Consider the following 54,316-nt stretch of genomic DNA (forward strand, 5'->3'; position numbering starts at 1 on the left):
GGCGCATCGGGCAGCAACGGCTGCGCCAGCAGCCACAACGGCTCCGGGCACCACTTCTCCACATCGTTCATCGCTGATCAACGATATAGCCTACCTTGCAACACACCCAAACGAGATGCGGTCTAAGTCACGAGACGATCTATCGGTCGGTCTACGTCACGCGCTGGAAGGTGGTGCCTCGTGAGCTGTCCAAGCGGCTGCGGACGAGCCGCCCGATCCGGAAGAACAGGCGGCACACTGTAAAGGGCCAGTGGCGTTCCCAGATCACTGACGCCCGTCCGATCGAGGAACGGCCCCTGGCGGCGGAGGACCGCAGCGAGTTCGGTCACCTGGAGGGCGATCTGGTGATCGGGTCGAACAACAGTCAGGTCGCCACCCTGGTCGACCGGAAGTCGCGGTTCCTCACGGTCGTAAAGCTCGCCAGCCGCCACACCACCGTGGTCGTCCCCGCCCTGGCCGAGGCATACACCCGCATGGATCCCCGACTGCACGGCACGTTGACCTGGGATCGAGGTATGGAATTGGCTTCCCACAAGCGTTTCACCGCCGATTCCGGTGTTGACGTGTTCTTCGCCGCGCCGCGTAGTCCGTGGCAACGCGGCACGAACGAGAACACGAACAAGCTGCTGCGGCAGTATCTGCCCAAGGGGACGAACCTGTCGACGTTCAGCCAGGACGACCTCGACACCATCGCCGCGAAACTCAACAATCGGCCCCGCAAGTGCCTGGGATTTCACACACCGGCCGAGAGTGTTGCCTTGACCGGATGAATCTAAGTAGCGCGGGATCGCAGGCGCGGGCTCGACGCCCCACAGGCGGCGAGCGACACCGGCGACGGTGGTGTCGGCTGCGGCGCGATCATCGGGGTCAGTCATGCACCAATACCTGTACCGAGTCGAAAAGCGTGACGATACCGCCACGGCCCGACCGACGGCGGGGAACCCGAGCCGTCAAGGTGCCCAGACCGGCCTGTGGCTCTTGCCAGGCCATGGCAGAGGACCTCACAGCTGGTGCCGGAGAAGCGGACCGGCGCAGGGGTCACACGTACGGCACTGTCGTCAACACCGAACGCGCCGGCGTCGCGGTGTTGTGCGCTGACGCGACGGCGATGGCCCGCGGGCTCGCCACTCCGCCGGAGGGCATCAAAAACGAGGCGGTTGGCGGGTAACTCCCGCACACTCGCGCACGAGGGCGGCGGTGGGCTGTACTTCACCCGCGACGAGCTGGAACTTCTGCGGCCATCCACGCCGGTGTCACGCGGGGCGTTCCCGCTCTGGACGTCGTTGCCGCCGTTGCCCGGATCACTACGCTGGCCGCGGCACCCCACCAGCTCACGCCTGCGAACAACGGCCACCACACCGACTCGGTGACAGCGAGCAGCACGTTGCCCACCGCGCAGGACAGCAGCACGAGCACCGACAAGCCGAGCACCGCCTGTGCTCCGCCGCTCGTCAGGTCCCGCTCCGTCATGACGGTTCCTCGCATTCCTCCTGGTGTGGGTGTATCGCCCGCCGATCCGCTCGGTTACCGAAGGAGGTGAGGGTGCAACTTCCCCACATCGTGACCATGCTGATCCCCTGGAGGTCGAAGACCAGTACCGCAACCCCGCCCCCGAACTCGGTTGCGGCCCCGGTGCACCCCGCCGCGACGTGTGCGGCTACATGCAGCCGCACACCTCGACCGAGCCCGTGGCGCGGCGGAGTGTTCCGCGTCGACGGCGTGCCGGAGATGTGGTGAGCGGCGTTCGGCCAGACGGTACCCGTACTACGACCCGATCTCGACGCTTGGCGAGGCCGGCCAGAAGTGGTGGGCCGGCCAGACCTGATGGGCCGCGATGGCATGTTTTGCCGGTTCTCCTGTGACAGGCGATCGCGCCAAGGGCGAAGCAGACGCCGGAGATCTCCTTGACGATCACCGGGCGCCGGGTTCGGTGAGTCGAGGCCCGCAGCTGCGCCGTGCGGCCGCGGCACCTGCGCCCGCCGTCTCCAGCCGGTCGTCACACCGCACCGCTGACCCGCCCTGCCTGCGTGAACAGCTCCGTGATGAACGCGGCCCGAAACGTGTGATATTGGGGGTGACCGCGGGTGATGCGAGCGTGCGAACTGGACAAATGGCTGCGGGGAGTGGCGGGAAATTCACTCTTTCAGTACTACGAAGGGCTGGTATCGGCGCCTTGCCGAAGAAACGTTGACAGAGGGTGAAAATGCGGCCGATGGTGCGCGTGGCGCGAATTCTATTCAGTAGTCACGATGGCACATGTGAGGGGGGCACGTCCGATAGGAGTGCAAACATGTTCACAGGATTCACGAGGGCCGTCACGGCGATTGTCGCCGGTAGCATGCTCATGCTGTCGGGGGCGACCATGGCGACCGCGGATGCCGCTTCGCAAGCGCGACATGCCGCAGCGAAAGTGCAGATGAAGCATGATCAGCTGCAGAGGGCCCTCGAGGCTGAGGACTTCCGCACCATCTCTGTTCGCCTCGACCAGTTGCGCCCGATCCTGGACAGCATTGCAGGTCAGAGCGGGTTCGACAGCTCCATGGAAGAACTGCGGGAAGCGAGGCTGGCCTCCGCCGAGCTGGACGCGAAGATCGAGCAGGCGGAGCTGGCGATGCTGTCCAATCCGATCGAGATGATCATGGGCCTGGTGCAGAGCCTGCTGAAAACCCTGCTCGGGCTGGTCACCAGCCTGCTCGGTGGCGGGCTGCCGCTGCCGGTGGGCGTTTCGCGCACCTGAAAGTTATTTGGTCCGGAATCTCTCGTTGTTCCGCATTTCGCGGTACTTTTCACCGGATCGGACTGCCGACAAGAAGGTGTTGGCGCAGGCGGTGAGGCCGGAGTCCGGGTTCTCGCCGTCTGCGCCGACCTTGCTCAAGGTTTCGGCAGCCTGACCAACCTGGGGTCTGCCGGGAATACGAGTTTGTCGACTATTAGTCGGTCCAGTTCGAGCAAGACGCCCTCCTCTACAGCAGCTTGTCCTGCGTGATCGGCAGGTCTCGGACGCGCCGGCCGGTGGCGTGGTAGATCGCGTTGCCGATGGCGGCGGGTACGCCCGTGATCGGCGTCTCGCCGAAGCCACGTGCGCCCAGCGCGGTGCTTCCGGGATCGGGCTCGTCGACGAACAGCGCTTCCAGTGCGGGAGGAGCGTCCGCGCACACCGGCACCAGGTAGGTCGACAGGTTGGGGTTGACCACCCTGCCGCTGTTCCGGTCGTAGACCGTGTGTTCCATCAACGCGTGGCCGATTCCCCAAGTGACGCCACCGATCACCTGCCCGCGCGCGGTGCGGCGGTTCATCACCCTGCCGATGTCGTGGGCTGTGACGACCCGCGTCACGCGGACCGAGCCCAGTCGCGCGTGGACACGGACTTCCGCGAACACCACGCCGTAGGACAGGCCTGGGAGGTTGGGCCCACTGCCGGTCGCCTCAACCGGCTCACCGGCCCTGCTCACCACAGCGCGGTAGCTGTCCCGGCGTTGGTGGTTCCGGGTGTGGATCAGGTGACCGTGCCTGGTTTCGACCTCGTCCGCCGGGACGCCGAACAACGGGGATCGTTCGTCGGTCACAGCGAGCCGCACGACCGCGTCCCGTGCGGCTCTGGCCGCTCGGTCCACCGGGCCGCTGACGCTGGCGATCGTGGCCGAAGCGGCCGACAGACCGGCGACCGGCAGGGCTGTGTCGCCGATGTGCGCCTGGATGACGTCGAGTGGCACGCCCATGGCGTCAGCGACGATCTGGCTGATGATCGTGTACGTGCCGGTGCCGATGTCCTGGGTGGCTGTGCGGAGCACGACTTTGCCGTCGACACCGACCGTGACCGAGGCATTGGACGGCATGGCACCGAAGGTGTGCATCTCGGTGGCCATCCCCCACCCGACGTACTCGTCGCCGTCCTTCGTCGCGCCCGGCTTGCGCTTGCGCTGCGACCAGCCGAACGCCTGGGAGGCCATGTCGTAGCACTTGAGCAGGTGCTTGCTGCCGAACCGCCGGCCGGTCTCCTGGTTGAAGTCGGTGTGGTTGCGCCTGCGCAGTTCCAGCGGATCCATGTCCAGCGCCCAGCTGAGTTCGTCGAGAGCGGTTTCCAGTCCGAAGTGGGCTGTCGTCTCCGGCGAACGCATGTAGCTGGAAGTGGCGACGTCGAGCCGCACGCCCTCCTGCCGGACGTGCACGTTCGGGCAGTCGTAGAGCAAACGTGCCGATTCGCTGGCGTTGAAGATCGCCTCGTCGGTGTTGCTCAGCTGAGCGGTTGTCGTGTCGAGGATGGCGGTCAGCTTCCCCGCGCGGGTGGCACCGAGCCGAATGTGCTGACGGAACTCCGAACGGTGACCTGCCATCGTGTACATCTGGGCGCGACTGAGCACCAGCCGGATCGGGCGGCGCAAGACCCGCGCTGCCGCGGCGTTGATGATGGTGTGTGACCAGAGAGGCCCCTTCGCACCGAAGCCGCCGCCCAGATATGGGGCCACCACCCTGACGTTCTCGACCGGCAGCGCGAAGACGGCGGCGATCGTTCCCTTGGTGAGGTTCACGCCCTGCGCAGTCTCGTGCAGCGTCAACCGGTCGCCGTCCCACTGCGCAGTGGTGGCGTGCGGCTCGATCGGGTTGTGATGCCGGGTGGCGCTCGAACAGCGGGCTTCCACGCGGATCTCAGCCCGCTCCAGCGCGGCTGCCGCGTCACCGCGCTTGATCTCGTTGGGCCGGTTGCGGAACGGTGGTGGCAGGTGCGGTGGTCCAGCCGCGTCGTCGATCACCACTCGCGGCCGCTCCGCGCGGTAGCGGACGGCTACCAGGGCGGCGGCCTCGTGCGCCTGCTCGACCGTGTTCGCGACCACGATCGCCACGGGCTGACCGACGTGGTGAATCGCCGTGTCCTGCAACGGGATGAACCCTTTGAGGTAGGGGAACGGCGGCACGGTCAGCCGCGGCATGTCGCGATGCGTCAGCACCGCGACCACACCCGGATGAGCCAGAGCGGCCGACGTGTCGATGTCCGTCACCTCGCCCTTCGCGACCTCACTCGTGACCAGGAACCCGTGCAGGGCACCGGGAACCGGGTCGTCCGCCGGGTACCGGGCGGCACCGGTCACCTTGACCCTGCCGTCGACCCGCGCGACCGGGCGTCCCACCAGACCCGTCATCGCAGACCTCCCAGATCGAGCAACAGCTCGGCCAGCGCACGCTGCACCAGTTCGACCTTGAACTCGTTGTCCTGCCTAGGCACGGCCTCACGTACGAGCACGCGGCCGGCCTGTTCGACCGTCGCCACCGTCAGGTTCTTCCCCCGCAGTTCCGCTTCGGCCTCGGTGGAACGCCAGGGCTTGGTCGCGATCCCGCCGAACGCCAGCCTGATGTCGCGCACGAAGTGCCCGCGGAGGTCCAGCGCGGCCGCGACCGAGACCACGGCGAACTCGAACGTGGCGCGGTCGCGCAACTTGAGATACCGCGACCTCCTCGCAGTCGGGTGCCGCGGCACCTCGACCGCGGTGATGAGCTCCGCGGGCCGCAGAGATGTTTCGACCTGAGGCGTGTCGCCGGGAAGGCGGTAGAACTCACCGACGGGAATCCGGCGCGCACCACCTGGTCCGAGCACGTGGACCGACGCGTCAAGCGCCGTCAGAGCCACCGCGAGGTCGGACGGGTGGGTGGCGATGCAACTTTCGCTACCGCCCAGCACCGCGTGCCCTCGATTCCACCCCTGCAAGGCGGGGCACCCGCTGCCGGGCACGCGCTTGTTGCACGCCGACCCGGTGTCGCGGAAATACCCGCACCTCGTGCGTTGCAACAGGTTTCCGCCCATCGTGGCCATGTTCCGCACCTGCGGCGACGCGGACGCCAGCAGTGCCTCCGCGAGCACGGGGAAACGAGCGCGGACCGCGTGGTGTTCGGCCACCTGCCTCATCCTGGCCAGCCCGCCGATGCGCAGGCCGCTCGCGGACTCGGTGACGCGAGCCAGGTCGAGCTTGTTGACGTCGATCAACTGCTGGTGGTGCTGCACCCCGTCCTTCATCAGGTTCAGCAGATCGGTGCCACCCGCGATGAACGCCGCTCCAGGTGTCCGGCCCGCCAGACGGACGGCTTCGGCGGAGTCACGTGCCGAGGCGTAGCCGAAGGACCTCATCCGCGCACCTCCCGTGCCGCGTCGGCCACCGCGGCGACGATGTTCTGGTAGCAGGCGCAGCGACAGATGTTGCCGCTCATCCACTGCCGTATCTCTTCCTCCGACCCGGTGTGGCCTTCCCGGATGCACGCGACCGCGGACATGATCTGTCCGGGTGTGCAACCGCCGCACTGGAACGCGTCGCGGCGGATGAACGCCTCTTGCACGGGATGCAGGCGGTCGCCGTCAGCGAGTCCCTCAACAGTCGTGATGGCGCTGCCTTGGCGCATCACCGCCAGCGTCAGGCACGACTTGATGCGCTCGCCGTCGACGAGAACAGTGCACGCGCCACACTCCCCGCGGTCGCAGCCCTTCTTCGTACCGGTCAGCGCGAGACGCTCACGAAGCGCGTCCAGCAGCGTGACCCTCGGCTCGACCGTGACGGCGTGCTTGCGCCCGTTGACCGACAGGGTGATCTCCATGGCCTCCGCCACGCCCCCGGCCGTCGTCGGTGCGGCTGCCGGCACGGATGAGGCCGCGACCGCGGGCGCAAGCACGAGCGTGGCGCCGGCAGCCGCCACAGCCGTGGACTTCAGCACGGTCCGGCGCGTGTGGGTCGTCGCAGGGTGAGGTGACTCGGGCACCGCTCCTCCTCGACTGGATTGATGTAACAGCGGTACAAGAAGTTGGGTAACACCGCTAGCGTAGCCCGCCGATCTAACGTCGACAAGTCCGAGCTGTAACATCACTACATGGCGAGTTCGACTCGAGAGCACATCCTCGAGGTGACGACAGCGCTGCTCAGCGACGTCGGCGCTGCAGCGGTGTCCGTTCGTGACGTGTGCCAGGCCGCAGGCGTCACGGCACCCACGCTGTACCACCACTTCGGAGACAAACAGGGCCTGCTGGAAGCGGTTGCCGCACAAGGCTTCGAGCGCTACCTCGCCACCAAACAGGGCCATGGGCCGTCGGCTGATCCGCTGGCCGACCTGCGAGCGGGCTGGGATCGGCACGTCGAGTTCGGCCTGACGCACCCGGCGTTCTACCAGCTCATGTACGGCCCCACCGGCAGCCGCACACACGCCGCCGAGCAGCAGGGACTGCAGATCCTGCACGCCATGCTGGTTCGCCTCGCGGAACAGGGGCGCCTGTCCATGACACCCGACGAAGCGGTTCCGGTCATTCACGCCGCGTGCGTCGGAACGACGTTGACGATGCTGTCCAACCCCGACAGCCCCTCACACCGAGGACTGTCGGAGCGAGTGCGTGACGCCATCTTCGCCGCGGTCGTCACGCACCAGTACTCCGACGACGATCCGGCCACGACGCTGTCAACGCAGGCAGGCACTTTGCTCGCGACGCTCGCCGGTCAGCACGACCTGGACCTGTCACCGGGCGAGCGGCTTCTCCTCACGGAGTTGCTGACTCGCTGGGTCCGTTGACCCGCACGCGGCAGGTGCCTAGTGGCGGTTGCCGACAGCGTCGAACCAGTTCAGCGTCCTGCGCCAGGCCTCCGTCGCGCCGTGTGGGTTGAACCGCGCTCCGGTGTCGTTGAAGAAAGCGTGATCGGCCTGGGTGAAGGTGAGGAGTTCGTATTTCAGCCTCGCTGCTTCCAGAGCTGCTTTGGCCGCCGGCCGGGTCGCGTTGACCCTGGCGTCGAGTCCGCCGTACACCCCGAGCACCGCGGCGCGGGAGCCTTGGAAGTTCCCGCCTTCCGGGAACGGCCCGTAGTAGGCGGCACCCGCTGCCAGGCGTGGCTCGTCCGAGGTGAGCAGGCGCCACACCATGTTGCCGCCGAAGCAATAGCCGACCGCACACAGTTTCTTGTCGCGCACGCGCCGCTTGAGCTCGGTCAGGGCGGCTTTCATGTCCGCCACGAAACGTTCCGGCGGGATCCGCGACAGCGCGGCCGCCACCTCGGCTTCACCGGGGAACGCCCCGGTGCCGCCCTCCTCGGACAGCAGGTCGAGCGCCAGTGCGGAGTACCCGCTGGCGGCGAATCGCCCGGCGACCGTGCGGATGTGCTCGTTCAGCCCGCGGTTCTCGTGGATGACCAGCACGCCACCACGGGGCTTTTCGGCGGCCGCCCAAGCAGCCATCAGCGGCACGCGGGGTCCCTCGAACGTGATCGGCTGATGAGGGACGGGAGCCCAACTCGTCTCGGACGAGGAACGTTTGCCGCGCTCCGGCTCGGCTGCCGCCGCGGTACCGGAAGCGAACGCGGACAGCAGCCCACTCGCTGCCGCACCGGTCACCCCGAGCAGCCCGAGGCGGCGTACCGCTTCCCTCCGGGTGATGATGCCGTCGACGAGGTCTTCCGCGACCTCTTCTGCGAGATACCGCTGAATCTCCGTCATGGCTACTCCCAACAGACTCTGCGAGAGTGGCACCGGCGTGGGCCGGCAGCCCACGGTGTCCGGACGAGAATAGACCTCACAGACAGGTGCTGGCAGTCCGCAGCGCTGTCTGGACGCCTGTTCAGCGCCAAGTCACCGGCGCGCACAGTCCGCACAGCACGAGAAGACGGGCACCAGCAGCGCCGCGGCCATCCCGCCGCCGCTGAACAGCGGCCACACCAGCGGTTCGGGCGAGCCGTTCGACCCGCCCCCTGCATCTCGTGAAGGCGGTCTCGAGGAACGCCGCCAAGGCATTCACATTGGCTCGCCACTGCTCGAATGCTCCTCCGCGAACCGTTCCCTGCTCGTTTGGCTTCTCCGTCCGCGCATCGGCTCGTGTCACAGCAACGCCCAACTGGACGTCAACACCGGAGGTCGCCGCGCACCGCGAGCCACCCCGGCACAGACCGCGCTGGCATGGCTGTTGACCCGCGGCGACGACATCGCCCCCATCCCCGGAACCCGCCGGGTCGCGCGCGTCGAAGAAAGCACCGCCGCCGACAGCGTTGAACTGAGCGCCGCTCAGCTCGACCGCCTGAACAACCTCACCCCGGCCGCAGGCGAGCCCCACGACGAGGCGAACATGGGCCAGCATCCACCGCTGAAGAACTTCGTCCACTGGTACAGCCGTTACCTGGCGGCCGAGTTCGGCGAGCGCGGGTCGTTTCCGTCTCTCCGGGGAGCTTCGACACCGCGATGGGGAGCCTGGAGGAGAACCACGGCGCCGGCGAGCCGGTGAACGAGTGCTCTGAAGGAGCTCATTGACCAAGACCGCGCAGATCACTCGACGGTGTGCGACCTGATCCCCAACGCGGAGCACTGGCGGGTGTCGGCGTGTGAGGCGCAGGAGCTGCAGCACGCGATCATGGGCTGTCCAGAACTGACGCTGCGGGGTGTTTGTGCTTTCCTTCGAGTGTGCTTGATTCCTCGGCGCTCGAGCAGGTTGTCCAGGCGGCTCGTTCACAGCTCGCGTCCGGTGCCGGACACGATGAGGTGATCGGCCTGCTCAGGCAACGCGGGCTGCGCAAGATCGACTGCATCAGGGTCGTCCAGGCAGCAATCGGTCTTTCGCACGGAGAGGCGAAACGGCTCGTCCACCACAGCCCGGTGTGGGCCGACCGTCGTGAGGCCGACGAAGCGGTTGAGGAGATGTTCTGGCGCGCGCTGTTCATCAGCGCACTGGTCGGGGAGGCAGAGGTCACCGCGCCCGCCGAGGATGTGGCGGAGTGTCATGAGCGTCAGCAGCGGGCCAGAACCCAACTGCACCAGGCGGCCGCCGGCCTGCCCGATGAACTGTTGACCCGCTACCGCGAGTCGATGGCCGAGAACTTGCTCGGCCGGGCGTTCGCGGCGCTGGTGGCGGTGGGGCAACAACACGGTGCGCCCGAGCAGTGCTGGCATGCGCTGGCCGCGGTTGCAGAACCTTGTGCCTCAACGAACTCCTCGGTGAGGATGAACCTGGGGCCGACGCCGGTGACTTTCTGCTGGCGGCCTACGCGGTTCGACAGCTCGCTGGTCCCCCTGGTTAGCTGCGGCCGTCCGACTCGGGTCACGGGAGGACGATCGCGAGGACGTAGCGGGCCGGGTCGTCGCCGCGACAGCGCCACCGTGAGCTGCCCCAGAGGCGGAAGCGCAGGCAGTCCCCGGCCCGGACCTCGTGCACCGCGCCGTCGGCGGTGACCTCCAGTGCGCCGTCCAGGACCCAGACGTGGTGTTCCAGGCCTGGTACGGGTGAGCCGTCGTAGGCGATGTCGGCGCCGGGTCGCAGAGTGACTTCGAGGACCTCGCCGCGCAGTCCGGCCGACGGCGGCGACACGGACCTGCGGGTGATCCCGGCGTCGTCGTCCCGCCACACGGTCTGCCGGTCGGCGCGCACCAAGGGCGACGGTGCCGGTTCCACCTCGGCCAGCAGTCGTGACATCGTCAGCTCGTAGGTCGCGCACAGCTTGCTCAGCAGCGCCGTTGTGGGACTGACCTCCGCGCGTTCCAGCCGCGACAGCGTCGATCGGCTGACTCCCGAGCGTTGGGCGAGGTCTTCCAGCGACCACGCCCGTTCGGTGCGAAGCTCGGCGAGCCGGGCGGCCAAGCGCAGCTCCAGCTGGTCTTCGTGGTCAGCGCCACCTTCTGGGTGTCCCATATCGGGGATACTATCCCGAATATGGGACACCAGGATGCAGCCACGTTGACGATCGAACCCGACGACCTCACCCGCCAGCCGGTTCGGGACCTGATCAGCGAGCACCTCGCCGACATGTACGCGACCTCGCCCGCCGAGAGCGTGCACGCCCTGAGCCACGCGGACCTGCGTGAGCCCGGCGTGTCGTTCTGGACCTCGTGGAGCGAGGGGGTGCTGCTCGGGTGCGCCGCGCTGAAGGAACTCTCCCCGATCGAGGGGGAGATCAAGACGATGCGCACCCGGCCGGAGGCCCGCGGCCGAGGCGTGGCCGCGCACATGCTCGCCTTCCTGATCGAGGAGTCCCGCAGGCGCGGCTATCGCAGGATCAGCCTGGAGACGGGCAGTCAGGACTTCTTCGCGCCGGCCCGACGCCTCTACGCCCGGCACGGATTCGTGTCGTGTCCGCCGTTCGCCGACTACCGTCCGGATCCGACCAGTGTGTTCATGACGCTCCGCCTCACGACTTCCCCTGCAGATCGCTGACGTCCCAGTCGATCGGGCGCGGTGCCGGTGTTGCCACCGGGAATGCGAGCGGCGTGGAAAATGTTGATCGTGGACATGGCAGACGAGACCGTCGAGCTCAGCCCCTCCGACTGGGTGCAGAACCAGACCAAGAAGATCCTGGAAACCGGGACCACCGAAGGCGTCCTCGTCCTCGGGAGGCCGATCGTGCTGCTGACCGTGCGCGGCGCGAAGAGCGGCAAGCTGCGCTACACGCCCGTCATGCGCGTCGAGCACGACGGGCGTTACGCGGTGGTGGCGTCCAAGGGCGGCGCGCCCGAGCACCCCACCTGGTACCACAACATCAAGGCGCATCCGGAGATCGCGTTGCAGGACGGCACGGTCACGAAGAACTACGTCGCCCACGAGGCCGACGGCGCCGAACGGGCCGAGTGGTGGGAGCGGGCTGTCGCGGCCTACCCGGCCTACGCCGAGTACCAGGAGAAGACCGACAGGCAGATCCCGGTCTTCGTCCTCGAACCGAAGTGACGGGCGGGCCGCGGGAGCTCAGCCGATCCTGACCGGCGCCGCCACGCTCGGGGTGCCCGCCTGGTCGAGCGCGAACAGCAGGTAGTTCCCGGGTGGCGCGGTGCCGGCGTCGGACGGGATCGCGGCGCGGTACGAGGTGGCCGACACGGCGGTCGAGGACAGCGGGATCCGGCGCTGGTCGTTGTCCACCGAGTGGGTCGCCGCGCTGATCCGCGTCAGCGCGAACCCCTCGACCGCCCGGTCGGTGCCGATGGTGACCGCGGACCCGTATGCCGCGGTCGGGGGCGCTGAGGTGATGACCGGGCGCGGCTTGCGTGACCCGTCCGGGTTCAGCAGGCAGGGCGGTACGAAGATCTGCCCGTCCGGGTGGTTGGTGGCGCACTTGCCGCACATCCCGCCACCACCGGAGAACACCGTGCCGTCGGGCAGCAGGTTCGCCACGCTGTGGTAGTTCCGCGGGGTGGCCATCGGGGCGAGCTTGGTGAACCGGCCGGTCGCCGGGTTCCAGAGTTCCGGCTCCAGCACGGAGGTCTGGTCGCTGAACGGCACGGGGCGGCCCTGTCCGCCGACCACCACCACCGTGCCGTCCGGCAGTACGACGCTGTTCACGTACGCGCGTGCCTCCGCCATGTCGGCGACCCGGCGCACTGCCGGCGTGCTGCCGTTGATGTCCACTGTGTACGCGGCCTTCGTCGCATCGGCGTTCTCGTACGCGGGCGCCCCGCCGAGGGTGAGGATCTTGCCGACGTCGTACATGACCGCGTTGCCGTTCATCGCGTCCCCGCCCCTGGTGCCCGCGGCGGTGACCTTTCCCCGGCCTGCGGTGTCGATCCAGTGCATCTTCGCGCTCGGCCCCGCGTGGAACACCCGGCCGCCGCTCGCGGCGAAGAGCCACGCGTGGTTGTCCGCGCGGAAGGCACCCGCCGGGTCGGCCGTCAGGAACGGCTCCGGCCGCACGTCCGGCAACGACCGCCAGCGGTTGTCCTTCGGTGAGAACACCTCGCCGGCCTTGCCACCGCGTCCCCCCGACCACGAACCGCCGACGGTGAAGGCCTCGCCCGTCGACAACGTCGTCTGGCCCTGATAGCCGCGACTGATGTTCATGTCCGGCGCACTGGTCCACGCGTCCGTGCGCGGGTCGTAGACGCTCACCTTCTTCGCGTTGCTGCCGCCGGTGACGAGGATGCGGCCGTCGGCGAGCATCGACGTGCCGGGGCAGAACATGTCGTGGCCGGTGTTCGCGACCCGGCGGCCGCTGACCTGCCCGGTGGTGAGGTCCATGATCGCGGTCTGCGTGTAACCGTTGGCGCCGCCGAAGTTGTCGGCCGCATAGGCTGACCACGTGAGCAGCTTGTTGTTGGGCAGCACCGCCGAAGCGGCCGGCACGATGGGGAATCCCAGGGTCGGTCCCCACGTGCCCACGGCACTCGGATCACCCTGTGCCGGTGGCCGCGGTCCTGGATCACCCAGCAGGTCGATCTCCGCGGCACTCGCCCAGGCGCCGCGCTCCCCCGCCTCCGACAACGCGGTGAGCCGCACGTAGCGTGCCGTGCTCACGGCGAAACCGATCGTCTTGACCGCGGCGTCGTCGGCCAGTGTGCCGGTCACGACGGGCTCGCCCCAGGTGGCGCCGTCCGCGCTCAGGTGGATCTGGTAGCGGCCGATCCTGCCGTTCGCCCGGCCGGTTCGCGGTGTGTAGACGAGCCCGGACACGCGCTGGGTGGTCCGCAGGTCGACCGTCAGCCAGTGCGGGAACGGCGTGGCCGTCCGCCACCGGCTGTGCCAGATCGTCGCCGGGTCACCGTCCAGCACGTTCGCGGCCGGGTCACCGGCGGTCTCCTCGCTGCTGGCCGTCGCGACCCATCCGGTCCTCGGCAGCTTCTCCGCGGCCGGGATCATGGCCGCGGCAGCGATCTTCACGTGCTGATGGTGGTCGTGCGCTCCGGTTTCGCCTTGCTGCGCAACATGGACGTACGACAGGACCGCGGCCGCGATCAACGCGAGGTGGATCGGTCTCGCCACTGTTCTTCGCTTCATTCCTTGATCAGCAGAGCAGGTGCTGCAACAGTTTCGAGCGAATTGAGATGGAGGTGCCGATCGCTGTCGAGCGCCGCGTCCACAATGGACCTGAACCCGTTCGGTCCTGCCGTGGGCACCGTCGGCGCGTTGCCGCGGCCGTTGCACGGCGGCCCCCACAGGCCGAGTTTCTCCCGCGCCGCCGCCGTTTCGGCCTCGGCGAGCGGGCCGGCCGCGCCCTGAGCACGCAGTACGCCCTGCCTCACGGCGAGCATCGCGTAGTCCGTGCCGTCCGGTAGTTCCAGGTTGGCCTCACCGGGCGTGATGCTGGAGAACCGCACCGGCTGGTTCAGCAACGTCTTCTTCGCGAAGTCGAGCGCGTCCGCCGCCCAGCAGGCGGCGGGCGGGGCGAGCATCGAGATCCGGACCCGCACGCCGTTCGCGAACTCGACCGTGCGGCCGTCGACAACGCCTCGCACCGGCACGCCCTGAGGCCGTTGCTCGGTCCGGGGTGCCGGCCGCAGCGGGGAACGGTCGACAGGCTCCGGCTCCGGCGCCGGGGCAGTGCAGGCGGTGGCGAGCAGAATCATGAGCACCATCAAGTGCTTTCGCGCCACCAGCCACTCGCTTCCACGGTAATTGAAACTTTGACTACCGTATCCGGAACTCGCGCGTGTTCAATCAGCCGTTCGGAGTTGATCTAGTGGGCGAAGCGGTCCAGTGGAGTCGGCCGGAATCCACAAAGGAGCGCAATCACGGGCACGGGTTGGTCAGAGTGCGCGCAACCTGGCCGCACGCAGCATGAGATAGCGCTGTTCTGGCAGGCTGGCGGTCATCCTCGCCGCGCGCGAGTACGACTCGCCGGCCGCGGTGAGGTCTCCCGCTTGTTCGAGCAGGTGCGCCCGGACCGCTTCGAGGCGGTGGCTCTGCGCCATCCGGTCGTCCGTCTCGAGCGTGCCGAGCATGGCGAGGCCGGCCCGCGGCCCGTGCACCTCGGCGACGGCGACCGCTCGGCTGAGCGTCACGATCGGGCCCGGCGCGACCTGAGCCAGCACGTCGTACAGGGCGAGGATCTGCGGCCAGTCCGTGTCGTGCGCGGTGGTCGCTTCGTCGTGCACCGCGGCGATGGCCGCCTGCAGCTGGTACTGGCCGATCGGACCGGTGCCCAGCGTCCGCTCCACGAGTGCCACACCCTCGGCGATCATCGCGGCGTCCCAGCGATCTCGGCGTTGCCCGGCGAGCGGCACGATCGCTCCGGCCTCGTCCGTTCGTGCCGCCCGGCGTGCGTCGGTGAGCAGCATCAACGCCAGCAAACCGGCGACCTCGCACTCGCCGGGCAGCAGCCGGTGCAGGACTCGAGTCAGGCGAATCGCCTCGGTGGTCAGATCCGCGCGGCCCAGTTCTGGTCCGCTGCTGGCGGTGTAGCCCTCGTTGAACATCAGGTAGAGCACGTGCAGCACGACGCTCAGGCGCTCTGGCCGGTCCGCCTCCGACGGCAGTTCGAAGGGTGCGCCGGCCGCGCGGATCCGTTGTTTGGCGCGGCTGATGCGCTGCGCCATCGTGGCCTCGGGCACGAGGAAGGCCGCCGCGATCTCGGCGGTCGTCAGCCCGCCCACGGCACGCAACGTCAGCGCGAGCTGGGAAGGCGCCGACAGCGCGGGGTGGCAGCACAGGAAGAGCAACGCGAGGGTGTCGTCCTGGTCGGGCACCACGATCTCGCCCGCGGGTTCGAGCGCCGTGACCGTCACCTCGCGGCGGCGGCGGGCGCTCTCACTGCGCCATCCGTCCACAAGGGATCGGCTCGCAGCGGTGAGCAGCCAGGAGCGCGGCCTGTCCGGCACGCCGTCGACCGGCCACTGTCGCGCGGCATCGGCCAGCGCGTCCTGCACGGCGTCCTCGCACGCGTCGAACTGCCCGTGCCGGTGCACGAGCGTGGCCAGGACCTGCGGCGCGAGTTCGCGCAGCAGGCCCTCCAGGCGACCGTACGAGCTCACAGGTGCATGACCTGCCGGACTTCCATCGGAAACTCGGTGTACTCGACCACGCGCGCCGCGATCTGCAGCGCCCGTTCCTCGGTGGCGTCGATGATCCAGTAGCCGGCCAGCGACTCCTTGATCTCCGCGAACGGCCCGTCGGTCGGCACCGGCACGCCGCCCTGGAAGCGCACGGTCTTCGCCTGGCTCGGGTCGGTGAGCTTGCTGCTGGCCACGAGCTCGCCGGAGTCCCGCAGCTCCTGGTCGAGCTTCATCATGTGCTCCTGCATGCCCGTGATCCACTCGGGCGTCCGGTTCTCCAGCGTGGCGCCGAGGCCTCCGAACATCATGATCATGTACTTCACGTCGCTCCCTTCGCCGGCACCCGGATCGGGTGCTCGCCTGTGGTCGGAGCGGTCACCCGGTTCTCGACATCCGTGACGCCGCGTCTGCGTTTGAGTTCACCGCAGATCGGAATAGATCACCAGCGTGTGATCGGGCTGCTCGGCGAGGTGGAACGCGGACACCGGCCACCTCGGGGGGCAACGGCTGGTCGACGTAGACCGCTGCTGTTCGACCGGCCAGCCGGAAGAGGTGGTCGCGCTCGCTCCGGCCGAGTCTCAGCGCGGAGGCGAGCGCCCCGAGCACCTGGTCGGACGCCTGAACGTCCCGGCCCTGTTCGAGGTACGTGTACCAGGTGGCGCTCATCCCGGCCAGCAGCGCCAGCTCCTCCCGGCGCAGGCCAGGTGTCCGCCGGCGGGTGTCCGGCAGGCCGACCTCGGCCGGGGTGAGCCGCGCCCGGCGGCTGCGCAGGAAGACTCCCAGCTCGTGACGGCGCTGCTCGGATGATTCAGGCATCGAGGCTCGCCGGGTCACGTCCGTGCAGACCCGCACGGACGTGACCCGGCGAGACGACCTGCACTCGTTGGTCGCACTGGCCCATGACCGGTTCGGCCGGCTCGACGTGCTGGTCAGCAACGCCGGGCCGGGCCGATCTCGCCGCTGGAGGATCTGCGCGTCGACGAATGGGACGAGATGGTCGACATCAACGTCCAAGGCGTGCTGCACGGAATCGCGGCCGCGCTGCCGGTGTTCCGGGCGCAGCGCACCGGGCACTTCATCACCACTGCCTCCACCGCGGCCTTTCGCATCGTGCCGACGATGGCTGTCTACGCGGGCACGAAGTTCGCCGTCCGGGCGATCTGCGAGGGCCTGCGCCAGGAGGCCGGCGACGCGCTGCGGGTGACCACCGTGTCACCGGGGCCCGTCCACACGGCTTTCGCCGAGGCGTCGACGAACCCGGAAGTCCGCACGCGGATCTCGGAGATGCGCGACCGGATCGCGATCCACCCGGCGCGATCGCCAGGGCCATCGCGTTCGTGATCGAACAGCCCGCCGAGGTCGACGGAACGAGATCGTCGTACGACCGGCAGCCCAGAGCTGAGTCGAACGTCCGCTGTGGACTCTCTCGGTCCCTTCTGCCACGGCGGCAGCGGGATCTTCTGCTCACAGGCCTTCCGCGACTCGTCGAGCTCCTCCCCGGCGGGCTGCGGACGCCCCTGCCCGGCGGGACGCGACTTCTGGTGTGTCCTTCTGGCCGGTCGGCGTGCACGCGGTCAGAGCGAGGCCCGACAGCACGACCGCCGTGAACGCGGAGAAGACGGGTTTCATGTGGACATCACCTTTCGCCAGGCCCGCAACGCGATGACGCGGCGATCGTCGACGACGAACGTGTGAAACCTGTGATGAACCGGTGATGCCGAGAGATCGTCTCCGCGCCCGCCCGGTGTTCCCGCTCGAGGAACACCGGGCGGGACTGCGCCGCAGGACTCAGTAGACGCGCACGCCGTAGGCGTTCAACGCCTCGACCACGGGCTGGAAGAACGTGGTTCCACCGCTGGAGCAGTTTCCGCTGCCACCCGAGGTGAGGCCGAGCGCGGTGTTGCCGGCGAACAGGGAGCCACCGCTGTCACCGCCTTCCGCGCACACGGTGGTCCTGATCAGTCCGTGCACGGTCGTGCCGTCGCTGTAGTTCACTGTCACGTTGAGGCCGGTCACCTGGCCCGTGCGGAACCCGGTCGTGCTGCCGCTGCGCCCGACCGACTGGCCGACGTACGGGTTGGCCGCGCTGGAGATGTCACGGGTGGTGCCGTTGTAGAGGTTCACCGCTCCGGGCCGCGCGATGCCGCTCGTGTAGCGGATGAGGGCGTAGTCGTTGCCGGGGAAGCTGCTGCCCTCGCGGGTGCCGATCACCTGTCCCCCGGCGGCCGACCAGGTGGCCGCGGCGTTGGCGCAGTGGCCGGCGGTCAGGAACCACGCGGTGCTGCTGCCCGGGCGGTTCACGTTGAACCCGAGCGAACAGCGGTACGGGCCACCGTAGATGGCGTCGCCACCGGTGATCGTCGTGGTGAACGCGCCGGGCACGTGCTCCAGCCGTGCCGTGTCACCGAGCTCCGCGAGCAACCCGCGCAGTTTCGCGAGCTTGTCGCCGGTCACCGTGCTGTCGGCCGACACCAGGACCTGGTTCGTCTTCGGGTCGACGCCCCACGACGTACCGGGGATGGGGACCGATCGGTTCAGCTTGTCGGTCGCGGCTTTCAGCACCGCACCGCTGCGGGCGACGAACCGGGGCACGGCACCCGCGGCGCGCACGGAGCGAGCGGTCTCGGCGTCGGTCACCGCGACCACGAGCCTGCCCGTGGCGGAGTCCTGGTAGGCCCCGGCGGTGCGCTCACCCAGTTGCTCCGCCACCGCGGTGGCGAGATCGGTGGTTGCGGCCACCGCCACGTCGGCGGACGCGGACGGGGTGAGAGCAACGCCCAGTACCAGGGTGGCGGCCAGGGCGGTCAGACGGGATTTCATCGCGATCCTCCTTGGTGCAGGGGAACACGCCGTTTTGGGGCGTGCCAAGGAAAAGACCTGAACGAGGCCACCTGTGAGAGCGCGACCACACTTCGGAGTGTACGACTGGTCGCCCTGCGCGGACTACGGCGAACGATCCAACCGCGGCCGGACGGCTCGATTTGTCCACCTGTGTCAGAAAGACCGGACATTCCCGAGACAACCGAGGCGAGGAACAGAACTGTCGCCTGTCCGAACGGGACTGGTTCAGCTCTCGGGTGATGCCCAGCGCCGTTGTGCACACTGCCGCTGGAGACCAGGGAACCGGTCGCCGCGCTGAGTCCCCAGACGTGGTTGCTCAGCAGAACGGGCAGCACCACGCCCAGCACGACCACGTCGAAGCCGTTGAGCATCACCGCGGTCCAGCACAGAACCCATCTCGTGTTCCTGGTCGCCGACGGCAGGAACCACCGTGATGGAGAGGCCGGCTGTCCTTTCCGCCCGGCGGAAACGGCGGGCTACCTGCCGGCCGGCCGATCGTGAACACTCGGGGTGTGATGTCCATTCGGAGTGACGAGCCGCTCGCGGTGGCGGTGACGGCGGCGATCCGCACCGGCGACCTCGTCGCACTGCGGCGGCACCTGGCGGAGACCGATGGTCTGGCGACCGCGCGGATCGTCGACGACCGCGGTTGCTCCCGGACCCTGCTGCACGTGCTGACGGACTGGCCGGCCCGGTGCCCGGACGGCGCACGAACCGTGGCGGTGCTGGTCGCCGCCGGTGCCGACGTCAACGCCCGGTTCCAGGGACCACACCGCGAGACACCGTTGCATTGGGCGGCCAGCGCCGATGACGTCGAGGTGGTCGACGCCCTGCTCGACGCGGGCGCGGACATCGACAGCGACGGTGCGGTGATCGGCGGCGGCACCCCGCTGGCGGACGCACGTGCCTTCGCACAGTGGAGCGCCGCGCATCGCCTTGTCGAGCGCGGCGCCAGGGTCACGCTGGTCGATGCCGCGACGCTGGGCCTGCGGGATCACGTCGAACGCCTGCTCCCCGCCGCGACCGGCGAAGACCGCGACGCGGCGTTCTGGGGCGCGTGCCACGGCGGTCAGCGAGAGTGCGCCGAGTACCTGCTGGGCTTCGGCGCCGAGGTGAACTGGCTTCCGTCGTGGGAGCCGCGCACGCCACTCGATGCGGCCGTGCGCAACGGTTTCGACGATCTTGCGGCGTGGTTGCGGGGCCGGGGAGGCAAGCGCGCGACGGAGTTGTGAGCCGCCCGTCAGTCTCTGGGCGCGTGCATGGTCACCGCGGCACCGCGCAACGGCACCGACCGCCAGCACACCGATGACGGCGGCGTACCACCATCCACGTCAGCGCCACTGCGACAGCGGCGACCCCGAGACCGACGAGCACGTGCTCCACCCCGATCGCGGCGAGTGCACCTGTCGCGCCGGCGACGCCGAGCACCGGCACGAGGCAGCACGCCAGGCACGCGACGCCGGCGAGCCACGCAACGCGGCGGGTCTGGTCAGCAGCAGGTGCCGGCATCGGCGTTGTTCCCCTCGGCCAGGCCCGCGAACGGCAGCGGGCACGACGGGGTGTGCGAGCAGGTGACGAGGTCGTCGCAGCCCGCGGCGAGCGCGGCGCGCAGCGTGTCGCGGATGATGCCGAGGTCGGCGATCTTCGCCTCGACCTCGGCGAGCTTGGTGGTCGCGCGGGCCTGCAGCCCCGGCGAGGTGCCGCCGTGCCGGTGCGTGCCGACGTCGAGCAGGTCGGCCACCTCGTCGAGGGTGAAGCCGAGGCGCTGAGCCGCCTTGATCACCCGGATGGTCGTGACCGTCTCCGGCGGGTACAGCCGGTGCCCGCCCAGTGTCCGCTCCGGCCGGGCGAGCAGGCCGACGCGCTCGTAGTACCGCAGTGTCTCCCGGTTGACCCCGGCGGTCTCGGCGACCTCGCCGGTGCGCAGGCCGGTCACGACGCCAACCTGGTGGCACGAGCCGCGAGCGCCTCGAGGACTTCGCTGTGCGCTTCCTCGACGGTGATGTCCAGCCGGAGCACGCCGCCGGTGGCGACCAGGGCGAAGGTGAAGAACGAGCAGCAGCCCGTCTCGCGTACCGCGAGGTCGGCCGTTCGCGCCGCCACCTCCGCGGTGGGCTCGAGATCGAGCCGCAGAACGGTCGCGTCCTGGTCGTGCACGGCGCGGACCCACGTCGTGAAGAGGTCGTCGAACTCGGCCTCGCGCAGCGGCTGCTCCGCGGTGGGCAACGTGCAGGCCTCGGGTGCCCACGGCTCCGGTTCTGCTGTCATGACTCGACGGTAAACCTGTACCCGGGTACCGGATGCAAGTCCGAATCCGGGTTGCGGGGCGAAACCGCCGCCGACTCAGTTGTTCCCGGGAGCGGCGCTGATCTGGCCGAGCACGGAGTCCAGGTCCCGTTCGACGGCGGCGTCGCCGAGCGACAGCACACCGACGGGCCGGCCCCCGTCGACCACGGGGATGCGGCGCACCGCGTTCTCGCGCATGCGGGCGATCGCGGTGTCGACCGTCTCGGTGAGATCCGCGGTGACCACCTGGTCGCTGCACACGTCACGCACGAAGCAATCGGCCAGGTCGTCGCGGTCCGCCAGCGCGCGGACGACCAGGTCACGATCGGTCACGATGCCGCACAACCGGTCACCGTCGACGACGAGCACATCGCCGATCTCCCGGTCACGCATGGCCTTGGCGGCCTCGCGCACCGGAGTGTCCGGCGGCAGCATCACCGGATCCGCGGTCATCAGGTCTCGGACGAGCTGAGCCATGGAAGTCTCCTTCGTCTCGGTGCCACGTCGTCGGCTACCCGTTCGTCGCACGGCCGAAAACGGTGCTCACCCGGACGTTGGGTCTCGAAGTCACCGTTCGCGGTCCGCCACACGACGTTTCCGGTCGGCCTGTCCTGCAGAGGCGCGCCGGGCCCGCAGCGAGCCGGCGTGGGCCTTGACCGACGGATCGCGCCTGGTCCTGATGACACTGGCCACCGTGACGGCCACGAGCACCACGGCGATCACCGCGAGGCTGAGGAGCGTGGGGATCTCGGGAACGCGGTCGTCGATGTCCTCGTGCGCCCACTGCAGGATCAGCTTGAGCCCGATGAAGGCGAGAATCAGCGACAGCCCGGTGGACAGGTACACGAGCCGGTCCAGCAGGCCCTGCACGAGGAAGAACAACGCGCGCAAACCCAGCAACGCGAAGGCGTTGGCGGCGAACACGACGTAGGGCTGCGCGGTGATGCCGAAGACGGCCGGGATGGAGTCGAGCGCGAACAGCAGGTCGATCGTGCCGATCGCCACCAGCACCAGGAACAGCGGCGTCACCATGCGTTTGCCGCGTGTGCGGGTGGTCAGGTCACCCTCCACGTAGTCCTCGGTCACCGGCAGGACCCGGCGTGAGGTCTTCACCACGACGTTGTCCTCGATGTCGGGATCTTCGTCGCGGTGCCGGAACAGCTGCACGGCCGTGTAGATGAGCAGCAGGCCGAACAGCAGGAACACGAACGAGAACAGGGACAGCAGTGTCGCGCCGAGTGCGATGAAGATCGCGCGCATGATCAGCGCCAGCACGATGCCGAACGTGAGCACCTTGTGCTGGTGCTCGTCCGGCACCGCGAAGGTCGCCATGATGATCACGAACACGAACAGGTTGTCGACCGAGAGGCTCTTCTCGACCAGGTAGCCCACGAAGTACTCGGTGCCGGGCCCGCTGCCGTAGTGCAGCGTGAACCACACTCCGAACCCGATGGCGACCAGCACGTAGAACACCGACCACGCGGCTGCCTCGCCGAATCCGACGTGATGGGGCCGCATGGCCGCGACCACGAGGTCCACGGCGAGCAGCACCACCACGAAGGCCACGGTCAAGGCCCACACGAGCAGGCTGATGTCGAGTTCGGCGCTCATGAGCGGAGGGGTACCCACTCACGTGGCATGAGGTGCTCAGGGCCTCGCGGCCATGGCGGCGGGCGGGGTGTTGGAGGCCGTGGAGCCGGTGTGGAACTGGGGCGTGACGAGGTAGACGAACTCGAACGCCTCGTCGGCGGCCAGGGCCTCGGTGCGCACGCCCTCGCCGATGCGGACGCCGTGCTGGGTGAGCAGCACCTGGTGCACCGGGAAGACGTTCTGCCCGGTGACGGCGGGGTCCAGCACCTCGAGTCCCCAGGTGTCGCTGCCGACCACGGCCACCCGGCGGGAGGCGAGATAGCGGGCCTCACGCAGGTAGATGCCCGGCTCGGTGGTGATGTACCGCCGGTTGTGCGGGTCCTGCGGGTCGTCGAACCCGGCACGGTTGAGCAGGTGGGTCCAGCCGGTGCGGAACAGCGCCACGTCGCCCGGTCCCGGCTCCCGCCGCACGCCCTGCCTGCGCAGGGCGTCGCGCATGTCGTCGAGGGTGATCCGGTAGTTGTCGCGCAGGACCCACTCGCCGTTCACCGGTGAGCGGAACAGGTCGGAGCGAGATCCCTGCGCCAGCTTGAGCCCCACGATGTCGTACAGGACACCGCGGGTGACGATGGGACCGAGGTGCTCGTTGCCGAGTTTCCTGAGTCCGCGCGGGGCGGCGATGTCCGGCCCGCGGTGGCCGTTGTAGTAGGTCTCGCCGACACCGACGTGGCCGAGGTTGTCCAGCTGCGTGGCGATCTGGTACGTCCCGCCGTGCGGGAACCGCTCTTCGTGGAACGAGATGGTGTTGGGCCCGAGCGGCGTGGGCGACTGCAGGATGCCGGACTCCGGATGCGTTCGCGGGTCGTAGTTCGCGGCCGGGACGAAGTCGCCCTTCGGCTGGTAGCCGAAGACCGTGAGGCGCTGCCGGAGCACCCGCGGCGGCTCGCCCGCGAACGCCGGGAAGTTGTCCTGCATGAGCTCGCCCAGGTTGTACGTCCGCACCGGGCCGCGCCCTTCGAGCAACCGCAACGCCTGGCGGGTCCGCTCCCCGGTCACCTCGTTCCAGGTGCCGCGCTGGTCGTCCCTGCCGTAACGGCGAGCCGTCCGTTCCGCCCACCCGGCGACCTCGTCCGGGGTGAACATGCGGTCGGTGAACTCCTCGGCGGCGGCTGCGGACGAGGTGCCGATGCCCGCCGACACCGCGGCGGTCACCGCCGCCGCTTTCGCCGTCAGACCCAGAACTTCCCGTCGGCTGTGGAGGTGGGCGCGCATGAAGTCGGGACGCATGACCCACCACCCTGGTGGCACGCCGGGTCGTCCGGCAATCACCCAGCCGATCGACTTGAGTCCAGGAGAGCGGCCCTCCGCTGCTCCAGGTGGGGCCGGATCTCCTCGCCGGTGACGATCCACGGCGAACCGGACTCGATCCCGGCCACGACCATTTCTCCCACGGCGTCGACACCGGGGCCGCTGCGGAGGAACGCCTCGACGGCCGGCACGAGGTCGTCGCGCAACGCCACCCCGGCTCCCCCGTCCGACAACCGGGTGTTCGTCACGATGTCCGTGTCGACGGGGCCGGGGCACAGCACGCTGACGTCGATGCCGTGCCGGGCCACGGCCAGGCGCAGTGACCAAGCCGTTCTCCTACGTGGTGCTGGTGGCCAGGCTGAGGGCGCTGGCCCGGCGGTCGCGCACCGCCCAGCCGGTGTTGCTGCGGGCCGGCGACCTGGTGCTCGATCCGGTCAGCAGGGAGTGTCACCGGGGGACCACGCGGATCGACCTGAAGGCGAAGGAGTTCTCGGTGCTGAACTTCCTGCTCAGGCACGCAGGCGAGGTCGTCACCAAGTCGGAGATCATCGACGGGGTGTGGGACGCGGCGCAGGACCACGACCCCAACCTCGTCGAGGTCTACATCAGCGCGCTCCGCCGCAAGATCGACGCACCGTTCGGACGGCGGAGCATCACGTGCGGAGGTCGCCGAGATCAACGAGCACAACCTCACCCGGCGCGTCCCGGTGCCGTCCTCCGACAACGAGATCGCCCGGCTGGGCGCCACGCTGAACGAGACGCTCGACCGGATGCACCGCACCGTCGAGGACACCCGCAGGTTCGTCGCGGACGCCTCGCACGAGCTGCGCAGCCCGCTGGCCGCGCTGCGGGCCGAGCTGGAGATCGCGCTGTCGCATCCGCACCTGGCGGACTGGCCCACCGTCGTGAAGGCGGCGCTGGAGGACACCGAACGGCTGCAGGAGCTGACCACGGACCTGTTGCTGCTGGCCAGGCTGGACGCCGACGCGCTGGACAAGCAGGACACCGTCGACCTCACCGCCGTGGTGCGGCGGGAGGTCTCCCGGCGAGCGATGGTCACCCTGGAAGCCGACGACCACGTCCTCGTGCCCGGGCGGCGCGCCCAGCTGTCCCGGCTGCTCGGCAACCTGCTGGACAACGCCGAACGCCACGCGGGCACCGAGGTGATGGTGCGGCTGCGCGGCGGGTCTTCCGCGACGCTCGAGGTCATCGACGACGGTCCCTGCATCCCAGAAGCGGACCGGGAACGCGTCTTCGACCGGTTCACCCGGCTCGACGAGGCCCGCACCCGTGCCGCGGGCGGTGCCGGCCTCGGGCTCGCGATCGCCCGGCGCATCGCCACCAGGCACCACGGCACGCTCGAGGCCACCGACGCCGAGGGGTTCCGCGGAATCCGTTTCCTGGCAACGATTCCGACCGGCATACCGCAACCGAGGAAAGCCGCCGCCGTGGCGCAACAACGCGTGGGCGACGACGTGTGGCAGTTCCTCAACGGCTCGATCATCCCGACACACGGCCACATCCCCGAACCACGCCCGGCTCCCGAGCCGGAACTGGACTGGGATCTCATCTTCGGCGAGCACCAGCCCGTGCACGTGCGAGCTGAGGCGTGCCCGTCACGAGGGCGGTCCCGCCGGTCGCCGGCGTTCAGGATCCCCGTCGCCAGCGCTGGTTGGCGCTACCCGTGCACTGCCACTGGATGAGCTTCGCCCCGCTGGCGGTGCTGCCGCTCGCGACGTCCAGGCACTTGCCGCTCGCCCGGTTCACCAGGGACACCGTCGTGCTGTCCGCCTGACGCACCGTCCACTGCTGGTTCGTGCCACCGTGACACTGCCACTGGACCACGTCCGCGCCATCGGCGACCGAGCCGCCGGACACGTCCAGGCAGGACCCGCTCGCCCGGTTGATCACCTCGACGTACCCGCCCGCCCTGGTGCGGGTCTGCCACTGCTGGGACTGCGCGTCCGACGGCGTCGCCTGCCGGACCGCGCTGCCGGACGTGTCCAGCCGCAGATCGCTGTGCTGGGCGGTGAACGTGCCGAACGGGCCCACACCACCCGCGGTCTGCGTCACCGTCCGGATCGTGCCGTCGGCGTTGTGGTGCAACCGGTCCATGACGACCGAACGCTTGTACTCGCCGCCTCCAGGACGGGCGTTCTTGTGGTAGACCACGTACCACTCGCCCTGGTACTGGACGATCGAGTGGTGGTTGGTGCTGACGTTGACGTAGTCGAGGACCACACCGCGATAGGTGAACGGCCCCATCGGCGACGACGCGGTGGCGTAGTGGATCTGGCCGGGCCAGCCGGTCGAGTACGAGAAGTAGTACGTGCCACCGACCTTGTGCAGGTACGGCGCCTCACCGTACTGCGTCGCACCGTTCACGGTGAGGTCGGTGATGGGACCGGACACGGACGTCATGTCCGCGCCGAGCCGGACGACCTTCGGCTTGCGGGTCCCGAAGTACAGGTACGACTGTCCGTCGCTGTCGGTGAAAACCATCGGGTCGATGGGCTCGTCACCGACGTTGGTGTCCCGAGCCTTGTCCACCAACGGGTTTCCCCGTGCGTCGGTGAACGGCCCGGTCGGCGAGGCCGAGGTCGCGACGCCGATCTTGGTCCGGTCGACGGGCAGGTACAGGTGGTACCGGCCGTCGCGCTCCACCGCCCCTGGCGCCCAGGCGTACTGGCTCGCCCAGCTGAAGCCCTTGATGCTGAACACGTCGCCGTGATCGGACCAGTCCACGAGGTTCGTCGAGGAGTACGACCGCCAGCTCTTCGAGTCCCAGTACGTGCCGCTGTTGGTCTCGTCATCGGTGAGGTAGAGGTACATCCGGCCGTTGAACACGTGCGCGGACGGATCGGCGACGAACCGATCGGCGATCACCGGATTCGCGGCGCCGGCCTGCTGAACCCCGGTCACCACCGACGCGACGACCAGCGCTGTGACGGCGAGAGCTCGCGCCTTGCCACGCCTCATGCGCTCTCCCCCGCCCGAACTCCGAGCGCCTGCGAAACCGTTCCCATGAGGGTGATCACCAATCCCCTGGCCGAACGCGGACTGTTAGCGCTAACAGCTATACCCTCCCGCGAGCCGGATGCACACCCTCCTGATGTCTGTCTTTTGTTCACCGGTCGGTGGTCCAGCGGGAGGTCCACCGCGTCCCGGCCGCGATCTCGGGGTCGAAGAATCCCTCACCCTCGCAGCAATGGCGTAATCCGCGAGGATGCGCAACCCCTGCGCCTGATGACAGACGACATGTTTCTCGTGATAGGCGAGAACATCGAGGACCTCGACCGCTTCCAAATCTCTCTAGATGTCACCTACGAAACGACCAGACCTCACCCACCGGGCGTGACAATCCCCTGCTCGTAGGCGAACACCACCGCATGAGTCCGATCCCGCAGCCCAAGCTTCGCCAACACCCGCGAAACATGCGTCTTAACGGTGGTCTCCCCCAAAAACAGCGCAGAAGCGATCTCCGCGTTAGAAGCCCCCTTGGCCAACTCCACCAACACCTCGAACTCGCGATCTGTCAACGAGGGCGGCCGAGTCCGCTCCTGCTTCGACACAGCGCTGAACCGCGCGATCACCCGCCGAGTCACCTCAGGCGACAGGAGCGCGTCACCACGAGCCACCACCCGCACGGACTCGACCAGATCCTCCGGCGAGGCGTTCTTCAGCAGGAACCCGCTGGCCCCGGCCTGCAATGCCTCGAACAGGTAGTCCTCGCGATCGAACGTCGTCAGGATGACCACACGGGTGCCACGACCGGCGGACAGAATCTGGCGCGTGGCCTCGAGCCCGTCCACGCGCGGCATCTGGACGTCCATCAGCACGACGTCCGGCCGCAGGCGCGAGACCAGGTCCACGGCTTCGGCGCCGTCACCCGCCTCGCCCACGACCTCGATGCCCGGCTCGGTGCCGAGGATGACGCGGAAGCCGGCGCGGACCAGGTCCTGGTCGTCGGCCAGCACGACTCGCAGACTCACACCTTCTCCTCAACGGCAGTGGGCAGTGATGCGCGCACGAGATAGCCCGCGTCGCGCCGGGGTCCCGCCTCCAGCGAGCCGCCGTGCACCGCCAGGCGTTCGCGCATCCCGACCAGCCCGAAACCTGAGCCCACGGCGGCTGATCGGCCCCGGCCGTCGTCGGCGATCTCCAACTCCAGAGCGCTGTCGAGAAACCGCATCCGCACGTCGACGTGTTGTGCGTCCGCGTGCTTCACGACGTTCGTCAGCGCCTCCTGCACCACCCGGTACGCGGACAGCGCCACCGCGGACGACACCTCGCGGGGCGAGCCGTAGACGCTGTGCGAGACCTCCAGGCCGGCGGCGCGGGCGTTGTCGAACAGTTCGGGCAGGTCGTCGAGACCCGGTGCGGCGCGCAGGTCCGGCTCGGCGTCCGCGCGCAGCACGCCCAGCAGGCCACGCAACTCGTTGATCGCGGTCCGGGCGGTTTGCTCGACGGTCTGCAGGGCGTCGCGGGCCATCGCGGGGTCGGAGTCGAGGACTCGGCGCGCCGCGCCGGCCTGGATGCCCATGACGGACACGTGGTGCGCCACCACGTCGTGCAGGTCGCGCGCGATTCGCATGCGTTCTGCGGCAATGGCTCCGCGGGTGTTCTGCTCCTGCGAACGGCGGAGCTCCTCGGCCTGGAACGACAGCTGTGCCTGGCGCCGGGCCGCTGTCCACGCCATCTCGCCCAGGATGTAGGCGAGGACGAAGAAGAAGATGTTGAATTCCAGTCCGTAAAGGACGGAGGCGAGCACCGGGTCCATCGGGCCCGCGGCGTCCTTGAAGTCCGCCGGCGGACCGAGCAGGGCACGCACCAGGCTGAAGCCCAGCCACAGGAACATCGCGACGATGACGCCGAGGCGTGACCAGCGCGCGAGGAGGCGGTTCCGCTCCCACGCGCCAACGGTGTAGATCGTCAGGAACAGGATCGCGGACGGCACCAGGTTGTCGGCGACCTTCTGCGACTGCGCGACGATGAACAACGCGGACACCACGAGCATGACGGCCACCGGGTAGCGGCGGCGCACCACGAGCGGCAGCGACAGAGCCACCATCCACGGAACCTGCACGTGCAGCCCGGGAGCCTCCTTGAACACGAAGGCGCCCATGCTGTTGACGAGCACGACGAACTCGACGGCGCACAGCATCACCAGCACGGCGATGCCGATGTCACGACGACGCTGAGCAGGAGTGGGACCGGGCCGCCGCCACTCGTTCCACAAGGGCTCTTCCACCCGATCACGGTACCCGGCAGGCCTTTTCCATAGGTAACCGAAGCGCCGCGAGGTGTTTCCGGACACAAAGTTGGACGACTCGGGACCAGCTACTCAATACTTCGAGTTACCTGCGAGTAACCTCCCCCTGCGACAAGGCCCCGAATGTCTATTCGTCACTTATCGTTATCCGCCGCCCTGCTGCTCGGCACGCTCACCGCGTGCGGATCCGATGACCGGACGACCGATCCTGTCCGCACTGGTCCCGGCGTTTCCGCGGCCTCCATCTCGCTCGGCGTGCTCACGGACATGACGGGCCCGTTCAAAGGGTCGTCGGTTTTCCGAATTCGCGGGTATGAACTCTATCTGGAGCAGCTCAACAAACGCGGCGGTGTGTGCGGGCGACGCGTCGAGCTGAAGCAGAAGGACCACGCCTACGACGTGCAGAAGGCATTGGACGGCTATTTCGAGCTCGAACCTCAGGTGCTCGGATTCATCGACGTGCTGGGCCAGCCGATGACCGCGGCCATCGAGCCCGACCTGATGCAGACGCGGGCGCTCACCGTGCCCGGTTCGTGGGCGGCCGACCTGCTCGGCAACCCGCACATGATGATCGTCGGCACCACGTACGACCTCGACATCATCAACGGCCTCGACCACTACAAGCGCAAGAGCGTGCTCAACGCCGGCGACACCATCGGCCACATCCACCTGCGCGGCAGCTTCGGCGACAACGCGCTGGAAGGCAGCCGGTTCGCCGCGGGGAACTGGGGCATGAAGATCGTCGAACAGGCGGTCACCGAGACCACGGCGAACTTCACCGAGCAGATCAGCGCGCTCAAAGCCGCCAACGCCAAGGTGCTCGTCCTCAGCCTGACCCCACCGCAGACCGCCGCGGCCGTCGGCATCGCCGCCCAGCTCGGCTGGACCGCGCCGATCCTCGTCAACGCCGTCGGCTACGACCCGGCGATCATGCAGTCACCGGTCGCGCCGGTGTTCGCCAAGCAGGTGCTGATCCCGTCGCCGGTCGCTCCCTGGAACGGCAACGCCGAGGGCATGAACGAGCTCCGCGACGGCTACCAGGCGCGCTGGCCCGGCGAGCCGGGCACGCTCAACACCGTGCACGGCTACACGGTCGCGATGGCGTTCGTCTCCGTGCTGGAGAAGGCGTGCGGCAAGAAAGACCTGACGCGCGACGGCGTGCTGCGGGCGTTCCACGACACCAACGGCTTGAGCACCAAGGGCCTCACGGGCCAGCTGAAGTTCTCGTTGGTGGGACGGCCTTCCAGCACCCAGTCGTACATGACGCGACCGGACGCGGCGGTGCCCGGCACGCTCAAGGTGGTCGAGGACCTCTACGAGTCCGAGCTGGTGAAGCTCAAGGGAACCCGCGCTCGTTGATCTAGTGCCGCGACCGGCAGCCTTTGCGCCGTGTTCGGCGGTCAGACGGGTGCATCGCGGTGCCGGCCCCACGTCCTCATCCTGGTTGGTTGTGGGCGTGGGGCCGGTGCCGCGAGGCGCCCCGCTGAGCGTCGAAGGCGCGGTGAAGGTTGCCGGGCGCGGCACTAGAGTCGGTGAATGGGACTCAGCTTGACCGTGCTCGGATGCGCCACTCCGTACCCGGCCGTGGACAACCCCTGTTCCGGCTACCTGGTGTCGCACCAAGGCACTCGCGTGTGGATGGACGCCGGAACCGGCACGCTAGGCCCGCTCCAGCTCCACACGCGACTCGAGGACCTCGACGCGATCTGGATCTCGCACCTGCACGCCGACCACAGCGCGGATCTGCTCACCGCCTACTACGCGCTGCTGTACGCGGACGTCGAACGCGACCCGGTCCCGCTGTTCGGCCCGCCCGGCATCGCCGACCGGCTCGCCGCGTTCCTCACCAACGGCCCGCAGCGCAGCCCGGTCGAGTCCGCGTTCGAGATCACCGAGCTGCACGACGACCACCAGGCCACGGTCGGGACGCTGCGGCTCACCACCAAAGCGGTCCACCACGGCATCCCGGCGTTCGGCGTGCGCATCGAAGCGGACGACACCTCCCTCACGTACTCCGGCGACACCGCGCCGTGCCAGAGCCTCGTCGAACTGGCACGGGACACCGACGTGCTGCTTTGCGAGGCCGAAAGCGCGGAGAAGACGCCGGACATGGCCCATCACACGCCGGAGGACGCGGGCGACACCGCGACCGAGGCGAACGCGGGCAGGTTGATCGTGACGCACGTGGGCCGCTTCCTGACGGCGCAGGAAGCGGTCACACGCGCGGCGTCCCGTTACCGCGGCCCTGTCGAATACGCGGCACCGGGAACCACGTTCAGTACACCTTGATCTCGGTCAGACCCGTGCGGAAGCCAGCGGCGTGGGTCATCACCACCCGCACCCGCTGGGTGTTCACCGGCGTGAACCGCACCTGGTTGTAGTTGGCCCGAGGTTCGGCCGGCGCGCGAACCTGACCCGGCACATCGGCCCACCCGCTGCCGTTCCAGTACTGGACCTGGTACGAAGCCGGTGCCCGATAACGGTTCCCCGCCCGGTCGTCGCGGAAGTACAGCCGCACCTCGCCGACAGAGCGCTGCTGGCCGAAGTTCAGCTCGTACCAGTCGGTGCCGTTGGGCGAGCCGGAGCTGCCCCAGATCGGTTCGTTGATCGGGAAGCCGTCCACCGCGGCACCGACCGACGTGCCGGACGCGGTGTACGAGGCCGACGCACCGGCAGCCGGGTTCGGCCGCGAGGACGTCAGGTCGACACCGGCCTTGGCGAACACGTCGACCACCCGCGCGCCGTTCTGCACGACGTCACGCGGCGCCCGCACCCCCGGCACGGCGGTCTGGTGCACCACCGAGCCGCCGGAGGGCAGCGTGACCTGGCCGGTCGCCGGGTCGTAGAGCACGCGGGTGAGCCGGTCGACGGTGAAGGCGCGGGTGCCGTTCAGGTAGACCGAATAGCCCTGCGGCACACCGTTGTAGCGGGTGACGCCGTCGGCCGGGTCGTCCCACACCACGCTCAGGTCGGCGTTGCGGTGGCGCAGGTTGTTGACCGCGAAGTGCGACCAGCCGATGTTGATCGGCGACAGCTCGATCAGCCCGTCCGTGCGCGGCCGGAGCCCAGCGGCGTCCTCGATCACCGTCCAGTTGGAGCTGCCGAGGACGTTGTGGTGGATCCACGACCGGTACTGGATGGTGCTGCCGTTCCAGTCCGCCCAGAACTCGTTGGCGTCCGGCCACTGCGTGTTGCCGCCGACGTACTGCGCCCAGGCGTTCCAGTACAGCAGCTTCTTGTAGTCCTCCGCGGTCATCCACTGGTTCGGGTAGCTGCGCAGGACCGACGAGTACAGCCGGAACTGCACGGTCGAGTTGATCGTGGAGAAGTTGTTCGAACCGGGGTGACCCGCCGCGGCGGCCTCGGCCTTGTCCTTCTGGTTGGCCGTGTAGAACGGGAACACCGGGTACTCCGTCGGCTGGGCGAAGAGCCGCAGCGCCTGCTTGTACTGGTCGGTGTTCGGCATCAGGCCGACCGAGAACGGGTAGTAGTTGTTGATCTCCTTCCACGGCACGTGCGCGTTGGTCGCCACGTGCTTGTGCTCCAGCAGCTGCCGCGACGGGTTCCACAACGTGTTGATCACGCCGGTGCGGATCCGGTCGGCCAACGACTGCATCTCGGCGGCCTTCGCGGTGTTGCCGGCCAACGCGTAAGCCTGTTGTGCGGCAACAGCTCCGCTCCACACGTACGCGGTCTCCGCGCGGTCGAGCCGGCCTGGCCGCCAGTCGAACGACACCGCGTCGGCGTCGTTGCCGGTGAGCGCGCCCCAGTCATACTCGATCACACCGTTGTTGTTGGTGTCGTAGAAGGACAACTGGCCCTTGGCGTCACCCTCTGCGTACCGAGCCAACAACGCCGCGATGGACGGCTGCCCGCCGTGCACCTGGTAACTGCGCCACGCGGCCTCGGAGACGTACTGCGTGTAGGAGTTCGACCAGTTCTCCGGATCACCGGGGTTGTCCATGAACCGGCCGCCGCGTGAAGTCTGGCCAACCGAGAGCCACGGCCCGTACGAGTAAACGGGATCACGCAGGTATTTGAGGTCGTCGATGTGCATCGGCTGGGTCAGCACGATCGCGTTGTTGTACCCGGTGACGCCCTCGATCGACACCGGGAACTGGTAGTCCTGGCCGGGGATGTCGACGTCGAGGTGGTTGAAGCGCATCAGCCACCAGCGGTAGTAGATGCTCTTCTTGATCGCGGGATCCGGCACGTCGATGTACGGGATGTTGTCTGCCCACCAACGGTTGTATGCGCGCACATGGGTGGCGAACGCCGTCGCGGGCGAGTAGCCGCGGTAGGACTGGTATTCGGTCGACGACTCCGGGATCTCGGTGGTGAGGAAACCCATGACCACCTTGGTGGTGACGGTTTGCCCCACGCCGACCGTGACCGAGCGGTCCAGCCCGCCGTTGTTCACGCCGAAGCCGTCGCCGGACAGCCGCGGCCGGATCGTGGTGAGGTTGTTCTTCACCGGCCGGCTGCCGGTCAGCTCGGTCCCGCTCGCGGTCGTCGCGTACGGCGAGGTGGCCCGCAGCTGCAGCGTCGCGGCCGACCCGCCGGTGTTGACGATCGTCAGGTTCGTCACGGCCACGTTGTTGTGGGTGATGAACTTGGTCATCTCCACCCGGATCGCGCCGCTGGTGAAGACTCCCCTGTAGTGACTGGGTTTCTGCACCCGGCCGGAGACCTGTTCGGTGAACGAGCCCGGCGAGACGCCGATCGAGTAGGCGTTCTGCCCGCTGATGTCGTCCCAGTACGCGGACCTGCCACCGAACCCGATCACGCCGGGGTTGTGGGTGTACATGAACAACCCGCGACCGCGGGTCATCAGGAAGTTGCCCGCCGGGTCGTTGCCCGGACGCGCCAGCAACCGGTCCATCCAGAAGTCGGTGCCCGCGCTCTCCGCGTCGTAGATCGCGCGCATCGTGCTGCCGGTGCCGTAGCCGACCGGCGGTGCGGGGATCGAGGGACCGGTGAACGCCGGATACCCGATCGTCTGTGCGGCCGATGCGGGGACAGTCCCACTCGCGAACAGCACCAGGACCGTCAAGAGACCAGTGAGGCGTTTCATGCCGTCACTCCCGGGTTGGGCGGCGGACCGGCCACCGTCTGGACGACTCGCTGCATGGTGCCGTCAGCGTTGAAACGCAACAGGTCCACGGCCACCGAGCGGCGGAAGTTGCCACCGCCGGGCGCGTTTGCGTTGTGGTAGACCATGTACCACTGACCGTTGAACTGCACGACACCCGCGTGGTTGGTGGTCGACGAGACCTGCCCCAGCACGACACCCCTGTGCGTCCACGGCCCCATCGGGTTCGTGGCGGTGGCGTAGCGCTGGCAGGCGTAGCTCGACGACGTGACGCAGCCGTTCGTGTCGTTGGCCGCGTAGATCATGTAGTAGAGGCCGTTGCGCTTGAACATGAACGGCGCTTCCCAGAAGTTCGTGAGGCCCTGCGGCGTCACGACCGGGCCGTCCAGCTCGATCATGTTCGGCTTCAGCTTCGCCGCCCGCACACCCCAGTAGCTGCCCCAGTAGAGGTAGGCCTGGCCGTTGTCGTCGGTGAACACCGTGGGGTCGATGTTGAGGCCGGACGAGTTGGGCGTGCTGTCGCTGATCAGCGGGCCGCCCTTGGCGTCGGTGAACGGCCCGAGCGGGCTGTCGCCGACCGCCACGCCGATGTTCATCCAGCCGGGTCCGTTGCCGTTGACCGAGGTGTACCAGTAGTACTTGCCGCCGCGCGGCTCGACCTCGCTGGCCCAGGCGTCGGCACCGGCCCAGCGGAAGGTGCCGATGTTCGCCCTGGCACCGCGGTCGGTCCAGGTGGCGGCGTCGGTGGACGAGAGCACCCGCCACTCGCGCATGACGAAGTTCTGCTGGCCCGGCGCGGCCTCGTCGCGTCCGGCGTAGATGTACATCGTGTTGCCGACGACCAGCGGTGCCGGGTCGGCCGTGTAGACCGAGGTGATGATCGGGTTGGCCGCGTGTGCGGGCGTTGCCACGACAACGCCCGCTACGAGTGCGATCGCGGCGCCGAGCAGGGTGGCGCGCATCGAAGCTCCTTCTACGAACCGGTGGAGTGGAGGTTCGCGACCTCTGCGGCGGTGAGGGCGCGACCGTGGACGCGGAACGAGTCCACGGCGCCGTCGAGGTACGGGTCGCCCGCGTACTGGGAACGCCCGATCCAGTTCTGCGTGGTGCTGCCGGGGCGCAGGGTGAGCGCTGAGTTGCGCGCCACCTCGGCACCGTTGACGTACAGGACACCGAGATCGCCGTTCTGCGTCACGGCGACGTGCGTCCAGACGCCCTGAGGAAGGGCCGCCGGTGCGTCGATCCGTTGCTCCCCGGCCGCACCACCGGTGGTGACTGCGAACCGCGCACCGCCGGCCGAGCTGCGCGGGGTGAGGAAGGCGTACGCGCCGGTGCCGCTGCCGAAGTCGAACACCCGCGACCACGTCACGACGGTGTCCAGCCGCACCCAGGTGGCGATGGTGAACGAGGTCGCGCCCGCGAGCAGGCCCGAAGGCAGCACGACGTGCGCCCCGGAGCCGGACAGGTCGACCGCTCCCCCGGTCCGGCCGGTCGTCCACGCCGCCCCGCCCGCGAGCGTGGCGGTCAGACCGTTGCCCGTGGCGTCGTTCGTGTTGCCGTCGAACAGGTAGTGCGCGATGAACTGCGGCGGCGGCTCGGCGATCGTCCAGTAGACGGTGTAGCGCTGCCCGTGGACCTTGTAGAACGGCACCAGCGTCACCTGGCCGGTGCTGGCGGAAGCCGTGTACTGCAACGGTGTCGAGGTCGGCCGGATCGTCGACGGTTGCAGCGTGGGCATCTGCTGGAGGTTGTTCGTGCCGTAGGCGCCCGCGAGCACGATCGGGCCGTGCCGGACGGCCTGCACCGCGCGGTTGTCCGGGGTGGACTCCCGCTGCAACGTCATCGACAGGCTGATGTCGACGACGTCACCGCTCGACCACGTGCGGTTGATCCGTGCGTAGGTGCCCGGTGTGACGGGGTCCTGGAGTGTTCCGTTGACCCGGATCTGGGCTTGTGCCGCCCAGGACGGGATGCGCACGCGCAGGTCGATCGTCCCGGACCCGGTGATCGTGATCCTCGTGCTGTCGGACTCCGGGAACATGGTCTCCTGCCGTACGGTGAACCCGCGCCAGCTCAGCACCGAGGCGATGAACAGGTTGACGTGGAGCGTCGTGCCGGAGTGGGCGTAGATCCGCCCGGTGTGGCACGTGTTGGTCTCCATCCCGGTGCCGTGGCAGCAGGTGAAGTCGTTGTAGTCGTTGCTGTACGTGCGGATGCCACCGGGCCGCAACGGCGTGTAGTAGCTGTGGTGGCCGTGGCTGGAGTTCGGGTTCTGCGCGCCCAGCAGGTGGTTGTAGAGCGTCCTCTCGTAGAAGTCGAAGTACCGTGTGCTGCCGGGGCTCGTGCGGAACAGCTGAGCGGTCAGCTTGAGCATGTTGTAGGAATTGCAGGACTCGCAGGTGGTGTCCGAGAGCTCGGACGCGATCCGGCCCGGTGCCTTGAAGTACTCGCCGTTGGAGTTGCCGCCGATCGCGTAGCTGTGCGTGCCGACCACGAACTCCCAGAAGTTGTTCGCGATGTCGCGGTACCTCGTCGTGCCCGTGGCGTGGTACTCGCGGATCGCGCCGATGGCCTTCGGGATCTGCGTGTTGGCGTGGTAGCCGTTGAGCGCGTCGCGGTTCTGCGCCAACGGGTCGAAGATCTCCGCGTGGTCGAAGTACTGGGCGCTGGTGAGGTGGGCCGTGTCGCCGCTGAGCTGGTAGAGGTTGGTCAGCACCTCGTTCATGCCGCCGAACTCGGTGCGCAGCATGCTCTGCCGCTGGGCGTAGGTCAGCCTGCCGTTGCGGAAGCCGACCCAGGCCGCCATCCGGTTGAGGACGGTGAGCGCCTGGGCGTTGCCCGCCAGCAGGTGCATGTCCAGCAGACCCGCGAGGATCTTGTGCAGCGTGTAGTAGGGCGCCCACACCTGCTGGCCGGTCTCCACCCGGTCGATGAAGCTCTCCGGGAACGCCGAGAGGTAGCCGGCGTTGAAACCCGCCGCCTGCGCGCGGCCCTGGCAGATCGCCAGCTGTGCGACCAGGTGATCGCCCTTGGCCTTGAACGCCGTGTCGCCCGTGCTCGCGTAGGCCTGCGCCAGTGCGGTCAGGACGTGCCCGGTGGAGTGACCGCGCAGCTCCGTGGTGGGCGACTCCCACCCGCCACAAGGGGTGACGGTCGAGTTCAGGCCGACGTTCAGCCGGAACGTGTGCAGCAGGCGTTCTGGGTCGATGAACTTCAGATAGGCGTGGGTGCGGGTGGTGTTGTTCAGGAACGGTCCCGGAAGGAGAGACACCGCGCCGAGACCGAACAGCTCGGCGGACACCCCGATGTCGGGTCGTGCCGCGGCGAGCGCGGGCGCGGGCAGCGCCGCCGCCGCAACGGCGAACGCGCCCGCACGCAGAACCGTGCGCCGGTTGGGGAACATCAGTACCCGTACCGGTTCTTCAGGTGCCGCCACCAGTCGCGGAGCATCCACCGGTCGAACTCGGTGATCACCGCGGAGCTGCCCGCCTTCATGATGAACCCGCCGACCCCGCTGGGTGTCCAGTCGTAGAAGTCGTCCAGGCCGAACGTGTGGCCTATCTCGTGCAGCAGGATCGTCACGTCGTTGGCGTTGAGGCTGTTCATGAAGTACTCGCTGCCCATCCGCTGGCCCCAGTCGCCACCCGCTCCGCCGCCCATTCCGGCGGTGAGCCACAACGACTGGTCGTAGTGCCGTGCGACGCCACCGGGACAACGCGGATAGGTGCCGTTGCGGTTGAAGAACCTGCCGCAACCCTCCGCGCACTGAGGCGCGTTCTCGCGGATGTCGTTGACGTAGATGTCGACGGAGTTGTCGGTCCACTTCAGCTGGTTGCGGTCACGCACAGCCCAGCCGACGACCTTGATGGGCACCGAGGCGTACGGGAAGTGGTTGTGGCCCGCCATCGCGTCCATCCACTTCTTGTACTGGCGGGCGAGCTGGGCGTGGATCGCGTCGCGCTGGGCGGCGGTCACCGGCTGGGGCGAGTCCCAGCGCACGCAGAAGTTCAGGTAGCCGCCGTTGACGAAGAGCTGGTCCCAGCCGTAGTTGCGGAAGCCGTAGAGGTTGCCGTACGTGCTCTCCACGTGCTGCCACACCTGGTTCAACGGTGTCACCAGGTTCGACGGCGGTGTCCATCCGTGGTCCGCTCTCGCCGGAGCCGCCACGCTCGCCGCCATCACCGCCGCGAAGATCGCGGTCACGAGTCCTTTCCACAACCGGGTCATTCCGACCTCCTTGTTGTCACCCTTTGAGTGCGCCGGAGGTGAATCCGCGCACGTAGCTGCGTTGCATGAACGCGAAGAGCACCAGGCAGGGCACCGCCATGAAGACGACACCCGCCTCCAACGCGGCGTAGTCGATCGAGCCGTGGCTCGCGGTGCGCATGTTGACCACGGCGAGCACCGTGGTGAACTTGTCGGTGGAGTTGAGCAGGATCAGCGGGGCGAAGAACTCGCTCCACGACGTGAGGAACGCGAACAACCCCACCGTGACCAGGCCGGGGCGGACGGCCGGGAGCATGATCCGCACGAGCGTGCCGAAGCTCGTGCAGCCGTCGACCCGCGCGGACTCCTCCAGCTCGACCGGGACGGCCTCGAAGCTGTTGCGCATCATGAAGACCGAGAACGGCAGCTGGAACACGATCAGCACGATGCTCAGGCCCACCAGCGAGTCCTCGAGCCCGAGCCAGCCGAGCAGCACGTACAGCGCGATGAGGATCGTCGCGTACGGCACCATCAGGATCGCGAGCGTCAGCAGGAAGAGCAGGTCGCGGCCGGGGAACTTGAACCGCCCGAACGCGTAACCGGCGAAAGTGGCGACGATCAGGGTGCCGCCCACGGTCATCGCGCTCACGATCACGCTGTTCAGCACGTGCACCGGCCGGATGCCGTTGGCGGACGTGAAGAGCCGCGCATAGTTTTCGGCACCGAAACCGCTATCGGTGCGCACCGACGCCCAGCCGCTCCACACCAGCGGGAACAGGAACAGGATCGCGAGTGCGGTCCCGGTGACGTAATAACCCCAGCGGTTCATGCCGACCGCCTGCGCAGCACGGCGAGCTGGACCGAGCTGACCACCGCGAGCAGCACCAGCAGCACCACCGAGATCCCGGCCGCCGATCCGAGATCGAGCCGGACGAACGCCTCCCGGTAGATCACCATCACCAGCGAGGTGGTGCTGTTGTCCGGCCCTCCCCTGGTGAGGATCCAGAACTGGTCGAACGCGAGCAGCGACCCGGTGACCATCATGGTGAGCACCAGCGCGATCGTCGGCCGCATCAGCGGCACGGTGATCCGCCGGAACGTCTGCCAGCGCGTGGCCCCGTCGATCCGCGCCGCCTCGTAGACGTCCACCGGGATCGCCTGCAGCCCGGTCAGCAGGATCAGCATGTTGAACCCGGCGAACCGCCACAGCACCAGCAGCACCGCCGAGCCCAGCGCGGGGCTGCCGTCCGCCAGTGGCAGCGGGCCGATCTCCTCGCTGAGCAGGCCGAGGAAGAGCAGGGACGCGCTGGCGAACCCGACCGCCATCGGCAGGAAGAACGCGGTCCGGAAGAACCCGACGCCTTTCCGGCGGTTCTGCACCAGCAGCGCGAGGCCGAACGCGATGACGAACAGCAGGACCGTGATGATCACCGTGTACCGCAGGGTGAACCAGGCTGCCGTCGTCAGCAGCGCGTTGTCGCCGATGGCGGTGTAGTTGTCAGGTGCGTTGACGCGCGGCTTGCCGAGCAACGGCCAGCGGTGCAGCGACATCCAGCCGACGAGCAGCAGCGGAGCCACGAAGAACAGCACCACCAGCATCGCGGCGGGCGTGGCGTAGAGGGCTCCGGTGACCGCTCGCCTGCGCACGGGTCACTCCTGCCGCAGCGACTTGGTGATGGCCTCGTTGCCCGCCATCAGCGCCGCCGAAGCGTCGCCGAACAACGCGCCGCGCACGGTCGTCAGCCACGGGCCCTGCGGGTCGTTGAACGTCGCGTTGAAGTTGCGGGCGTACGGCGTCTTCCCCTTGGCCACCAGCCCGTTGACGGTGACGAGCCGTGGGTCGGCCGACGAGTGCTTGTTCGCCGCGAGATCCGTGCGAACCGGCACGCCCTTGCGTTTCGCGATGACCTCGACCTGTGCCTCGTCCGACATCGTCCAGGCCAGGAAGTCCCACGCCTGCTCGGCTTTCGAGCTCGTGGCGCCGATGCCGATCGCGTCGCCGCCGACGAACGTGGACTCCCCGCCGGTGATGCCGGGGATCGGCGCGACGCCGACCTTGACGCCCTTGGCCTCGATGGCGTCGAGCCACACCGAGGGGCCGGGTGCGATGCCGATCTTCCCGCCCTGCAGCGCGCCGAGCCACGTCGGGCCCGCCTCGCCCTTCGACGCCGGTGAGGCCACACCCTGGTCGTAGAGGTCGCGGTACACGGCGAACACGGCGGCCATCTCGGGTGAGTCGACCTTCGCACTGAGACCGTCGGCGTCCAGCACGTCGCCACCGGCCGCCCACACCGACGGCCACAGCGTGAACTCCACGCAACCACCGCAGTTGCCGCCGAAGTAGGTGCCGTGGACGTCACCACCCAGCTGGTCGATCTTGCGGGCGTGCTCGGCGAACTCGGTGAGCGTGCGCGGCGGCTTCTCCGGGTCGAGGCCCGCCTTCGCGTAGAGGTCCTTGTTGTAGAGCATCACCGACAGGTCGATCGTGTGCGGCACCGCGAAGTTGTGGCCCTCCCACGTACCCGCACGGACGTGGGAGGGGGCTACGGAGTCCTTGAACGGCAAGGACTTGAACTGTTCGGAGACGTCTACCCACAGGCCCTGGGCGGCGTACTGCGGCGCGAACACGACGTCCGCGGCGAACAGGTCCGGCAACGACTTCGCGCCGGCGGCCGAGGCGAGCTTCGCCGGGTACTCCTCGTTGGGGTACGCGGTGACCTCGATCTTGTTGCGGTGCGAGGCGTTGTAGGCGTCGGCGTAGGCCTTCGACACCGCCTCGGTCGCCGCGCGGGTCCACAGCGTGAGGGTCGTCCCGTCGTCGGCGGCCCCGGACCGGTCCGCACCGCACGCCGTGGCCAGCACCAGAACGACAGCCGCGAGCATCGCTTTCACGGTCTCTCCTTTGGGACGTGGTCAGGTGGTGGGCAGCCAGACCCGCATGGTCGACGGGCCCCGGCGGGCCCAGCGGTGGTAGGGCCTCAGCTGCAGCGGGACGGGACTGCCGGGTCTGGCGGAGGGTTCGCCGTACGGCCACGCGGAGTCCTGCGGGGCCTCGAACACCGCCCGCACCACCGCGCCGTCGCCCGCCTGCGCCGGGTCGTGCCCGGTGCGGACCCGAAGCGCGTCGAGGTCGTGCTCGCCCACCGACTCGGCGCACAGGACGAGCGGACCTCGTTCCACCGCAACGCAGCCACGCACGGCGTCGATGCGGGGATCGGGCCAGGTGAACCGCGGCCGCATCGGCAGCTCCAGCCGGATTTCGTCGCCGACGGCCCAGTTCCTGGTCAGCACGACGTCGCCTGGCGCGACCGGGCGGCGCTCGTGATCCACGACGAGCACCGCGCCGGTCGCCCAGCCCGGCACGCGCAGGCTGATCGACCAGGGTTCGCCGCCGCTCCTGGTCACCCGCACGGCCACGTCTCCCGTCTCCGGGTACGACGTGCGCACCCGCAGCCCGGCGGGGCGGCCGTCGGCGAGGTGGGTGTCGACATCGCACTCGGCGTACTGGTGCAGGCGCAGGCCGGTGTCGTCGGCGGTGACGAGGTAGGCCGACAGGCTCGCCAGCAGCCGGGCGATGTTGGGCAGGCAGCACGACACCTCGAACCACGACGCCCGCAGGCCACCGCCGGCGTCGAGCCGCTCGCCACCGTTCGGTGGCTGCGCGGGCGTGCGCTGGTGCAGCGTGTTGGCGTAGAAGAAACTCCGGCCGTCGTCACCGATCGCCGTCGCGATCACGTTGTGCAGCACGCGTTCCGCGGCGTCTGCGTAGCGGTTGTCGCCGGTGGCCAGCAACAACCGTTGCGCGAGCATGACAGTGGCGACACTCGCGCACGTCTCCGAGTACGCCCGGTCCGCGGGGAGGACGAAGTCCTCTCCGAACGCCTCGTCCTGGTGACGTGACCCCATGCCGCCGGTGATGTGCGTGCGGCGCGCCCACGTGTTGCCGAACTGAGTGACCACCGCCGCGAGCAGGTCGTCGTCACCGGTCTCCACCGCGACGTCGACGGCCCCACAGGCCAGGTACAGCGAGCGCACCGCGTGTCCGCGCAGCACGGTCGCCTTGCGCACGGGGACGTCGTCGTTGAAGTACGACCAGCCGAACTCGTGCTCGGGCAGGGTGCGGTGGCCACGCCGTTCGACCAGCAGCGCCGCCTGGTCGAGGTAGCGCTGCTCGCCTGTCACGCGTGCCAGTTCCACCAGAGCGGTCTCGATCTCCGGGTGCCCGCAGACACCCGTGCTGCCCGGCCCGAAGACCTCGCACACGTGATCGGCGGCGCGCCGGGCGATGTCCAGCAACGGCCCGGCGCCCGCGTTCCTGGTGCGAGCCACCGCGGCCTGCAGCAGGTGGCCCACGCAGTACAGCTCGTGACCCCAGGCCAGGTCGCTGTAGCGCGGCCGCTGCCACGACCGGCCGAACGCGGTGCTGAGGTAGCCGTCCGCCGCCTGGGCCCCGCCGATCTGGGACGTGAGCGCTTCGATGCGGGCGTCGAGATCGCCGTCCGGGGACCGGCCGTGTTCCCACGACATCGCCTCGGTGATTTTGTAGACCTCGGAGTCGGAGAACTCCCGGCCTTTCCGCTCACGCGACCCGGCACCGTTTCCGACGGCGGCGAAATTACCGGTCCAGCCGAGCTCGTCCATCCAGCCAAGCGCGTGCCAGAGCGTCACCGAGCCGTTGACCCGTTGCCGCTCCGCCCAGAAGCCGCCGGTGATGCGCACCTCGTCTGTCCCAAGTGGACGGAGTGGTCCGCGGGACGGAACCACCGGCCCGCGACTCGACTGGGTGTTGCGCATCGTTGCCACGTAACGCACTCTGGAGACCGAAAACGATTTCGACAATGCGCCATAAGTCGCAGAAATCGTCGAATGAACAGTCGAATCGTGTTCGAAAGGATTTCGATGGGCAGACGACGATCCGAGACGGTGACGCTGAGGGACGTGGCCCTGCTGGCGGGCGTGTCGATCGCCACGGCGTCCAAAGCGATCAACAACCGCGACGAGGTGGCCGCGAACACCAGGGCTCGCGTGCTGCGGGCGGCGGCCGAACTCTCCTTTCGCCCCAACGTTCTCGCCCAGGGCCTCGTGGCCGGCCGCACCCGTGCCATCGGCCTGCTCACCGACGAGCTCGACGGCCGGTTCGCCATCCCGATCCTGCTCGGCGCCGAGAACGCCCTGTCCGACCAGCAGATGTCGGTGCTGCTGTGCGACACCCGCGGCGACGCGATCCGCCGCAACCACTACATCCGGACCCTGCTGGCCCGCCAGGTGGACGGTTTCATCATCGTCGGCGACAGCAACGACCTGCACCTCTCGCTGACCGCCGACCTCCCGGTGCCCGCGGTGTACGTGTACTGCCGCTCCACGAACCCAGGGGACCTCTGCCTGGTGTCCGACGACGAGGGCGGTGCCCTGCTCGCCGTCGAGCACCTGATCGCGTTGCGCCGCAAGCACATCGCCCACATCACCGGCCCCCAGTCCTATCGCGCGGCTCGCGACCGCGCCGCCGCGGCCCGCACCGTCCTGCGCGATCACGGCCTGGCGCTGGTCGGCGGCCAGCCGCTGCACGGCGAGTGGTCGCAACACTGGGGCAGGCACGCCACGAGGTTGCTGATGGCCACCACTCCCGAGGTGGACGCCATCTTCTGCGGCAACGACCAGATCGCCAGCGGTGCCGCGCAGGCACTCGCGAGTCTCGGCCGGCAAGTCCCCGACGACGTCGCGATCGTCGGCTACGACAACTGGGAGATCTTCGCCGCGGACTGCAGGCCACCGCTCACCACGATCGACCTCAACCTGCAGCAGCTCGGCGAGACAGCGGTGCGGCACCTGCTCGCGGCCCTCGGCGGCACACCGGCGTCCGGCGTGGTCCGCCAGCCGTGCCGCCTCGTGGTGCGCGAGTCGACGGCATGAGGCCCGTCAGAGAAAGATCCCGGTCGCCCCGCACGCTTGCTGCATATGATGTGCAAGTGCGTTCATATGGCATCAGGGTGGCGACGGCGGACGACCTCGGCGAGGCGCGAGCGGTGATGCTCGACGCCGTCTACCGCGACTTCGGCACGGGCTACGTGCCGAAGTGGCACGAGGACATCATTGATCTCACGGGTTTCTACGTCGCCCCCGACCGCCACGTCCTGCTCGTCGCCTACGACGAGGCCGACGGCGCGATCGTCGCCACCGGCGCGCTGGACTCGCGAGGACCGCGGCAGCCGCAGTGGCTGGCCGACCGCTACCCCGACGGGGAGACCGCCCAGGTGCGGCGGGTGTACGTGCGGCCGGAACACCGCAGGCGTGGACTGGCCGGCCGGTTGGTCGGCGAACTGCTGGACTTCGCCGCGCGGGACGACCGGTACCGCGCGGTGTACCTGCACGCCTACCGCCACTCCCCCGGCGCGCTGGACCTGTGGCGCACGCTCGGCAAGGAGATCTGGGCGGAAGACGACGTGGTGCACTTCGAGATTCCGTTGGTGCCGTGACCGCCGGCCTTTACTGCGAGGCGCCCTGCCGAGCGTCGAAGACGCGGTGAAGGCGGGCGGTCACGGCACTGGATCACTCGGCCGAGCGTCGCCTCACAGCTGGTTGATGCGCACCAGGTTGCCGGCCGGGTCGCGGAACGCGCAGTCCCGCACTCCCCACGGCTGGTCCTCCGGCTCCTGCAGCACCTCGGCCGAGCCTTCCTTCTCCACCCACGCCTTCGCGCGGTCGAAGGTGCCCTGGAGGTCCTTGGAAGCGAGCGAGACGGCCGTGTAGACGCCCTTGGCCATCAGCACGGCGATCGTGCGCCGTTCCTCGTCGCTCACGCCGGGGTCGGCGGCGGGCGGGTGCAGCACGATCCCGGTCTCCGGCTGGCCGGGCGGGCCGACGGTGATCCAGCGCATGGTGCCCTGACCGACGTCCTGGCGGACCTCGAAGCCAAGCCCGTCGCGGAAGAAGCCGAGGGACTTCTCGGGGTCGTCTGCCGGCAGGAACGCGGCGGCGATGATGACTGACATGGTGGTCAACTTAATCGGACGAACCGGCCGCCGCTTCTCGATTCCTGATCGGACGCATCACTGCCTTGGCGAGACAGTTCGGGATGCCGTGGCCGTCCTCCGCCGCGACCTTCTTGTACTGGCTGGGCGACATGCCGACGAGCTCGGAGAAGCGGGTGCTGAACGTGCCGAGCGAGGTGCAGCCGACCTCGAAGCAGACCTCGGTGACGGTCATGTCGCCGCGCCGCAGCAGGGTCATGGCCCGCTCGATTCGGCGGGTCATGAGGTAGCTGTAGGGCGACTCGCCGAACGCCGCGCGGAACGCCCTCGACAGGTGACCCGCGGACAGGTGCACGCCGCGAGCCAGTGCCGCGACGTCGAGCGGCTGGCGGTACTCGCGGTCGATGCGGTCGCGGACCTTGCGGAGCAGGACGAGCTCCTGCAGGCGCGGGTCCTTGGCGGGCGCGGCGTCTTTCACGACGAACAGCCTAAGCCCCGGGACTGCCGGACCGATACACACTCGCCGCGCGGACCGTCCAGCGAAATCTCGAAGAAGGCCAGAGGAATTCAGGTCGAATCCGTCTCGATAGGGGATTCGACGTTTGTGAGGGGATGTTCGAAACCTTTTCGCCCGCTAACCTCCGGGCATGTTCCCTGCAGACATCACTGCCCGTCTCACCAAATCCCTTTTCGTCGGAGGTACCGCCGTCGTTCTGGCAATGGGGATGACGAACAGCGCCTCAGCCGCCGTGCTGACCCCGCTTCCCGCGAACGCCACCTCGTTCCAGCAGACTTTCCAGCCGTTCTTCGACTACGACAGCGACAGCTGTCTGCCCGTCGCGGCCATCGACAGCAGCGGGAGGCTCAACGGCGGCCTCGACGACAGCGGGCCCGTCACCGGCCAGTGCCGTAGCGGCCACCTCGGCAACGCCAACACCTATTCACGGGCCAAGTGCAACAACGGCTGGTGCGCCATCTCCTACGCCCTGTACTTCGAAAAGGACATGAGCTGCGCCGGCTGCACTCCCACGTCGCACCGCCACGACTGGGAAGGCGTCGTGGTGTGGGTGCCGCAAGGGCAGTCGACCCCCGGCTTCGTGTCCGTGTCCCGGCACGGCCAGTACGAGACCAGGTCGTGGGGCAACGTCCCGGCGAAGACCGGCGTCCGCCCGAGGGTCGTTTATCACAAGGACGGTGGCAGCACGCACATCATGCGTTTCGCGGGAGCCGACGAACGGCCGGAGGCCTGGGGTGACGGCGGCTGGGACATGCCCGCCCTGCTCAGCTGGGAGAACCTCGACCCGACCCTGCGGGACAAGCTGAACGGGTCCTCGTGGGGCGACGCCAACTTCCCGTTGCAGGACAGCAGGTGGACGACAGAGCTGTCCAGGGCCAAGCCCTCCAGCATTCCGTTCCAGCCCTGATTTCCCGCGTCGAAGAATCGTCGTGGGTGGTTTCCGTCGTCAGCACGACGGAAACCACCCACGACCTCACTCAGCAGGCGCCCTGGTCGCGCCAGACGCCCCACTCACCGGTGGTGCCGGGCTCCTCGCCCTTCGTCCACCACTGGGCCCGCCACTTGCGGCCCTTGTGCGACACCTCGTTGCCACCGGTGTAGACCTGCTCGCGGTCCCACGCGGGCAGCGCGCAGGCCGGAGGGTTCGAGGTGGTCGTCGTCGTGGTGGTCGTGGACGTGGTCGTCGGCGTCGTACCACCGCCGATGCGCGGGTGATCAGCCGAGATCGCGTACGACTGGCCGCCGAACGTGAACACGAAGTTCGACGGCGTCGAGATCGGCAGCTGGTAGCTGACCGTCATCTCGATCGAGGCGCCAGGAGCCAGTGACTGCCACGACGGCAGCGTCAGCTCCGCCCTCTGGAAGTCGCCCTTCAGGCCACCGACGTTCGACCCGCTGTGGCCCTTCGTCACGACCCTGAGCCCGAAGCCGGACTGGTCGGCCATGCTGCCCGGCGCGCTGGTGCCGTAGTCGAACGCGATCTTCGTGCCACCGGGGATCGTGACGTTCGACCGGTTGGTGAACTTGATCTTCGGCGTGATCGGGTAGTTGTTGTCGCCCAGCGCGAAGCCGTGGACGTCCACGTCGACCGCGAGCGACTGCGTCTGCTGCGTCGTGGCCTTCGCGGCACCGTAAGGCGCCGCGCCGTTCAGGCCGGTGTTGATGGTCGACAGCAGCGTGTCGCCGATGAAGTACTCCTTCTTCACGGAGTCGTACCTGTAGTCGCCGGCGAGCTCCCAGATCATGATGCCGCCGAGACCCTTGTCCCGCACGTACTTCGCCTTCTCCGCGATCGACTGCTCGGTCTCGGTGGAGAGGAACACCTTCTTGTCGTTGTTCCACAGCCACGGCGACTTCAGCGTGGTGTCGTAGTACGGCGTGTAGGTGCCGGTCAGGCGGTCCGTCGGGTCGTTGACCGGGTCGAGGCCGTACTGCGACGAGTACGAACCGGTGACCTTCGCCTCGAGGTTCTTGGTGTGCCACAACGGGTTCACGCCGGACGGAACCTCTGCACCACCGGCGGTGACGTCGTGCCAGATGTTGTCGATGCCGGTCGCGCCGTTGCCGCACGGCGTGGTCGAGCCGACCGACGAGCCGGTGCCGGGCGGGCACTTCGACTGGTCGGGCAGCGCCGCCCTGCCCCACAACCCGTTCGTGCCACCGGTGACGCCCTGCCAGCCGCGCGAGTAGAACGGCACGCCGATGTTGATGCGCCCGGCCTGCATGGCGCCGCGGAAGTAGTGGTAGGCCCAGTCGGTGTTGAGGTAACCCATGCCCTCGTACTGCGGTGCCGTGTACACGCCACCGGCCGCGAGCTCACCGTCCTTGCCGTCGTCGTACAGGGCGGCGTTCGGGCCGACGAAGTGGTTCCACGAGCCGTGCAGGTCGTAGCTCATGACGTTGAGGTAGTCGAGGTACTTGACGACCTGGTACGACTCCTGGCCGCGCAGCAGCCAGCCGGACGCGGGCACGGCGGCGGTCAGCAGGTAGTGCCTGCCGTCGGCCGCACCGGCGCGGTCGAGCTTCTCCCGCAGCGTCTTCATGATCGCCTGGTAGCCGGCCCACAGCGTGCCGCGGTTGGCGTTGGAGATCCAGAAGTCGTCCGGGTTGCCCGCGTGGTTGTTCGACGTCGCGTACTCGTAGTCGATGTCCGCGCCGTTGAAGCCGTACTGGCGCAGGAACGCGACCACGCTGTCTGCGAACGTGTCGATCGCCGCCTGCGACTGGCCGAGCTTGTAGAAGCCGCCCGACGCGTTGCGCGTGCCGTCGGGGTTGAAGAAGCCACCGGTCTCAGCCCAGCCGCCGACGGAGATCAGCGTCTTGACGTTCGGGTGCTGCTTCTTGAACTTCGTCAGCTGGTTGAAGTGCCCCTTGTAGGACAGCGACGGGTCCATCTCGGCACCCGGCACACCCGGCCATTCCATGCCGATGGAGGAGTTGTTCGCGTTCTGGGCACCGACCGAGATCTTGTTCTGCGCGTCGATGTGCGCGAACGCGTAGTTGAGGTGCGTGACCTTGGTCCAGGGGATGTCCTTCGCCAGGTAGCCGGGCTGACCGTTCTTGCCGGTCCGCCAGCTGGTGAAGTACCCGATCACGCGACGGGACTTGTCAGAGCCCATGGTCTCGCGGCCGGCGGTGTCGTAGACGGTGCAGTAAGGCACCTCGACGCCCGGCGTCTTGTACAGCCCGTCCGGCCGGCAGTCCTCGTGGGCTGCGGCTGCGGAGGGAGCGTGGGTCACGGCTATCACGGTGCCGGCTAAGAGAGCCAGCACCGGGACCAATCTGGTGAGCAGGCGCAAGGGAAGGACCTCCTGGCTAGGGCGGCGGCCACTGCCCGGAACGGTAAAATGGTCCAGACCTTTGCGTCAATACTCGATCACCGACATCGCTGTTGGGTAACGCCGGCTCGGGCGCGTCGCGACAGCCAGGTATGCGCATCGCTTCCGCCGCCGCCCTGCTGTTGCTGGCCTCCGCCTGCTCTCCCACACCGCCGCCGACAGCGACCACCCAGCCTTCCGAGCAGAAGACGCCCACCACGACCGCCACCGCCGCGAAGACCTGCACGGTGCCGGACGTCGTCGGCATGATCCACCAGACCGCGCAGGACACCATGCAGGCGGCCGGCCTGTTCTTCCTCAGCGAGGAGGACGCGTCCGGCCAGGGGCGCCTGCTCATCAACGACCGCAACTGGAAGACCACCGCGCAGAGCGTGGCGGCCGGCACGGTCGTCGACTGCAACACGCGGATCAAGCTGTCCGCCACGAAGATCGACGAGTAGTTCGCCGATCACTGACATTGGATGTCAGTGAAGCAGTTTTAGCTTCCTCCCATGAGTGAGCACGATTTCGACTTCTTCCACGGGCACTGGCACGTGGCCAACCGCAAGATCGCCGACATCCCCGGACGCGGCACCGAGTGGGTCGAGTTCGACGCGACGAGCGAGTGCAGGCCGGTGCTGGGCGGCGGGGCGAACGTCGACAACCTCCGCGCCGCGGACTGGGAGGGCATGACCCTGCGGCAGTACGACCCCGAACAGCAGGTGTGGCGCATCTGGTGGGCCTCGAGCCGCGCGCCCGGCCACCTCGACCCGCCCCTGGAGGGCCGGTTCACCGACGGGCACGGCGTGTTCTTCGGTGACGACGTGGTCGGCGGGCACGAGGTGAAGCTGAGGTTCGATTGGACGGCGGGCGACGAGCCCGTGTGGCAGCAGCAGTTCTCCTACGACGGCGGCGAGACCTGGGAGACGAATTGGGTCATGCGCTTCACCCGCGTCTGACCGGCCGGTGGGCCGGGGCGACCCGGCCCACCGTGCCATGATGACGATCATGACGCTCACGTTCGCGGTCATCCCCACCCACGACCGCCCGGCCGAGCTGCGGCAGACCATCGCGACCCTCGCCCTGCCGCAGGAACGCGTGCTCGTGATCGACAACGCCGGCACGCCGCCGGTCTCCTCCGTACCGGCCTCTGTCATTCGCGACGAGGAGCAGCCGCCGAACCTCAGCAGGCTGTGGAACATCGGCCTGGACTGGGCGCACGAGCAGGCCGCCGGGGAGAAGTACGTGGTGGCGCTGCTGAACGACGACCTCGTGCTGCCGCCCGGCTTCATGGACGCGATGGCCGAGGCGATGGACCGCACCGGCGCCGTGATCGCCTACCCGGACCAGATCGGGCGCGGCGAGGACTGGCACAACACGGTGCAGGGCCCGATCGTTCCCCGGCACAACCGGCTCACCGGCTACGCGTTCGTGCTGAGCGGCCAGGCCGGGCTGCGCGCGGACGAGCGGTTCCGCTGGTGGTACGGCGACGACGACCTGGAGTGGCGGGCGCAGGCGATGGGCGGCACGGTCCTCGTCGGTGGCGTCACCGTGGAACACCTGCACCCCAACGCTTCCACGGCCGGGAACCGGTTGCTGCGCGATCAGTCCAAGGTGGACAAGCAGGCGTTCGTCGCGAAGTGGGGGCAGTCCGCGTGGGAGCGCAAGCCGGGCGAGACGACCTGAGCCTCAGCCGATCTCGGCCAAGCCCCGCCGAACGCGCAGCGCCTCCTCGTCGAGCAGATGACGGGCGCGGGTGGACCAGTCGGCGTCGATGCGGAAGCTGTCGCCCCGGAAGCGCGGGAAGACGCGCAGGTGGAAGTGGAAGATCTCCTGGAAGGCAGCCTCGCCGTCGGCCAGGAACACGTTGACGCCCTCGCAGTGCAGGCCGGAACGCCGAAGAGCGCGACCGATGCGATGACCGACTCTCCAGACGTGTGCACTCGTGTCCTCGTCGAGGTCTTCCAGACCTACGGCGTGCACCCGTGGCACCACTAGGACGTGTCCGGGCGTAACAGCGCCCAGGTCCATGAACGCGACCACCCGGTCGTCCTCGCAGACCACGCTCGCCTCGGCCTCCCCGGCGACGATCGCGCAGAAGACGCATTCCTCGTGCATGCCTCTCCCCCGAGCCGAATCAGCTGATCTGGGTCAGCGCGAGCCCGCCCGCCATCAGCACCGCGCACGCCAGCCCGTGCACGACCGGGTTGCGGACCAGCAGCGCCACGAACTCCCGCAGGAACGCGCTGGGCACGAAGTACCAGGCCGTCGGCGCGCCGATGACCTGCAACCGCAGTCCCTGGTTGCGCGACAGCACGGCGGTGCGGAAGACGTGGTAGTTGTTGGTGACCGCGACGACCCGGCCGTTCAGGCCGCGCTCGGCCAGCAACTGCTTGCTGTAGCGGAGGTTCTCCTCCGTCGTGGTCGCCTGGTCCTCCAGCACCACGTCGTCGTCGGGCACGCCGCGCTCGAGCAGGTACCGGCGCATCGCGAACGCCTCGGAAACGTCCTCGTCGGCGCCCTGGCCGCCCGACACGACGATCACCGGTGACCGGCCGGCCGCGTGGTCGCGCCGGTACAGCCGCAGCGCGCGGTCGAGCCGCGATGCCAGCAGCGGCGGCACCTTCGAGCCGATCAGGCCCGCGCCGAGCACCACGATGCCGTCGAAACCGCTTCGGCGGCCGGTGCGGCCGTAGATCACGGAGTACAGCAGCAGGCTCACGAACAGGAACGCGATGTAGGCGGACACCAGGAACAGGCCGATCGCGCTGCCGCGGATCCAGTCGTTGGGCTGGCTGATGCCCCAGGCGAAGTAGATCATCTCACCGATCAGGGCGAGCCCGGCCAGCAGCGACAGCAGGTTGCCCAGCGATCGGCCCTCGCGGCGGACCATGACCAGGCCGTTCGCGAGCAACGCCAGCGGCAGCAGCAGAAGGCCCAGCACCGCCAGCATGAACGCGAGCAGCAGCGGCAGGCTGATCACCGGGTTGTCCTGCCCGGCCTCGGCGAGCAGGAGCAGCAGCATCACCAGCGTGATGCCGAGCCAGATCGCGTTGCTCAGCCTGCGGCGGTCACGCATGACCCCGTAGACGAAGAACGACGCGGGGATCAGGAACAGCAGGCCGGCGAGCACCGACACAGCGTAATACCGTTGATCACTCGGTGCTCTCGGGTTCTGGGGCAGCGGGCTTCGGCCGCGGCCTCAGCCGCACGGCACCCGCCGTGAGGTCGAGCGGACCGGTCTCCTCGTAGTCCTCGCCGGTACCGGAGTCCCCCGCCTCACTGCGGAGCTTGCGTCCCGGGAACAACTCACCCAACTGCCCCATGACCCCGACCCTACCCTCAGAACAGGGCGATGAGCAGCAGGATCACCGCGATCACGACGAGGACCGGGACGAGGACCCCACCGGGTGGCCTGCGGTAGTGGCTGCGGACCGTGGTGGTGCGGAACCAGCTGTACGGGGCGCTGCGGCGGTGCCGACGAACCCAGGGCATCTGCTCCTCCTGACAGTAGTCTCAGCCGGGGGATACCCCGATCCTCAGCCGGTCACGCACGCCTTGCAGACCCTCGGCCGCGACCTGGGGGTCGCCGATGTCGTTGCCGTACAACACTTCGTGCCACGGTCCCAGCTGGTGCCAGATCAGGACCCGCTCCCGCAGTTCGCCGGTGACGCCGTAGGTCTCGGCGAGCGCGTCCGCGAACTCGGGCGGTGTGGAGTTCAGCGCCCAGGCCAGGTCGATCGCCGCGTCGCCGACGTGCAGGTCACCGAAGTCGATCACGCCGGTCAGCACGCCGTCGCTGCCCAGCACGTGCTCCGGGCCGAGGTCGCCGTGCACGAGCGTGTCCGCGGGCAGCCCGTCGATCCTGGCCAGCAACGCCTCGCCGCCCGGCACCCGGACCTCGTCGCGGAACCGCTGGACCGGCAGCGTCATCCGGCCGACACCTCGTTGCTCCGCCTGGGCGATCGGAACCGCGTGCAGTGCCCGCAGGAACTCGCCCAGCTGCCGGCCCTGCGCGGCGTTGAACGTCGTCAGTTCGTCACCTGGCACCAGCTCGTGCCGCACGGCCAGCGGCTCCTCCGAGATCACCACCGGTACGGGGACCGGCAACGGCAGCTGCGGCGCGAGCCACGGCATCACCACCGACTCGCGCAGCAGCTGCGGCACGGCCTCCGGACGGCGTGGCCGCCGTTCCACCCAGCCGTCGACCAGCTCGGCCCTGCTGTCCCAGCCCTCACCCAGGTACGTCACGCGCCCAGTGTTACCAGCAACGATCGCGCGTCCGAAGCGACTTTCGCCTGGCCGCGCCGCTCGGCCGCCTCCAGCGCCTCCCGTGCCGTGCCGGCGGATCCGGTGATCTCCGCGCGGACCAGCAACGCGCGGGAGTGGTCCATGAAGCTGTCGGTCTCCTGGATGGTGCCGATCACCTCGTCGATCAGCTCCAGCGACCGGGTCGCGCGGGCGAGCAGGATGGACGCGGTGATCACGCCGGGCCCGTAGCCGACCTTGCGGCCGAGCTCGACGGCCTCACCCGCGTGCTGCTCGGCCTTCTCCGGTTCCAGCACGGCCAGCGCGACGAGGCAGTCGATCCGCGCCTTCGGGTGCTCGGCCTCCCGCGCGACGACGAGGCACCGCTCCGCCGCACTGAGCCCGTCCGCGATCTCGCCGCGTTCGGCGTGGATGCGGGCGAGGCTGGCCAGGGCGTTGGCGAGGGCGCGTTGCTGGTCCTGGGAGGTGTGCAGCTGTACCGACTCGATGCTCGACGTCAGTGCCGCGTCCAGGTCACCCAGCTCGAAGTAGGCCACGGAGAGGTTGTCCAGCGCGATCGCGAGCTGGTTGTACAACCCGAGGTGCTCGCTCAGCTCCTTGCACTCCTGGATGTACTCGGCCGCCTGGCGCAGTTCGCCACGCGTGCCGTGGGAGATCCCGAGGTTCATCAACGCGGCGCCGATCCCGCGTTCGTCGCCGAGCTCCCGCCGGATCCGCAGCGCTTCGGCGAAACACTCGTCGGCCCGCCGGGTCTCACCCATCTCGGAGTACACGATCCCGGCCGCGTTCCTGATCGACGCCACCGCGTACGGCGTCTGGGCGTACTCCAGGGCCTCGGCGAAGCTGGCGAGTGCGTCGCGGTACTCGCTGCGGGTCCAGCAGGACATGCCCAGGCCGAACAGCGCCGCGGACTGCCCGGCCAGATCGCCCGCCGCCCGCGCGGTCCGCAGTCCGGCGCGG

Annotated in this window: 60 protein-coding genes and 2 pseudogenes (1 of these 62 cut by a window edge); 20 read left to right on the forward strand and 42 right to left on the reverse strand. The window is 68.7% G+C overall.

Annotated features, from left to right (window positions below; genetic code table 11):
- Positions 1-95 precede the first annotated feature (95 nt).
- Complete coding sequence (locus tag ABFX45_RS35005) at positions 96-770, forward strand: IS30 family transposase (RefSeq protein WP_346134741.1); 675 nt, start codon at positions 96-98, stop codon at positions 768-770.
- Positions 771-988: 218 nt separating this feature from the next.
- Positions 989-1,168 (forward strand): hypothetical protein, encoded by a 180-nt coding sequence (locus ABFX45_RS35010; protein WP_346134742.1) that lies wholly within the window; start codon positions 989-991, stop codon positions 1,166-1,168.
- Between the two features lie 41 nt (positions 1,169-1,209).
- Here ABFX45_RS35010 and ABFX45_RS35015 read toward each other — a convergent pair whose 3' ends face one another.
- Positions 1,210-1,470 carry a hypothetical protein gene (locus ABFX45_RS35015; RefSeq protein WP_109641551.1) on the reverse strand — a complete coding sequence of 87 codons (261 nt, stop codon included), beginning with the start codon at positions 1,468-1,470 and terminating at the stop codon, positions 1,210-1,212.
- Between the two features lie 820 nt (positions 1,471-2,290).
- On the opposite strand from ABFX45_RS35015, the gene ABFX45_RS35020 reads away from it, so the two are divergent.
- Positions 2,291-2,737 (forward strand): hypothetical protein, encoded by a 447-nt coding sequence (locus ABFX45_RS35020; RefSeq protein ID WP_346134745.1) that lies wholly within the window; start codon positions 2,291-2,293, stop codon positions 2,735-2,737.
- 226 nt (positions 2,738-2,963) lie between these two features.
- Here ABFX45_RS35020 and ABFX45_RS35025 read toward each other — a convergent pair whose 3' ends face one another.
- From ABFX45_RS35025 to ABFX45_RS35035, 3 genes are read right to left on the reverse strand one after another with little or no spacing between them, the layout of a single operon-like run.
- Entirely contained in the window at positions 2,964-5,138 is a 2,175-nt protein-coding gene (locus ABFX45_RS35025; protein ID WP_346134746.1) for a xanthine dehydrogenase family protein molybdopterin-binding subunit, read from the reverse strand.
- Positions 5,135-6,118 carry an FAD binding domain-containing protein gene (locus ABFX45_RS35030; protein ID WP_346134748.1) on the reverse strand — a complete coding sequence of 328 codons (984 nt, stop codon included), beginning with the start codon at positions 6,116-6,118 and terminating at the stop codon, positions 5,135-5,137. Before ABFX45_RS35030 ends, ABFX45_RS35025 begins: the two co-directional genes overlap by 4 nt.
- The gene (locus ABFX45_RS35035; RefSeq protein WP_346134750.1) at positions 6,115-6,741 is read right to left on the reverse strand and encodes a (2Fe-2S)-binding protein; all 627 of its coding nucleotides are present in this window, start codon (positions 6,739-6,741) and stop codon (positions 6,115-6,117) included. Before ABFX45_RS35035 ends, ABFX45_RS35030 begins: the two co-directional genes overlap by 4 nt.
- Before the next feature lie 108 nt (positions 6,742-6,849).
- Here ABFX45_RS35035 and ABFX45_RS35040 point away from each other — a divergent pair, with 108 nt between their 5' ends.
- The gene (locus tag ABFX45_RS35040; protein WP_346134752.1) at positions 6,850-7,539 is read left to right on the forward strand and encodes a TetR/AcrR family transcriptional regulator; all 690 of its coding nucleotides are present in this window, start codon (positions 6,850-6,852) and stop codon (positions 7,537-7,539) included.
- Between the two features lie 18 nt (positions 7,540-7,557).
- Here ABFX45_RS35040 and ABFX45_RS35045 read toward each other — a convergent pair whose 3' ends face one another.
- Positions 7,558-8,454, reverse strand: coding sequence for a dienelactone hydrolase family protein (locus ABFX45_RS35045; protein WP_109641557.1), 897 nt, complete (start codon positions 8,452-8,454; stop codon positions 7,558-7,560).
- 132 nt (positions 8,455-8,586) lie between these two features.
- Complete coding sequence (locus tag ABFX45_RS46615; RefSeq protein WP_428834273.1) at positions 8,587-8,748, reverse strand: succinate dehydrogenase/fumarate reductase transmembrane subunit; 162 nt, start codon at positions 8,746-8,748, stop codon at positions 8,587-8,589.
- Positions 8,749-8,848: 100 nt separating this feature from the next.
- On the opposite strand from ABFX45_RS46615, the gene ABFX45_RS35050 reads away from it, so the two are divergent.
- A complete protein-coding gene (locus tag ABFX45_RS35050; protein ID WP_346134890.1) occupies positions 8,849-9,232 on the forward strand; it encodes an aldo/keto reductase in 384 nt (127 codons plus the stop codon).
- A gap of 221 nt (positions 9,233-9,453) precedes the next feature.
- Here ABFX45_RS35050 and ABFX45_RS35055 read toward each other — a convergent pair whose 3' ends face one another.
- On the reverse strand, positions 9,454-9,894 hold the full coding sequence (locus tag ABFX45_RS35055) for a hypothetical protein (protein ID WP_346134755.1): 441 nt from the start codon (positions 9,892-9,894) through the stop codon (positions 9,454-9,456).
- Positions 9,895-10,042: 148 nt separating this feature from the next.
- Positions 10,043-10,630 carry a helix-turn-helix domain-containing protein gene (locus tag ABFX45_RS35060; protein ID WP_109641561.1) on the reverse strand — a complete coding sequence of 196 codons (588 nt, stop codon included), beginning with the start codon at positions 10,628-10,630 and terminating at the stop codon, positions 10,043-10,045.
- A 21-nt stretch (positions 10,631-10,651) separates the two neighbouring features.
- Here ABFX45_RS35060 and ABFX45_RS35065 point away from each other — a divergent pair, with 21 nt between their 5' ends.
- Positions 10,652-11,152, forward strand: coding sequence for a GNAT family N-acetyltransferase (locus ABFX45_RS35065; RefSeq protein WP_346134757.1), 501 nt, complete (start codon positions 10,652-10,654; stop codon positions 11,150-11,152).
- Positions 11,153-11,227: 75 nt separating this feature from the next.
- The gene (locus tag ABFX45_RS35070; RefSeq protein ID WP_112226269.1) at positions 11,228-11,659 is read left to right on the forward strand and encodes a nitroreductase family deazaflavin-dependent oxidoreductase; all 432 of its coding nucleotides are present in this window, start codon (positions 11,228-11,230) and stop codon (positions 11,657-11,659) included.
- Between the two features lie 18 nt (positions 11,660-11,677).
- On the opposite strand, the gene ABFX45_RS35075 is transcribed toward ABFX45_RS35070, so the two are convergent.
- The 5 genes and pseudogenes from ABFX45_RS35075 to ABFX45_RS35095 all read right to left on the reverse strand — a co-directional run.
- Positions 11,678-13,681: a galactose oxidase family protein gene (locus tag ABFX45_RS35075; RefSeq protein ID WP_346134759.1), complete on the reverse strand. Its 2,004-nt coding sequence runs from the start codon at positions 13,679-13,681 to the stop codon at positions 11,678-11,680.
- Positions 13,682-13,692: 11 nt separating this feature from the next.
- The gene (locus ABFX45_RS35080; protein ID WP_346134761.1) at positions 13,693-14,292 is read right to left on the reverse strand and encodes a hypothetical protein; all 600 of its coding nucleotides are present in this window, start codon (positions 14,290-14,292) and stop codon (positions 13,693-13,695) included.
- A 153-nt stretch (positions 14,293-14,445) separates the two neighbouring features.
- Entirely contained in the window at positions 14,446-15,669 is a 1,224-nt protein-coding gene (locus ABFX45_RS35085; protein WP_109641565.1) for an RNA polymerase sigma factor, read from the reverse strand.
- Positions 15,666-16,004, reverse strand: coding sequence for a YciI family protein (locus tag ABFX45_RS35090; RefSeq protein WP_211337744.1), 339 nt, complete (start codon positions 16,002-16,004; stop codon positions 15,666-15,668). The genes ABFX45_RS35085 and ABFX45_RS35090 overlap by 4 nt, the downstream gene beginning before the upstream one ends.
- Before the next feature lie 220 nt (positions 16,005-16,224).
- Positions 16,225-16,506 (reverse strand): annotated as a pseudogene (locus ABFX45_RS35095) (helix-turn-helix domain-containing protein); the annotation flags it as partial.
- Between the two features lie 177 nt (positions 16,507-16,683).
- On the opposite strand from ABFX45_RS35095, the gene ABFX45_RS35100 reads away from it, so the two are divergent.
- The gene (locus ABFX45_RS35100) at positions 16,684-17,031 is read left to right on the forward strand and encodes an SDR family oxidoreductase (RefSeq protein ID WP_346134763.1); all 348 of its coding nucleotides are present in this window, start codon (positions 16,684-16,686) and stop codon (positions 17,029-17,031) included.
- A 123-nt stretch (positions 17,032-17,154) separates the two neighbouring features.
- Here the strand turns inward: ABFX45_RS35100 and ABFX45_RS35105 are convergent, their stop codons facing one another.
- On the reverse strand, positions 17,155-17,319 hold the full coding sequence (locus ABFX45_RS35105) for a hypothetical protein (protein ID WP_346134765.1): 165 nt from the start codon (positions 17,317-17,319) through the stop codon (positions 17,155-17,157).
- Between the two features lie 159 nt (positions 17,320-17,478).
- On the reverse strand, positions 17,479-18,510 hold the full coding sequence (locus ABFX45_RS35110; protein ID WP_346134767.1) for a S1 family peptidase: 1,032 nt from the start codon (positions 18,508-18,510) through the stop codon (positions 17,479-17,481).
- 273 nt (positions 18,511-18,783) lie between these two features.
- On the opposite strand from ABFX45_RS35110, the gene ABFX45_RS35115 reads away from it, so the two are divergent.
- A complete protein-coding gene (locus ABFX45_RS35115; RefSeq protein ID WP_346134899.1) occupies positions 18,784-19,032 on the forward strand; it encodes a hypothetical protein in 249 nt (82 codons plus the stop codon).
- A 14-nt stretch (positions 19,033-19,046) separates the two neighbouring features.
- A complete protein-coding gene (locus tag ABFX45_RS35120; RefSeq protein WP_346134769.1) occupies positions 19,047-19,763 on the forward strand; it encodes an ankyrin repeat domain-containing protein in 717 nt (238 codons plus the stop codon).
- Between the two features lie 31 nt (positions 19,764-19,794).
- Here ABFX45_RS35120 and ABFX45_RS35125 read toward each other — a convergent pair whose 3' ends face one another.
- The 7 genes from ABFX45_RS35125 to ABFX45_RS35155 all read right to left on the reverse strand — a co-directional run bounded on the left by ABFX45_RS35125 (position 19,795) and on the right by ABFX45_RS35155 (position 24,023).
- Positions 19,795-20,040 carry a DUF485 domain-containing protein gene (locus ABFX45_RS35125; RefSeq protein WP_346134771.1) on the reverse strand — a complete coding sequence of 82 codons (246 nt, stop codon included), beginning with the start codon at positions 20,038-20,040 and terminating at the stop codon, positions 19,795-19,797.
- On the reverse strand, positions 20,021-20,467 hold the full coding sequence (locus ABFX45_RS35130) for a MerR family transcriptional regulator (protein WP_109641571.1): 447 nt from the start codon (positions 20,465-20,467) through the stop codon (positions 20,021-20,023). The genes ABFX45_RS35125 and ABFX45_RS35130 overlap by 20 nt, the downstream gene beginning before the upstream one ends.
- Positions 20,464-20,799: a hypothetical protein gene (locus ABFX45_RS35135; RefSeq protein WP_346134773.1), complete on the reverse strand. Its 336-nt coding sequence runs from the start codon at positions 20,797-20,799 to the stop codon at positions 20,464-20,466. The genes ABFX45_RS35130 and ABFX45_RS35135 overlap by 4 nt, the downstream gene beginning before the upstream one ends.
- A gap of 75 nt (positions 20,800-20,874) precedes the next feature.
- Positions 20,875-21,294, reverse strand: coding sequence for a CBS domain-containing protein (locus ABFX45_RS35140; protein WP_109641573.1), 420 nt, complete (start codon positions 21,292-21,294; stop codon positions 20,875-20,877).
- Between the two features lie 90 nt (positions 21,295-21,384).
- Complete coding sequence (locus ABFX45_RS35145) at positions 21,385-22,428, reverse strand: TerC/Alx family metal homeostasis membrane protein (protein ID WP_346134776.1); 1,044 nt, start codon at positions 22,426-22,428, stop codon at positions 21,385-21,387.
- 36 nt (positions 22,429-22,464) lie between these two features.
- Positions 22,465-23,694: a cyclase family protein gene (locus tag ABFX45_RS35150; protein ID WP_109641575.1), complete on the reverse strand. Its 1,230-nt coding sequence runs from the start codon at positions 23,692-23,694 to the stop codon at positions 22,465-22,467.
- A gap of 38 nt (positions 23,695-23,732) precedes the next feature.
- On the reverse strand, positions 23,733-24,023 hold the full coding sequence (locus ABFX45_RS35155) for a Rossmann-fold NAD(P)-binding domain-containing protein (RefSeq protein WP_346134778.1): 291 nt from the start codon (positions 24,021-24,023) through the stop codon (positions 23,733-23,735).
- Between the two features lie 113 nt (positions 24,024-24,136).
- On the opposite strand from ABFX45_RS35155, the pseudogene ABFX45_RS35160 reads away from it, so the two are divergent.
- Positions 24,137-24,349, forward strand: a pseudogene (locus ABFX45_RS35160) (winged helix-turn-helix domain-containing protein); the annotation flags it as partial.
- Positions 24,350-24,389: 40 nt separating this feature from the next.
- Complete coding sequence (locus ABFX45_RS35165) at positions 24,390-25,418, forward strand: sensor histidine kinase (protein WP_346134893.1); 1,029 nt, start codon at positions 24,390-24,392, stop codon at positions 25,416-25,418.
- Here ABFX45_RS35165 and ABFX45_RS35170 read toward each other — a convergent pair.
- The 3 genes from ABFX45_RS35170 to ABFX45_RS35180 form a co-directional block, all read right to left on the reverse strand.
- Positions 25,363-26,694 carry an RICIN domain-containing protein gene (locus tag ABFX45_RS35170; protein WP_109641577.1) on the reverse strand — a complete coding sequence of 444 codons (1,332 nt, stop codon included), beginning with the start codon at positions 26,692-26,694 and terminating at the stop codon, positions 25,363-25,365. The genes ABFX45_RS35165 and ABFX45_RS35170 overlap by 56 nt on opposite strands.
- 362 nt (positions 26,695-27,056) lie before the next feature.
- Positions 27,057-27,707, reverse strand: a complete 651-nt coding sequence (locus ABFX45_RS35175) for a response regulator transcription factor (protein WP_109641578.1) — start codon at positions 27,705-27,707, stop codon at positions 27,057-27,059.
- Positions 27,704-28,966 (reverse strand): sensor histidine kinase, encoded by a 1,263-nt coding sequence (locus tag ABFX45_RS35180; protein WP_233440204.1) that lies wholly within the window; start codon positions 28,964-28,966, stop codon positions 27,704-27,706. The genes ABFX45_RS35175 and ABFX45_RS35180 overlap by 4 nt, the downstream gene beginning before the upstream one ends.
- Positions 28,967-29,110: 144 nt before the next feature.
- On the opposite strand from ABFX45_RS35180, the gene ABFX45_RS35185 reads away from it, so the two are divergent.
- Both ABFX45_RS35185 and ABFX45_RS35190 read left to right on the forward strand, forming a co-directional pair.
- Positions 29,111-30,346 carry an ABC transporter substrate-binding protein gene (locus ABFX45_RS35185; RefSeq protein ID WP_346134780.1) on the forward strand — a complete coding sequence of 412 codons (1,236 nt, stop codon included), beginning with the start codon at positions 29,111-29,113 and terminating at the stop codon, positions 30,344-30,346.
- Between the two features lie 177 nt (positions 30,347-30,523).
- Positions 30,524-31,276, forward strand: coding sequence for an MBL fold metallo-hydrolase (locus ABFX45_RS35190; RefSeq protein ID WP_346134782.1), 753 nt, complete (start codon positions 30,524-30,526; stop codon positions 31,274-31,276).
- Here the strand turns inward: ABFX45_RS35190 and ABFX45_RS35195 are convergent.
- The 8 genes from ABFX45_RS35195 to ABFX45_RS35230 are packed head-to-tail and all read right to left on the reverse strand — an operon-like array spanning position 31,263 to position 43,004.
- Positions 31,263-34,061: a discoidin domain-containing protein gene (locus ABFX45_RS35195; protein WP_346134784.1), complete on the reverse strand. Its 2,799-nt coding sequence runs from the start codon at positions 34,059-34,061 to the stop codon at positions 31,263-31,265. The genes ABFX45_RS35190 and ABFX45_RS35195 overlap by 14 nt on opposite strands.
- Positions 34,058-35,041, reverse strand: a complete 984-nt coding sequence (locus tag ABFX45_RS35200; RefSeq protein WP_109641583.1) for a glycoside hydrolase family 43 protein — start codon at positions 35,039-35,041, stop codon at positions 34,058-34,060. Before ABFX45_RS35200 ends, ABFX45_RS35195 begins: the two co-directional genes overlap by 4 nt.
- Before the next feature lie 11 nt (positions 35,042-35,052).
- Entirely contained in the window at positions 35,053-37,482 is a 2,430-nt protein-coding gene (locus tag ABFX45_RS35205; protein WP_346134787.1) for a glycoside hydrolase family 127 protein, read from the reverse strand.
- Entirely contained in the window at positions 37,482-38,306 is an 825-nt protein-coding gene (locus ABFX45_RS35210) for a hypothetical protein (RefSeq protein WP_109641585.1), read from the reverse strand. Before ABFX45_RS35210 ends, ABFX45_RS35205 begins: the two co-directional genes overlap by 1 nt.
- A 16-nt stretch (positions 38,307-38,322) precedes the next feature.
- The gene (locus ABFX45_RS35215) at positions 38,323-39,114 is read right to left on the reverse strand and encodes a carbohydrate ABC transporter permease (protein WP_346134789.1); all 792 of its coding nucleotides are present in this window, start codon (positions 39,112-39,114) and stop codon (positions 38,323-38,325) included.
- Positions 39,111-39,932, reverse strand: a complete 822-nt coding sequence (locus tag ABFX45_RS35220) for a carbohydrate ABC transporter permease (protein ID WP_233440205.1) — start codon at positions 39,930-39,932, stop codon at positions 39,111-39,113. The genes ABFX45_RS35215 and ABFX45_RS35220 overlap by 4 nt, the downstream gene beginning before the upstream one ends.
- A 3-nt stretch (positions 39,933-39,935) precedes the next feature.
- Positions 39,936-41,168, reverse strand: coding sequence for an ABC transporter substrate-binding protein (locus tag ABFX45_RS35225; protein ID WP_346134894.1), 1,233 nt, complete (start codon positions 41,166-41,168; stop codon positions 39,936-39,938).
- 30 nt (positions 41,169-41,198) lie between these two features.
- Positions 41,199-43,004, reverse strand: a complete 1,806-nt coding sequence (locus ABFX45_RS35230; protein WP_346134791.1) for a glycoside hydrolase family 127 protein — start codon at positions 43,002-43,004, stop codon at positions 41,199-41,201.
- A 180-nt stretch (positions 43,005-43,184) separates the two neighbouring features.
- Here ABFX45_RS35230 and ABFX45_RS35235 point away from each other — a divergent pair, with 180 nt between their 5' ends.
- Together ABFX45_RS35235 and ABFX45_RS35240 are read left to right on the forward strand one after the other, a co-directional pair.
- Positions 43,185-44,195, forward strand: coding sequence for a LacI family DNA-binding transcriptional regulator (locus tag ABFX45_RS35235; protein WP_346134793.1), 1,011 nt, complete (start codon positions 43,185-43,187; stop codon positions 44,193-44,195).
- 56 nt (positions 44,196-44,251) lie between these two features.
- On the forward strand, positions 44,252-44,758 hold the full coding sequence (locus ABFX45_RS35240) for a GNAT family N-acetyltransferase (RefSeq protein WP_109641588.1): 507 nt from the start codon (positions 44,252-44,254) through the stop codon (positions 44,756-44,758).
- A gap of 93 nt (positions 44,759-44,851) precedes the next feature.
- On the opposite strand, the gene ABFX45_RS35245 is transcribed toward ABFX45_RS35240, so the two are convergent.
- Both ABFX45_RS35245 and ABFX45_RS35250 read right to left on the reverse strand, forming a co-directional pair.
- The gene (locus ABFX45_RS35245; RefSeq protein WP_109641641.1) at positions 44,852-45,274 is read right to left on the reverse strand and encodes a VOC family protein; all 423 of its coding nucleotides are present in this window, start codon (positions 45,272-45,274) and stop codon (positions 44,852-44,854) included.
- Positions 45,275-45,284: 10 nt separating this feature from the next.
- Positions 45,285-45,731, reverse strand: a complete 447-nt coding sequence (locus ABFX45_RS35250) for a helix-turn-helix transcriptional regulator (protein ID WP_211337733.1) — start codon at positions 45,729-45,731, stop codon at positions 45,285-45,287.
- A gap of 169 nt (positions 45,732-45,900) precedes the next feature.
- Between ABFX45_RS35250 and ABFX45_RS35255 the strand changes: the two genes are divergently transcribed.
- On the forward strand, positions 45,901-46,677 hold the full coding sequence (locus tag ABFX45_RS35255; protein WP_346134798.1) for an NPP1 family protein: 777 nt from the start codon (positions 45,901-45,903) through the stop codon (positions 46,675-46,677).
- A 70-nt stretch (positions 46,678-46,747) separates the two neighbouring features.
- Here the strand turns inward: ABFX45_RS35255 and ABFX45_RS35260 are convergent, their stop codons facing one another.
- Entirely contained in the window at positions 46,748-49,018 is a 2,271-nt protein-coding gene (locus tag ABFX45_RS35260; protein ID WP_428834275.1) for a glycosyl hydrolase family 18 protein, read from the reverse strand.
- Between the two features lie 182 nt (positions 49,019-49,200).
- On the opposite strand from ABFX45_RS35260, the gene ABFX45_RS35265 reads away from it, so the two are divergent.
- The 3 genes from ABFX45_RS35265 to ABFX45_RS35275 are packed head-to-tail and all read left to right on the forward strand — an operon-like array spanning position 49,201 to position 50,773.
- Positions 49,201-49,548 (forward strand): PASTA domain-containing protein, encoded by a 348-nt coding sequence (locus tag ABFX45_RS35265; protein ID WP_233441908.1) that lies wholly within the window; start codon positions 49,201-49,203, stop codon positions 49,546-49,548.
- Between the two features lie 51 nt (positions 49,549-49,599).
- Positions 49,600-50,046, forward strand: coding sequence for a hypothetical protein (locus ABFX45_RS35270; protein WP_109641591.1), 447 nt, complete (start codon positions 49,600-49,602; stop codon positions 50,044-50,046).
- Positions 50,047-50,095: 49 nt separating this feature from the next.
- Positions 50,096-50,773 carry a glycosyltransferase family 2 protein gene (locus ABFX45_RS35275; RefSeq protein WP_170155322.1) on the forward strand — a complete coding sequence of 226 codons (678 nt, stop codon included), beginning with the start codon at positions 50,096-50,098 and terminating at the stop codon, positions 50,771-50,773.
- A gap of 3 nt (positions 50,774-50,776) precedes the next feature.
- On the opposite strand, the gene ABFX45_RS35280 is transcribed toward ABFX45_RS35275, so the two are convergent.
- The 6 genes in view from ABFX45_RS35280 to ABFX45_RS35305 are tightly spaced (at most 22 nt apart) and all read right to left on the reverse strand, a layout consistent with a single transcriptional unit that may run on beyond the window.
- Entirely contained in the window at positions 50,777-51,205 is a 429-nt protein-coding gene (locus tag ABFX45_RS35280; RefSeq protein WP_346134804.1) for an HIT family protein, read from the reverse strand.
- A 19-nt stretch (positions 51,206-51,224) separates the two neighbouring features.
- Positions 51,225-52,220 carry a YdcF family protein gene (locus ABFX45_RS35285; RefSeq protein ID WP_233441909.1) on the reverse strand — a complete coding sequence of 332 codons (996 nt, stop codon included), beginning with the start codon at positions 52,218-52,220 and terminating at the stop codon, positions 51,225-51,227.
- Between the two features lie 22 nt (positions 52,221-52,242).
- On the reverse strand, positions 52,243-52,413 hold the full coding sequence (locus ABFX45_RS35290) for a hypothetical protein (protein ID WP_170155323.1): 171 nt from the start codon (positions 52,411-52,413) through the stop codon (positions 52,243-52,245).
- A 16-nt stretch (positions 52,414-52,429) separates the two neighbouring features.
- Positions 52,430-52,582 (reverse strand): hypothetical protein, encoded by a 153-nt coding sequence (locus ABFX45_RS35295; protein ID WP_170155324.1) that lies wholly within the window; start codon positions 52,580-52,582, stop codon positions 52,430-52,432.
- Positions 52,583-52,603: 21 nt separating this feature from the next.
- The gene (locus ABFX45_RS35300) at positions 52,604-53,338 is read right to left on the reverse strand and encodes a phosphotransferase (RefSeq protein ID WP_346134807.1); all 735 of its coding nucleotides are present in this window, start codon (positions 53,336-53,338) and stop codon (positions 52,604-52,606) included.
- A protein-coding gene (locus ABFX45_RS35305; protein WP_346134809.1) for an ATP-binding protein crosses the window boundary here: on the reverse strand, positions 53,335-54,316 show its 3' portion. Its footprint extends 1,418 nt past the window's final position; only the last 982 of its 2,400 coding nucleotides appear in the window; the start codon falls outside the window, past its right edge — the gene reads right to left on this strand; the stop codon is at positions 53,335-53,337. Before ABFX45_RS35305 ends, ABFX45_RS35300 begins: the two co-directional genes overlap by 4 nt.

It is taken from the genome of Lentzea roselyniae, from assembly GCF_039537795.1.
Classification (GTDB): Bacteria; Actinomycetota; Actinomycetes; order Mycobacteriales; family Pseudonocardiaceae; genus Lentzea; species Lentzea atacamensis.

What these genes read in the sequence shown, in the direction of transcription:
- ABFX45_RS35265 (WP_233441908.1), top strand. Translation starts at nt 49,201, where the DNA reads ATGCGCATCGCTTCCGCCGCCGCCCTGCTGTTGCTGGCCTCCGCCTGC.
- ABFX45_RS35195 (WP_346134784.1), bottom strand. Translation starts at nt 34,061, where the DNA reads ATGAAACGCCTCACTGGTCTCTTGACGGTCCTGGTGCTGTTCGCGAGT.
- ABFX45_RS35280 (WP_346134804.1), bottom strand. Translation starts at nt 51,205, where the DNA reads ATGCACGAGGAATGCGTCTTCTGCGCGATCGTCGCCGGGGAGGCCGAG.
- ABFX45_RS35185 (WP_346134780.1), top strand. Translation starts at nt 29,111, where the DNA reads ATGTCTATTCGTCACTTATCGTTATCCGCCGCCCTGCTGCTCGGCACG.
- ABFX45_RS35110 (WP_346134767.1), bottom strand. Translation starts at nt 18,510, where the DNA reads ATGAAATCCCGTCTGACCGCCCTGGCCGCCACCCTGGTACTGGGCGTT.
- ABFX45_RS35090 (WP_211337744.1), bottom strand. Translation starts at nt 16,004, where the DNA reads ATGATCATGATGTTCGGAGGCCTCGGCGCCACGCTGGAGAACCGGACG.
- ABFX45_RS35135 (WP_346134773.1), bottom strand. Translation starts at nt 20,799, where the DNA reads ATGACAGCAGAACCGGAGCCGTGGGCACCCGAGGCCTGCACGTTGCCC.
- ABFX45_RS35120 (WP_346134769.1), top strand. Translation starts at nt 19,047, where the DNA reads ATGTCCATTCGGAGTGACGAGCCGCTCGCGGTGGCGGTGACGGCGGCG.
- ABFX45_RS35055 (WP_346134755.1), bottom strand. Translation starts at nt 9,894, where the DNA reads ATGCCAGCACTGCTCGGGCGCACCGTGTTGTTGCCCCACCGCCACCAG.
- ABFX45_RS35190 (WP_346134782.1), top strand. Translation starts at nt 30,524, where the DNA reads ATGGGACTCAGCTTGACCGTGCTCGGATGCGCCACTCCGTACCCGGCC.
- ABFX45_RS35215 (WP_346134789.1), bottom strand. Translation starts at nt 39,114, where the DNA reads ATGAACCGCTGGGGTTATTACGTCACCGGGACCGCACTCGCGATCCTG.
- ABFX45_RS35210 (WP_109641585.1), bottom strand. Translation starts at nt 38,306, where the DNA reads ATGACCCGGTTGTGGAAAGGACTCGTGACCGCGATCTTCGCGGCGGTG.
- ABFX45_RS35275 (WP_170155322.1), top strand. Translation starts at nt 50,096, where the DNA reads ATGACGCTCACGTTCGCGGTCATCCCCACCCACGACCGCCCGGCCGAG.
- ABFX45_RS35065 (WP_346134757.1), top strand. Translation starts at nt 10,652, where the DNA reads ATGGGACACCAGGATGCAGCCACGTTGACGATCGAACCCGACGACCTC.
- ABFX45_RS35170 (WP_109641577.1), bottom strand. Translation starts at nt 26,694, where the DNA reads ATGAGGCGTGGCAAGGCGCGAGCTCTCGCCGTCACAGCGCTGGTCGTC.
- ABFX45_RS46615 (WP_428834273.1), bottom strand. Translation starts at nt 8,748, where the DNA reads ATGCCTTGGCGGCGTTCCTCGAGACCGCCTTCACGAGATGCAGGGGGC.
- ABFX45_RS35020 (WP_346134745.1), top strand. Translation starts at nt 2,291, where the DNA reads ATGTTCACAGGATTCACGAGGGCCGTCACGGCGATTGTCGCCGGTAGC.
- ABFX45_RS35225 (WP_346134894.1), bottom strand. Translation starts at nt 41,168, where the DNA reads ATGCTCGCGGCTGTCGTTCTGGTGCTGGCCACGGCGTGCGGTGCGGAC.
- ABFX45_RS35245 (WP_109641641.1), bottom strand. Translation starts at nt 45,274, where the DNA reads ATGTCAGTCATCATCGCCGCCGCGTTCCTGCCGGCAGACGACCCCGAG.
- ABFX45_RS35030 (WP_346134748.1), bottom strand. Translation starts at nt 6,118, where the DNA reads ATGAGGTCCTTCGGCTACGCCTCGGCACGTGACTCCGCCGAAGCCGTC.
- ABFX45_RS35290 (WP_170155323.1), bottom strand. Translation starts at nt 52,413, where the DNA reads ATGGGGCAGTTGGGTGAGTTGTTCCCGGGACGCAAGCTCCGCAGTGAG.
- ABFX45_RS35045 (WP_109641557.1), bottom strand. Translation starts at nt 8,454, where the DNA reads ATGACGGAGATTCAGCGGTATCTCGCAGAAGAGGTCGCGGAAGACCTC.
- ABFX45_RS35010 (WP_346134742.1), top strand. Translation starts at nt 989, where the DNA reads ATGGCAGAGGACCTCACAGCTGGTGCCGGAGAAGCGGACCGGCGCAGG.
- ABFX45_RS35205 (WP_346134787.1), bottom strand. Translation starts at nt 37,482, where the DNA reads ATGTTCCCCAACCGGCGCACGGTTCTGCGTGCGGGCGCGTTCGCCGTT.
- ABFX45_RS35145 (WP_346134776.1), bottom strand. Translation starts at nt 22,428, where the DNA reads ATGAGCGCCGAACTCGACATCAGCCTGCTCGTGTGGGCCTTGACCGTG.
- ABFX45_RS35125 (WP_346134771.1), bottom strand. Translation starts at nt 20,040, where the DNA reads ATGCCGGCACCTGCTGCTGACCAGACCCGCCGCGTTGCGTGGCTCGCC.
- ABFX45_RS35015 (WP_109641551.1), bottom strand. Translation starts at nt 1,470, where the DNA reads ATGACGGAGCGGGACCTGACGAGCGGCGGAGCACAGGCGGTGCTCGGC.
- ABFX45_RS35235 (WP_346134793.1), top strand. Translation starts at nt 43,185, where the DNA reads ATGGGCAGACGACGATCCGAGACGGTGACGCTGAGGGACGTGGCCCTG.
- ABFX45_RS35060 (WP_109641561.1), bottom strand. Translation starts at nt 10,630, where the DNA reads ATGGGACACCCAGAAGGTGGCGCTGACCACGAAGACCAGCTGGAGCTG.
- ABFX45_RS35255 (WP_346134798.1), top strand. Translation starts at nt 45,901, where the DNA reads ATGTTCCCTGCAGACATCACTGCCCGTCTCACCAAATCCCTTTTCGTC.
- ABFX45_RS35140 (WP_109641573.1), bottom strand. Translation starts at nt 21,294, where the DNA reads ATGGCTCAGCTCGTCCGAGACCTGATGACCGCGGATCCGGTGATGCTG.
- ABFX45_RS35070 (WP_112226269.1), top strand. Translation starts at nt 11,228, where the DNA reads ATGGCAGACGAGACCGTCGAGCTCAGCCCCTCCGACTGGGTGCAGAAC.
- ABFX45_RS35200 (WP_109641583.1), bottom strand. Translation starts at nt 35,041, where the DNA reads ATGCGCGCCACCCTGCTCGGCGCCGCGATCGCACTCGTAGCGGGCGTT.
- ABFX45_RS35150 (WP_109641575.1), bottom strand. Translation starts at nt 23,694, where the DNA reads ATGCGTCCCGACTTCATGCGCGCCCACCTCCACAGCCGACGGGAAGTT.
- ABFX45_RS35040 (WP_346134752.1), top strand. Translation starts at nt 6,850, where the DNA reads ATGGCGAGTTCGACTCGAGAGCACATCCTCGAGGTGACGACAGCGCTG.
- ABFX45_RS35295 (WP_170155324.1), bottom strand. Translation starts at nt 52,582, where the DNA reads ATGCCCTGGGTTCGTCGGCACCGCCGCAGCGCCCCGTACAGCTGGTTC.
- ABFX45_RS35100 (WP_346134763.1), top strand. Translation starts at nt 16,684, where the DNA reads ATGGTCGACATCAACGTCCAAGGCGTGCTGCACGGAATCGCGGCCGCG.
- ABFX45_RS35105 (WP_346134765.1), bottom strand. Translation starts at nt 17,319, where the DNA reads ATGAAACCCGTCTTCTCCGCGTTCACGGCGGTCGTGCTGTCGGGCCTC.
- ABFX45_RS35025 (WP_346134746.1), bottom strand. Translation starts at nt 5,138, where the DNA reads ATGACGGGTCTGGTGGGACGCCCGGTCGCGCGGGTCGACGGCAGGGTC.
- ABFX45_RS35270 (WP_109641591.1), top strand. Translation starts at nt 49,600, where the DNA reads ATGAGTGAGCACGATTTCGACTTCTTCCACGGGCACTGGCACGTGGCC.